The organism is Bacteroides mediterraneensis (assembly GCF_025993685.1).
Lineage (GTDB): Bacteria > Bacteroidota > Bacteroidia > Bacteroidales > Bacteroidaceae > Phocaeicola > Phocaeicola mediterraneensis_A.
This window is the reverse complement of the sequence record NZ_DAJPEN010000001.1, coordinates 980,417-1,038,087: the sequence shown is the minus strand read 5'-3', so window position 1 is coordinate 1,038,087 and position 57,671 is coordinate 980,417. Positions and strand designations below refer to the sequence as shown.

Below are 57,671 nucleotides of genomic sequence, written 5' to 3'. Positions count from 1 at the left end.
TCTGGAAAGCTTACGGAGGCCCGAACTACTTCGGCAAGATGCAGGCATTCAGCATCCGGGAATTCTTTATCCTAAGCACACTGGCCCCATCGCTCAAGCTCAGCATGGACGATGAAGAACTGCCCCTGAGCGTGAAGCCGGAAAAGAAAATCAGCAATGCCGACGTAATGGCCTACCTGCGACAGACGTATGAAGGCACAGAATGGAGCATGACTAAAAACCTGAAAGTGGCTGTCAAGGACCGGAAGACCGGAAAGACTGACACCATCACCAGCCCGCGTGCCAACCCGTGGATGCGTGCCGATGAGGTCCAGCTGTACAATGCCCTCCAGAAGGGAAGTGTCACAGCCAACCGGAACGTGGCTGTTCCGCAATGTGCCTATTCCACCGTCATACAGTTGCGCAGCTGGCTTCCGGATGCCGTGGGAGGTGTCTGCTGGTTTGCCATGGACAACCCCGGACAGAGTCCGCGCGTGCCCATCTTCTGCGGCACGACCGACCTGCCCGCCATGTTCAAAATTTGCGGCAACCACCGCTACCGTCTGGATGCGGCCCTGTGGCACTACCGTCAGGCCAACAAGCTGGCTACCGTGAGATGGGGAAACGCCCGGAAAATCATGGAAAAGAACCAGATGCACTTTGAACGGAAAGGACTGGAAGAACTGCCGATGGTGGAACAGCGTTATGCGGAACTGGTCAAGAACCAGGGAGAAGACGCCGCCAAGGCCTATCTGACTGATTACACAAAGGATTTCATCGGAGCCACCCTGCTCCGATGGGACGAAATGACTGCCAAATACTGGAACGATTACCGTTTCGGATTCTAACTCATCTAATTCGCTGGAAACGTATAAAAATATGAAAACAATTACATTTATCTCTGCCCTATTGCTCGCCTCGGCCACTCTTCAGGCACAGCCTAAAGCCGAAGGCTACCAATTTACTACCGTCGTCAACCAGAAAGTGACTCCGGTCAAGAACCAGGCAGCCACAGGCACCTGCTGGTGCTTTGCCACCACTTCGTTCATTGAAGCCGAACTCCTCCGCCAAGGAAAAGGCGAATTCGACCTCTCGGAAATGTACATCGTCCGTCAGAAGTACATGAACCAGCTGAAAGACAATTACCTGCGTCATGGAAAAGGCAATATCGGTCAGGGGAGCATCTCACCCAGCTGGTTTACAGCTTTCACTCAAGTAGGTATCGTGCCGGAAGAAGTGTACAGCGGCATCAACTATCACTCTCCGACCCACAACCACAAGGAACTGGCCTCTTATATGGAAGTCATTGCCGACAAGGCTGTCCAGCTTCGCCAGCGCAGCCCTGAATACGAAAAACTGATTCAGAGCCTGTTCGACATCTACATGGGCGAACTGCCTGAGAAGTTCACCTACAAAGGCAAGGAATATACTCCGCAATCCTTTGCGCAGAGCCTGGGCATCCATCCGGAAGACTATGTCATGCTGACCAGCTTCACTCACCAGCCCTACTATCAGGCGTTTGAACTGGAGATTCCGGACAACTGGGAGCATGCCAAGATGTACAACCTGCCGCTCGACGAGATGATGCAGGCCGCCGACCATGCCCTGGAAAACGGATATACCGTCTGCTGGGACGGCGATGTCAGCGAAAAAGGATTCTCCTTCAAGCACGGAGTGGCCATCAATCCGGAGACAAGAAAGACCGAAGACCTGAAAGATACCGACTTTGCCCGCTGGCAAAGCATGGATGCAAAACAGAGACTCGATGAGGCCTTCAAGTTTGAATATCCGTGTCCGGAAGTGAAAGTGACACCCGCAATCCGTCAGAAAGGATACGAGACCTTTGTCACTACCGACGACCACCTGATACACCTCACCGGCATTGCCAAAGACCAGAACGGCACAAAATACTATATTACCAAGAATTCCTGGGGCACCGACCGGAACGATTTCGGAGGCTACCTGAACATGTCGGAAAGCTATGTGCGTGCCAAAACCATCTATATTCTTCTGCACAAGGACGCCTTGACCAAGGAACTGAAGAAAAAACTGCGACTGAATGAATAAAACCTGGCTGAAAAACAACCTGGTTGCCAAAATGGATGCTTATCTTTGCAGCAAGTCACAAGATAAGCATCCTTTTTTATGAAAACAGAAGACTATGCCACAATCCTGGAGACAGCCGGCATCCGCCCTACCTCCACCCGACTGCTCATCTATGAGGCCATTGCCTCCCAAACCGACACATTCAGCCTGGGCACGCTGGAAAAACAGCTCGACAGCATCGACAAATCGGTCATCTTCCGCACCCTCGTCCTTTTCCACGAGCATCATCTCATCCACAGCGTGGACGACGGAAGCGGTTCGCACAAATACTGCATCTGCCACAACCACGGCCAGTGCAACGAAGAAGAAGAGCACTGCCACTTCTACTGTGAGGTATGCCACAATACCTATTGCCTGAACCAGGACCTCATTCCGCACATCAATCTTCCCGAAGGATTCGTTGCCCGAAAAGTCAACTACATCGTGAAAGGAGTATGTGCCCGGTGTGCTGCCAAACATCGGAACTGACCGTTTTTTTGACCTACATCAATAAAACATACCTTTTCCTTATTTTTATGTTCTAAAGCATATATTCTATACAAAAAAGCCCTATCTTTGCAGCGTAATCAAGAACGGAAGTTCAGAGATTCACCTAGTAGAAAGATTGTTTTTTTAGATTATAAGATTGTTTTCAACCTCGTCGGGAGACGACGTTATTTTAAGATTAAATTGAAAGGTATTAAGGTTTAACTAAAAAAGAAAGGGTAACAACATGAAAACGATGAAAAATTTCATTCAGAAGATCTTCAAGGGAGATCCGATGGTTTGGGGTTACGTAATGCTCAGCTAATGAGCTAGTAACCCCTTTGCTGGCCAGGATGTCAGCTTAATGACTGAAAGTTGTAAAGTTTACTGCATATTCTATACCGGATTTCCGGTATACACCTCAAGATATCCTTCCGAAGTCCTCGGGAGGATATTTTTTATCTCCCTCGTTCTTCTCCGAATCTTTTCCAAATTCTTGCCAGTTCTAAATCTTTTCCCTAACTTTCCTGCAAATTTCTAAAACCAACACAGAAATGTCATTCATCAGAGTCATTCTCTCCATCATTTTTCCACCCCTTGCCGTCATCGACAAAGGCTGCGGATCGGTACTGATTGTCTTTATCCTCACATTGTGCGGATGGATTCCAGGAGTCATCGGTGCCCTTATTATACTGAACAAACAAAATTAAGTTTTTAATTCGATATCCTAAATCAAACATCATGAAAGAATTACATGTTCCCGAAATTACCGGACAGTCCCGCGTGACCGCCCAAGACATCCCGGCACTGCTCGATACGCATCAGGTAGAATTCCAACCGGTTTCCTGCGTGAACTGGAAAGATTTTCCTTACTGCCCGGAAGTCTCCTTCCGGATAGCCCACACTGGCGATTGCATCCTGCTGAACTATCGCGTAAAAGAAGAAAGTGTGCGGGCCACAGCCGCCGAAGATAACGGTAGAGTTTGGGAAGACTCCTGTTGCGAATTCTTCTGCCAGCTTCCGGAAGACCAGGAAGAAAACGTATATTATAACTTTGAATGCAACTGCGGAGGAACCCTCCTTATCGGTGGCGGACGACCGGGCGACAGGCCTCATGCCCCTCAAGACATTCTCCAGCAGGTAGACCGCTGGAGCTCACTCGGAAAAGTTCCGTTTGAAGAGCGTATGGGAGAATGTAGCTGGCAACTGGCTCTCTGCATCCCCAAGGAAGCGTTCTTCCGTCATCAGCTGAAAGGCTTCAAAGGACTGACTGCTTATGCCAACTTCTACAAATGCGGGGACTTGCAGCACACGCCTCACTTCCTGTCATGGAATCCCATTGACTTGCCGAAGCCTTGCTTCCACTGTCCGGAGTTCTTCGGCAAGATTATATTCGAATAATCCCCTTCACCTGATAAACACGCCAGCGGCCTGCCTTCAAACATAGAGTTTTGAAAGCAGGCCGCTAGCCGTATCACTTCCTCGCAATCCACACATATACATTTTTCTTTCCTTTAAACAGCCACAAGACACTCAGAGAAACAATCCAAGCCACGGCCAAAAGCACAAAAAGGAATTCCATGAAAGACCCCCACCCATAGTGAGACAGCACGATGCCGGAAAAAGAACCTACCAGACTGGAGCCTGCATAATAGAATAACCAGTAAATGCTGGTGGCACTGCTTTTCATCTGCCCGGCATGTACCGACACAATCCGGCTGGCCAGCGTATGGGTTCCGAAAAAAGCAAAAGTCATCAATCCCAGTCCCAGCACAATAGCCCAAAGCTGCATCCATAGCAACAAGGCCATCCCGACTCCCATCAGTCCCAACGTACCTTGCAACAGCATCTCCGGACTATACTTGTCCGAAAGACCTCCGGCCACGACCGAACCGATGATTCCTGCCACATACATGGTGAAAATCAGTGCCACCCAGTGATGTGGCAATGAAAAAGGAGGTGCCTCCAGCAAGAAAGACAGATAATTGTAGATACTCACAAAAATTCCCATCGAAAGAGCGGCGATGAGATACATCGAAAGAAATGTGCTCCGAGTCAAAAGAGAACGCATCTGACACAGTTTTTCCCGGAAAGAAACGGATACTGCGGAGAAATTTTTCCCGGCAGGAATCTTCCAGCAGAACAATCCGCCCAGCAGCAGGCTGACAATGCCGATAAGCCACACGGCCGACTGCCATCCGCCCCATCCAGACACCAACGTGGCAGCCACTCGCCCCGACATTCCGCCCAGTGTGTTCCCGCTCAGGTAGAGACTGATGGCCAGTCCAATCATGCTCTTGTCCACCTCTTCCGAAAGATAGGCCAACGCCACCGACGACACCCCGGCCAATACCATTCCCTTCAACAGATTCAGGACCAGCAGAAGGAAATAGCTGTCAGTAAAGGCAGACACGATGGTCAACAAGGAAGAAAGCAGCAACGAAGCTCCCATCAGACGTTCGCGCGAAACGGAATCAGCCTTAAACGCCATGACAATCAACCCCAACGCCATACCGGCAGTAGAGGCGGACACCGACAGACTGCTTTCCGCCGGACTGACACCAAAATTCCGGCACATTTCCGAAAGCATGGGTTGAAACAAATACAGCTGGGCAAAAACTGACAATCCGGACAAAAACATACAGTTACGTATCAGGCGAAACCGTGCGACCGCCTCACGTGAACGATTCATTTCTTTCATTTCCCTTTTCCTTTCATGATTATGAGAACAAAGGTAGGCGGTCGGCTCCAATCTCCATCTATCGGAAAAACTCTTTTTCCCGATAACATTCATCGATAAAAGCTATAAAAGAAAGAGCGAATGCCCTTGACTGTCTTCCCCGGTAAACATGAATGTGAAAATGAATATAAGCATGAGAGAGAGAATGAGAAAAACAAGTCAAGAGGCATTCGCCCGCCACACAATAGAAACTAAAAAAAGAGAACTAAATATGTTGTCCGCCACCCAGCGCCTGATACAAGTTGATGAGACTCTGTATCTCCTTGAAGCAGTTGGCTGTTTGCGACAGCTGTGCACTGAGTAACGTCTGATGAGCCGTCAGCACCTCCAGATAGGTCGTATTCCCATGCTCCATCAAGAGCGAAGTGCTGGTAAAAGCCTTTTCCAGTGCGGTTATCTGCTGCTCATAATTATCTTTTTTCCGCTTACTGGTCTGATAAGACACCAATGCATCGTTCACTTCCGTTCCGGCATCCAGCAGTTTCTGTCTGAAAGCCAGAAGTGCCTCCTCCTGCTGTGCCTTGGCAATGCGCCGACGGGCGATAAGCGTCCCCCTGTTGAACAGAGGTTCGGTCAATGAAGCCAAAGCGGAGGTTACAAACTTGCCGGGATTCGTAATCAGTCCCCCTACGGAATTGGTCCAACCCGCACTTCCACTCAGCGTAACCGCCGGATAAAAGGCAGCATTGGCCTGGTTGGTCACATAAAACGCCTGTTCCACATCGCGTTCCGCCACACGCACATCCGGGCGGTTCGAGAGAAGCTGAAGCGGTATGCCTACCGACAAATCCTTCGTGAAACTTTGTGCGGAAAGTTTTCCCCGGGCTATCCGGTGAGGAGTTTCCGCCAGCAACAAGGAAAGGCTGTTTTCCACCTGATTCACCTGCTCTTCCAAGTCAATTACCGAATTCTCCACCTCGTAATAAGTAGCCCGCATCTGCGAAACAGCCGCCTCATCCGCCTGTCCGGCATCCATCAAGGCCTGTGTGGAAGCCACTGTTTCCTTCCATGTCTCAGCCGTCCGCCGGGAAATCTCCAGCTGCTCATCCAGCATCAGTAAGGTGTAATACGTATTGGCGATATTGGCTATCAGACTGGAATATACCGCCTGCTTATAATCTTCACTTTGCAGATAAGCAGCTTTAGCCTGACGCTTGGCGTTCCTCAACTTGCCGAAAATATCCAGCTCCCAACTGGCAGTCACCGGCAGTGTATAGGTATGCGACGCCTTACTGCCTTCCACCGTATTGACCCCTCCTTGCGGAGACAAGGCAAACGATGGCAGAAAAGCCAGCTTGGCCGACAACAAAGAAGCCTTGGCCTCCTCTACCCGCAGACTGGCAGTCTGCACATCGGTGTTCTGCGCCAGTCCTTTTTCAATCAACGCTTGCAAATAAGGGTCGGAGAAGAAATCCTTCCAATGAATATTTCCGATGCTTACCGTATCGGAAACATTCACTTCCTCCCCATAGAGTTCCTCAGGGACTGAAGTCTGAGGCTCATAACTAGTATAGATTCCGCAACCGCTCAAGAGAAGCATTGCGCTGCATGCAATTATTTTTGACGTATTCATAGACGACTCCATTTACTTTTCTGTATTAAAGGCACTTTTTTCAATCAAGGTCTGTTCCTTCTCGTAGACAATCTGTTGGTCGGGCTTTTTCTGCATGGGACCTCGCAGCTTCTCCTGCAAGTACTCAAACACCACGAAGAATACAGGCACTACGAAGAGCAAAGCCAGCGTACCCACCAGCATACCTCCTACGACACCCGTAGCCAGCGAACTGTTGCCATTGGCTCCGGCACCGGATGAGAACATCAGCGGAAGCATACCGAAAATCATACACAACACCGTCATGATGATGGGACGGAAACGAGCCTGGGCAGCCGAATAGGCAGAAGAAATGATGCCCATTCCTTTACGCCGGCGTTCAATGGCATACTCTGTAATCAGAATGGCCGTCTTGGCCAGCAGACCAATCAGCATAATGGCTCCCGTCTGCAAATAGATGTTGTTTTCCAATCCTGCCACACGGGCAAACAGAAAACTTCCCATCAAGCCGAAAGGTACGGAAAGAATGACAGCCAGCGGCACCAGAAAACTCTCGTAAAGGCATGACAGAATCAGGAATATCAATACCACACAAATGGTATATACAAAAACAGTTTGTGCTCCTCCGCTGCTCGCTTCCTCACGAGCCATACCTCCATATTCATAACCATAACCCGAAGGAAGCACCTGAGCCGCAACCTCTTTAATGGCTTTCTGAACTTCACCTGTAGAATATCCCTCGGCCACATTCACATTGACGTTGATAGTGTTATACAGATTGAAACGCTTGGCTACCTCCGCCCCTTGTTCCGAACGAAGCGTCACAAACTGGCTGACCGGCGCCATCTCCGTACCATTACGTACAAACATGTTGTCCAACGCATGCTGATCCAAACGGGCATCGGGCGAAGCCTGAATCATGACACGATAGACCTTTCCAAACTTATTATAATTAGAGACATACGTCCCACCACAATAGGCGCCCACCACATCAAGCACATCATTCGGACTGATACCGGCACGCTTGCATTTGGCCGCATCTACATCTACTGCAATCTGAGGGAAATTCATGGCATACGAACTATAAGCCATGGCCACTTCGGGGCGTTGATTCAGAGCCACTATGAATTTCTGTATAGACTCATAGAACGGCCGCATGTCGCCTCCTGTTTTGTCCTCCATATAAAGTTCAATGGAGTTTCCAGTTCCATATCCCGGAATCATGGCAGGCTGGAAACAGAATACCTGTGCTTCCTTAATCATGCTAAATTGGGCATTCAAACGCTTCATCACCGCATCTACCGTATGTTCCTTCCCTTTTCGCTTATCCCAATGAAGCATACGGATAATAACCGTACCGTATGAAGTCCCTTGCCCGGAAATCAATCCATATCCGGTAGTACGAGAATAGTTTTCTATTTCTGGGGTAGCCTTCAATATCTTTTCCACCTTATCCATTACTTTATTGGTCTCCGCCAATGAATTACCCGGTGAAGTACTAATGTTCACCATCATAGTTCCCTGATCTTCCTGAGGAACTAGTCCGGTTTTCGTGGTGGACATCAGATACACCAATAATATGAAAGCAATGCCTAATGAAGTCCATACTATCCAACGACGACGGAAGAAAAACATCAATCCTTTTTTATATTTCCCCATTAAAGCATTGAATGAGACATTATAGGCAGCACGTATCCTGCCATTCAAACTATGAGGACTCTTGTTTCCGTCCGACGGTTTCATCATCATGGCACACATAGCCGGACAAAGCGTCAACGCATTTAAACAAGAAATGCCCACAGCCACTGCCATCGTAATACCAAACTGCGTATAGAACACACCGGACGTACCGCCCATAAAGGTGACAGGAATAAATACGGCCATGAATACAAAGGTACACGACACAACCGCCATCGTCACATCATTCATGGCATCCTTGGTAGCCAGATAAGGCGAACGATATCCCACATCAAATTTGGCCTGCACAGCCTCTACCACAATAATGGCATCATCCACCACGGTACCGATGGCCAGCACCAGCGCAAACAAGGTCAGAATGTTGATACTGAATCCGGCCACCGAAAGGAAGGCAAACGTACCAATCAACGACACCACAATGGATATGGAAGGAATCAAAGTACTCTTGAGATCGTGCAAAAAGAAATATACCACCAGTATTACCAGAAGAATAGCGATTACCAAAGTTTCGACCACATTGTCGATAGAAGCAAATAAGAAATCATTCACACTCATCATTTGCAGAAACTTCATTCCTTCAGGCAAATCTTTTGAGATATCATCCAGCAAATCGGATATCTCCTGGTTCACAGCTGTCGCATTTGCTCCGGCCACCTGATAAACCATAAACATCACACCCGGCACTCCGTCTGCTTCCCCATGAAAACCATAGGATTCACGCCCCAACTCTACATCAGCAATATCCTTCACACGGAGTACGGAACCATCTTTTTGGGAACGTATCACCATATTCTCAAACTCCTCCACACTCTTGAGACGCCCTTTATACTTCATCGTGTACTGGAATACATGATCTGAATTTTCGCCCAAAGACCCTGTAGGTGCTTCAATATTCTGTTCTCCCAATGCAGCCGTCACATCGGCAGGCACCAAACCATATTGCGCCATCTTGTCCGGTTTCATCCAGATACGCATGCTATACGTATCCCCCAAAAGCTGTACATCACCAACTCCCTGAATACGTTTAATTTGTGGTATTACATTAATATCCAGATAATTCGACAAAAAACTCTCATCATAACGTTTATCCGGACTGGTCAAACCATTAATCTGAAGATAACTGTTCTGCCGCTTCATGGTACTTACCCCAATAGCTGTTACTTCTGCAGGCAACAGGCCCTGTGCTTCCGACACACGATTCTGTACGTTGACTGCCGCCATATCCGGATCGGTTCCCTGCTTGAAATAAACCAATATTTCTGCTGTACCGGCATTGGTGGCCGTAGAAGTGATGTATATCATGTTTTCCACTCCATTGATACTCTCTTCCAACGGCATAATGACACTGTTCATCACGGCATCCGCATCGGCACCCGTATAAGTAGCATCCACACAAACTGTAGGCGGGGCAATATCCGGATACTGTTCCACCGGCAGGGTATAGAGGGAGATAAATCCAACAATCAAAATCAAAATGGATATAGACAAGGCCATGACCGGCCGTTTGATAAATATATTTCCTTTCATAAGCGTCCGATTATTTTACTTGCGTTCCTTCACGAAGCATACCGGCTCCATCGGCCACAATCTCGTCACCGGCCTTCAGCCCATTCATTACAATATATTCCTTTCCGTCGTTGACCGGAGCAACCTTTATCAAAGTAGATACCGCTTTGCCATCCACTACTTTATAGGCCAGGATTTTATCCTGCAACTGTATGGTAGCTCCCTGCGGAATAACAATGCATTTCTTATAGATACTTGGAATCAACACATTGCCCGATGCCCCGCTGTGCAACAAACGGGAAGCATTCGGAAATACCGCACGCACACCTACCGTACCCGTCTCCTTGTCAATCACACCACTGATAGATTCTATCTTTCCTTTTTCTTCGTACATGGAACCGTCGTTCAGCTGAAGCTGGATTTCAGGCATATTCTGTATAGCCTTTTCCGTGGTTCCATACTGACGGGCCAGCGAGAGAAACTGGTTCTCGGTCATCGAAAAATAGACATACATCTGGGCATTATCGGAAACCGTAGTCAACGGCTGTGCCATGTTCGAACTGACCAGTGTCCCCACCCGATAAGGCAACATGCCGACCACTCCTTCGCTCGGGCTCTTCACCTCCGTATAAGAAAGGTTGTTTCGCGCGTTCACCTCCTGTGCCTTGGCCTGTGCCAGTTGTGCCTTGGCAGTCAGAAACTCATTCTCTGTTGTCTGCAAATTAAAGCTGGAGACTACCTTTTTGGCATACAATTCCTTTGTACTTTTATAAGTAAGTTCGGCTGTAGCCAGACTGGCTTTCGCTACTTCCACATTGGCCACCGCCGTTTCCAATGCCGCCTTATACGGAACTTGGTCGATGACAAACAACACCTCCCCCTTACGTACAACGTCTCCTTCCGATACATTCAGTTTTTCAATATACCCCGATACCTGCGGATAAATGTCGATATCCTGCATCCCTTCAATGGACGCAGAATAAGAAGTGGTAATCTCCTTGTCGGTATCTGCCTGAATTGTCATCAGCTGATACCCCTTTCCGGTCGTTTCTTTTGTTTCCGTCTGGCAGGACGTTATCCCAATCGCACAACCGAGCACCATCAGCCATGCGCCTAAATTTCCAATCTTTTCTGTCATATTCGTTTCTTTTTTTTGTTCGCGCAAAAGTAGCAACCCCGTAGAAAAAGCACACAACGGATTTTCACACAGAAGTATCTTATTTTCCCTTGTTTCCACAACATCCGGCAAAATGTAGAAAATAAGACATATCTGGAAGAATATAGAACACCATGCTTTACGAGGGAATCCACATCTTTGCAAAAAAATAACATGGAAGAAATTATCAAACACATTCACATGGACATGCTTCAGGCACATTGTGACCCTCAAAGCTACATGGACGACTATATCTTCCTGACCGAACGGCTGGAAAATGTATTTCAAAAAAACAAGAATGTCAAACTGGAGGTATTTCTGATGCTTTATTGCAGGGAAGGAGAAATTACGATGGAATTGAGCAATACCTATCGTCATCTTCAAGCCAATGACTTGCTGATCAGTCTGCCCAATACTCTTATCAGACAACTTACGGCCAGCCCCGACTGCAAAGTAAAGATATTCTGCTTTTCCAACCGTTTTTTCCGCCGCATCACCCAGACGCAAAAATATACGTGGAAATCGATTTGTTACATACAAGAGCACCCTATCAAGCATTTTGAGGAAACAAAAAAAGAACTGTTCCAGCTGTATTTGGATTTGATAGAACGCAAAATAAAAGTTTCATCCGACAATTTTCAAAAAGACATCCTGCTGCACATCGCTTCTGCTTTTTTTGAAGAAATGATTGCCAAAACCACTCATAAGTCACTCGAAAAGGAAAATACAGGCCACCAGGTCCTGGTCAAGCAACCCGACTTTATTTTCAAGCAGTTCATGGAAGCTCTCGCAGCCGACAACGGCAGACACCGAACCTTGGGCTATTATGCTGATTTGTTCTGCTATTCAAGCAAATATCTTTCACGCATAGTCAAACAAATCAGTGGAAAGAATGCATTGACGCTCATTCATGAGAATGCGATAGAACACATAATCCCGGCCCTCAAATACTCGACCAAAAGCATCAAGGAGATAGCCATGGACTTTGACTTCCCCAATGTCTCCTTTTTTGCCCAATACGTCAAAAAATACCTGGGTATGACCCCCACCGAGTTTCGCAGCAACGAACAACAACACAAATCATAACACCGCCAAGACAACGTCTCAGTTCTCCCCTCTTTCATAGCGATGGAAGGAAAATTATGCCCTAAGACAGATTCCGACTGAACAAATCATAAAGATATTACGTTTAAGAACAAGAACGCGAGAAAAACTAAACGAAACGAACAAACTAGATATGTAAAACGACTGATTGATTATTTCTTACTTAAAATATCACAGGAATTAGTTTTAAAAAAGATTGCCATACTGAGAAAACAACAACAAAATGAGAAGATTTACATTTATTGCATTTTTATGCACTTTGCTATTGGTTTCTTGCAGTCAGGAGGAGCACTTAGGCACATCTTCCACCGAAAACCAATCTGGGATTGTATTCAAATTACAAAAACAAGGCTATGAAGGAGCCTCTTCCCGTGCCTCGGAAACGGAAACGTCGCTTTATGACGAGCTGCATTACTTCATTGTCGATGAAAACGGCGACAAGGTAAAAAACATTAAAAGCTATTATGAAGCTTCCACCTCCGAGATTTATACCGAAGGCCTTCACAAAGGAGAATACCGGCTGGTTGTATTGGGCATCAAAGGCAACCCAGCCGCAGACCGGGCCACTATCCATAGCCCGGAAAATCTTCAGGAGGAATGGCTCGTTTTTCCTGAAGACTTGCAGCAACCGCTGGAAGCTGAATATTTCTACTCACAAACTCCCTTCTCCATCGTAGAGAAACAGACGGAAAATGGTATCCAGGAAGTGGCTTCTATCCCACAGGAAGTGACACAGAAACGGATTGTCAGCCGGGTGGATTTTGACTTTGCGTACCAAAACCCCTACGTGGGCTATGCCGTCACAGACAAAAGCCTGGCATTGGGAGACGTATGCTTCTACACCACCCTTTCCGGCAACGGGGAACTGGGCGGGGAAAGCAACGGCACGGTGAAGACCCTTTCACTGAACCGACAGACTTCCTACCTGTTCATGCCCTTGTGCAAGGGGTCTACGTTTCATGGAGAAATCAACCTCTCTACCCGCAACTACCGGAAAGAAAACAGAAAGCAGGTGTACAGCTTTGAGCAGAAGGAACTGGCTTCCAACCACATTCATCTCGTAGAAACCCAAGTGAACCATCCGGACGACAAGGCAGTGACCATGTTCATCACCCCTGCAGCTTATAATAAAGGTGAGCACAGCTTAATCCTGCAAGACACGGAACGGAAGGAAGTATATACCGACAAGACTGTACGGTGCTTCAATACCGCCCAGCCACTGCAGGTATCCGTCACAGAAGAAGGGAAACTGCATACGCGCTTCTACTCTCCCCGCAAGCTGACCGGCGTACTGATTAAGATGCAGCTGCCGCAGGTGAGCGAAGAGTTTTTCGACCTGGCTTATTTTGATTCCATCCCGGCCTTCGGCGACTTCTGGGAAGAGATTCCGCTGATGAAGCGCACTGCCATGTGCCGCACGGAATCCGGAAAATATATAGAGGTACAAAAGAAAACGGCTTCTGAATTAAGCAACGCTGTACTCAAGATTGAATCGGACGACCCTTACTGGAGCAAGCTACAGGAAATCAAGCACGGATGGACCATCTACTGGGGACTCTACGGAGGAGACCCGGAAAAAGAAGACGGAGGTCCGGTGGGCAACTGGATGGGAATCCGCCCGGTACATTGCCGGGAGTCGGTGGCCCTTTTCCTCAATTTCACTTACATGATTGACATGCCGGAGCACGAACAGATTTTAAAGGACAATGCCGACCAGCTTTACGACGACAACAAACAGCCTGTAAAGGTAGAGGAGGTATTGAAAAAAATGAGAGCCAGCAGAACGCTCCAGGTAGGTCTGGTATATCCCGGGCACGGAATCATCGGACTAGGAGGAGGCAGCACCTTCGGAGCCTACCAGCGAGGATGGTTCGAACATTACTTCAACCGGTATGCATGCAGCGTCATGTTCCACGAACTCGGACACGTCATGGGATACGGACACAGCAGTTCTTTCACCTACGGACCCTGGGCGGAACAGCTGATGAACAACTTCTATGTGGACAACATCGGGCAGATGCCGGTCGATTCTCCCAGCTACTTGAACAGTTCGCAAAACCCTTACCAATACAAATAAACGGACGATAACAATAATATCACGAAAAATGATGATGAAATATATACTCGCCTTGGCAAGCGCCAGTCTGTTCTTACTGTGCGGATGCCAGCATGAAGATATTCAGCAAACACCGCAAAACGGAATGTTTACCATAAAGTTCTCCCGAACTGGAATGACGAATGGAACAGCCGACGACACGGAATCACAAATCAACACGCTCAATGGTTATCAGTTCGAGAACGGTGTCTTGAAAGAAACGTTCTCCTCGCTGAAAGTGGATGCAGCAGGTTCCTGCCAACTCGATATCGACCCCTCGCAGGGCAGCCTGTATTTCCTGGCGAACGGCGACCAAGCCGTTTCCCCGGAAAGCCTGAAAGAAGGGGTCACCACGCTGGAAGAGTTCTTGAAGCAGCAGGCAACGGCCGAGAATATGGTTTCCGACTATGTGCTGATGACCGGAAAAGCAGATTTGGACACAGAAACCACTTCTGCTTCCGTAGCCCTGAAACGAGCTGTAGCCCGCATCGATTTGGAATCGCCTTTCCAAGATGCTCAGGTAAACAGCGTCACCATAAAAGGGGTGTCGCTGACAGGTTACATTTACGAGCAAGATGCGCTCCAGACACCCGAAAAGCCGGAGACAACGGACTTGACAAAAGATTTTGGCGAACAGCCTTTCCAGAATGGCAAGACTTCCCTTTTCTATCTTCCCGAACAATACACCAACGGACATGAGGTAGAAATCATGATGACAGCCCACGGAGGATGGCACCGGCTAAAGACCACACTTCCGGCCCTGAAACGCAACACCATCTATACGCTTAAAGTGTATGGAAACGGAGCCGACTGGAAAGTGGAGGTGCTGACCGATGACTGGGAGACCGGCGCTTCTTCTGAATCGGGCCTCACGCACAAAGGGCTGGTGGACAAGGAACTCTCACAGCTTTCTGAAGGAGTGACCTTGAATGCACAGGGTGATACCGTGTTCGTGCCATGTTGGAAAAGTGATTTCCAACTGACACTGGCGGCTGAAGCCGGAGCCGAAGTAACCGTGTTGGGACAGGCCGAGGGAGTGACGGTCACTCCTGCCCCGCTTGGCCGCAGCCTTTCCCCGGTGGCACAGTTCCACATCGAGAGCAAACAGAAAATGCCGGGAAGCCATCATGAATATATGTATCTGGATGTACATAAAAACGAGATACAGACGGGACGGGTCGTACTGGTATTTGCTCCAAATCCGGTGCAGATGACAGGCGTCCTCCAGTTTGACGACAACGGTCTTTGTGATTTCAACACCTACATTGACGGTGAACTGGCCCGTATCACGCTCCCGGAAGGAAAAACCCTGACATTGAAATTCAATGAGGGAGAAGCCCAGTGGATGAAACTGACAGAAGAAGGCGACCGTACCTACCGGCTGCTGGGAGGATGGAAACCCAATGACCCGAACGCAGACGGACGGGCACAAACCGGTGAACTGGTGATTGCGGATGCCAATGGCGGCCATCCGGAAGTGTACACCATCCGACGCCTCAACTGGGGACTGCCCGTCGTGAAAATCAACGGTGTGTGGTGGTGCAAGTATAACCTGAGAGGCAATGTGAAAAGCTTCAACGACCAGATTCTGGTGAAAGCGGACCCTGCGGCTCAGGGCAGCCTGGCCGACTATCTGAGAACTTGCTCGGACGATGACTTCCTTCAGGTGCTGGGCGACCAGTATCAGGCTGGAAATCCGGACGGACTGAAACTGACCCACAACGGCAGCCAGTTCTATTATGAGGGGTATCAAAGCCAGACAGGCAATTTCGGTACGATGGCTCCTACCGAGATGGCTCCCGACGGGTACCAGATTCCGGATTATGACGACTACCGTTTCTACACATGGGGCTCAAACTGCAACCTGGCTTATTTTGACCCCGGAGTCTTCAACAACGGACTGGGACAACGCCTCAACTTCAACGTGGTGGAACGCAACGCGACTTTCAAAGGCCTTACCTACGGCCCGATTTCGTTCTACGATTTTGAGTATGAAGGAAACCATCTGACGCTTTGTGGACTGGGACATCAATGGAATGAAAGCAGCATCTCCAGCATGATGATTCTGTTTGCCACCTACGGCAATTCCGGCAACACGTGGATGATAGAAGGTTATGCCAAAAACACCGGCAAAGGAAACTGGTTCAAGTATGCGGCCAGCAACGCACAGAAGACCCGTACCATCCGATGCATCAAGACTCCTGTAGAATATATCTATGAATAAGAATAGAGCTATAACAAAAAACGCAAGAAAACTCATGTATATGCACTTAAAAAAATATATCCAGCTTTTCGGAATACTCTCAGCCGTATGCCTTGTCTCGGCCTGCAGCAACGAAGACATTCCCAAAAACGAGGACACTCCGAATGATGAGAACGGAAGTGTGCCCGTCAGAACTGTAAATGCCAGCATCAAGGCCTTTCAGATGGAAGGAGAAACCAGTTCTCTTCCTGGTGAAGACAGTATCAGCGACATGCAGGCCTGCCTGTTCGAAGAGGGCGTATTGACTACTGTCTATACCGAGTTCTCGAAAAAGGAGAGCCAGTATGTACTCCAGACCGACAAGCCGTCCGGCCATCTTTATCTCGTAGGCAATACGGACGGACAACTGGACCTTCAGGCAATGAAGGAACAGAAGATTACAGAAGAAGACTGGCTGAAGACAACCCTGAATTATACCCACGGAAATGTGCATGCACCGGAATTCTTCTCGGGCATGCTCGACTTGGGCAAGAGCAGTGAAAGCACACTGCACATGGACCTGGAAAGAGGGTCGGCCCGGTTTGACCTTTCTCTGCCGGCCAACAGTTCTCTCCAAGTAAAGGAAATCGTGTTCACCCACATTGCGCAACAGGCCTTTCTGTTCCCTCAGAATCCGGTATCCAGCCCGGAAAATACGACTTGGGAAGATGAAAGCATCGAATTTCCGGAAACACTGAAAGCATCGACACAAGGAGTGGCCTATCTGTACGAACAAAACGGTACAGACGTAAAGGCGCAGGTGAGTATCGTGAAAAACGGAAAAGAAACCACCGTAGAAAGCAGCCTGCCTTCTACCCTGAAACGCAATACGGTCTATACCTTGAGCCTCAGCGAAGACCCGGTCAGTGGCAGCGTGAAACTCCAGGTCATCGAATGGGAAAACGGAGGCGAGCACAACCTGTCTTCCGAAGCGGGCGCCTTGAAGGTAGACACGAAGGCCTCTATCCTGCCGGGAAATGTGACGGTAAACGATGCGAAGAACCGGATTGTATTGCCTTATACGGCTACCGAACTGACACTGGCCATCGACTGTGACGACCAACTGGAGTTCATCCAAGCCCCGATGCCGCTGACCGTACAGACACTGGGAGACAACAGTGCGGAAACCAGAGGCAAAAACCTGTTCCGCATACAGAAAGACAGATGGCGCCTCGGCGTTCCCGGAGAAGAAATCAAGCTGCGCTTCCACCGGAAGGGACTGCAACAGACCTATCCGGACGATTACCTGACACTGGTCCTGACGGAAAACCCGACCCGGATGGAAGGATTGCTCGATTACAACGACAGTTACGAATGCCACTTTGACCGTTATATCGACAATGAACTTGGGGTACTGACCCTGCCGGAATCCAAAAAGCTGACCGTAGAATATGAAAACGGAGAAGGCCACTGGATCAAACTGGCGGCACGGGAAGACAATTCCCACTCCTTCCGTATCCTGGGAGGATGGAAACCCAACGACCCCACAGCCAACGGACGTGTGCAGAAAGCCACGCTGGTGATTTGCAACAACGACGGCACGGAACGCGAAGAATATACGGTGAGCCGACGCAACTGGGGACTCCCGGTGACGTACCTCAACGGCGTGTGGTGGTGCAAGTACAATGCCATGGGCAACTCAAAGGATTTCAATGACCAGATACTTTCTTCGAACGACCCGGCTGCGAAAGCAGGAAAGACTGTTTTCGATTATCTGCGCGACTGCACTCCGGAAGAATTCTTCAAACTCTGGAAATGGCAGTATCAGGGAAAGACCACCCAAGGCATGCAGGTGATAGATGACAACGGAGTAGCCAAGCTGGAGGGATACAGCACCTCAAACGTCCATATCAACAAGCTGGAACCTACAGCCATGGCTCCCGACGGGTACGAAACGCCGTCGGTGGAAGACTTCGACCGAGTATTGAAGATTACGAAGGATTACCTCTGGCTGATGTGGGACGGCGAACACAGCACTGCCTGGAACGGCGGAACCAAAATCCAACGGCGCCAACGGAGAAGAGAGGATGTGACGGTGGGCCAAGTCAAACTGAGCGGACTGATTACCATCGCCATGTACAGCAACGGCACACCTTCGCAGAACGAACCTCTGGTTTGGTACGGTTCTTCCGCACAATGGAATGACAACGGTATTCTCCATGGACACTATAACAACATGCTGTGGGCTGCCTACTCTCCTGAAAACGGACAAGGCTGGTTCTTTACGGGAGCCATGAACGCATATTACGCTACCAGAAACGGAGCCGGGTCCAACGATTCCCGCCTTCTGCGGTTCAAAAAATCGGACGTGGAATATATCTATGAGTGACTATGAATAACGTTCCCAAAACGTCTTTGCGTTCGGATGAAAACGTAAGGACGTTTTACTTGAAACGCAAGTGCGTTTGGACAAAAACTCTTTGACGTTTTACTCCAAACGCACTTGCGTTTTTTTATCCCCCTTCCAAACCCCTCCATTTTACCTTTTTACATGGCACATTCCGACTGTTCACGCACGATGAGAGATGAACTTTTCGGAAGAATCTCCCCTAAAATCCAAGGAGTTTTATTATTTTTGCACCCGATTATACGATAAACATACATAAAAAAGATTATTATAACCATGGAATTAGCAAGTAAGTACAATCCCGCTGACGTGGAGGGAAAATGGTACCAATACTGGTTGGACCACAAACTTTTCAGTTCTAAACCCGACGGACGTGAACCGTACACCGTCGTCATTCCTCCTCCTAACGTGACAGGAGTACTCCACATGGGACACATGCTGAACAATACCATCCAGGATATCCTTGTAAGACGTGCCCGCATGATGGGCAAGAATGCCTGCTGGGTACCGGGTACGGACCACGCCTCCATTGCTACGGAAGCAAAGGTGGTAAACCGTCTGGCACAACAGGGCATCAAAAAGACAGACCTTACCCGCGAAGAGTTCCTGAAACATGCATGGGATTGGACGGAAGAACACGGAGGTATCATCCTGAAACAGCTCCGCAAGCTGGGTGCATCGTGCGACTGGGACCGCACGGCCTTCACCATGGATGAAACCCGCAGCAAGAGTGTCATCAAGGTATTCGTGGACTTGTATAACAAAGGATTGATTTACCGCGGCGTACGTATGGTGAACTGGGACCCGAAAGCACTCACCGCCCTTTCTGACGAAGAGGTTATCTACAAAGAGGAACACAGCAAGCTGTACTACCTGCGTTATTATATTGCCAACGACGACATGAGCGGCGAGACAGGCGCTGAAGGCGAAGTGGTACACCGCGACGCACAAGGCCGCCGTTATGCCGTGGTCGCCACCACCCGTCCGGAAACCATCATGGGTGATACGGCCATGTGTATCAACCCGGAAGACCCGAAAAACCAGTGGCTGAAAGGCAAAAGAGTCATCGTGCCGCTGGTAGGACGTGAGATTCCGGTGATTGAAGACAGCTATGTAGACATTGAATTCGGTACCGGATGCTTGAAAGTGACTCCGGCACACGACGTGAACGACTACATGCTGGGAGAAAAATACAACCTGCCTTCCATCGACATCTTCAACGACAACGGTACACTGAGTGAAGCTGCCGGCCTGTATGTAGGCATGGACCGCTTCGACGTGCGTGCGCAGATTGAAAAAGACCTGGATGCTGCCGGACTGCTGGAAAAGGTGGAAGCCTATACCAATAAGGTAGGTTTCTCTGAACGTACCAACGTGGCCATCGAACCGAAACTGTCCATGCAGTGGTTCCTGAAGATGCAGCACTTTGCCGACATGGCTTTGCCGCCGGTAATGAACGACGAACTGAAGTTCTACCCTGCCAAATACAAGAACACTTACCGCAACTGGCTGGAAAACATCAAGGACTGGTGTATCAGCCGTCAGCTGTGGTGGGGACACCGTATCCCGGCCTACTACCTGCCGAAAGGCGGCTTCGTGGTAGCCGAAACACCGGAACAGGCACTGGAACTGGCCAAAGAAAAGACGGGCGATGCCAACCTGAAACTGGAAGACCTGCGTCAGGAAGATGACTGCCTCGACACTTGGTTCTCTTCCTGGCTGTGGCCGATTTCGTTGTTCGACGGCATCAACAACCCGGGCAACGAGGAAATCAAATACTACTACCCGACTTCCGACCTGGTAACAGGACCGGATATCATCTTCTTCTGGGTAGCCCGTATGATTATGGCCGGTTACGAATACATGGGCGACATGCCGTTCCGCAACGTATATTTCACCGGTATCGTGCGTGACAAGCTGGGCCGCAAGATGTCCAAATCACTCGGTAACTCTCCCGATCCCTTGGAACTGATTGACCAGTATGGTGCCGACGGAGTACGTATGGGAATGATGCTGGCAGCCCCTGCCGGAAACGACATCCTCTTCGACGAGGCCCTGTGCGAACAAGGACGTAACTTCAACAACAAGATATGGAACGCCTTCCGTCTGGTAAAAGGATGGCAGGTGGCCGACATCGAACAGCCGGAATATGCCCGCCTGGCTACCGAATGGTTCGACTCCATGCTGGCCAAGACTGCAGAAGAAGTGAACGACCTCTTCGGCAAGTACCGTCTGAGCGAGGCCCTGATGGCTGTATACAAACTGTTCTGGGACGAATTCTCCAGCTGGTACCTGGAAATGGTGAAACCGGCTTACGGACAGCCTATCGACAAGGTAACTTATGAAAAGACCCTGGCCTTCTTCGAAACCTTGCTGAAACTTCTGCATCCGTTCATGCCGTTCATCACGGAAGAATTGTGGCAGCACATTTACGACCGCCAGCCGGGCGAAAGCATCATGACGCAGACCCTCGTAAAAGACATGCCGTACGACGATGCACTGATTGCCCGCTTTGAGGCCGTGAAGGAAGTCATCAGCGGCATCCGTACCATCCGTTTGCAGAAGAACATCGCACAGAAAGAAGCTTTGACACTGGAAGTCATCGGAGAAAATCCGGTAGCCGCGTTCACTTCTATCATTGCCAAACTCTGCAACCTGTCGGAAATAAAGCAGGTAGCGAGCAAGGCAGACGGAGCAGCCGCCTTCATGGTGGGCACCACCGAATATGCCGTACCTCTGGGCAACCTGATTAACGTGGAAGAAGAGCTGAAGAAGCTGGAAGCTGACCTGAAATATCAGGAAGGATTCCTGCAGAGCGTATTGAAAAAGCTGAGCAACGAAAAGTTTGTCAGCAAGGCTCCGGCCAACGTCATCGAAATGGAACGTAAGAAACAGGCTGACGCCGAAACCAAGATTGCAGCCTTGAAAGAAAGCATTGCGGCATTGAAACGCTAACGCGCAGTTTCTATAAAACACACCCCGTCCTGAACAACCGTTACGCAACACAAACCTGGTAACGGTGGCTCAGGACGGGGTTTATTTTTACCGGTTCAGAACAAGACGATGCCTACGGACAACGCACTGAACTCAGGGCCGTAGGTAGAATCGAGCACTTTGCAAGGACTGTATTTCACATAAAAGCCTACGGTCTTATAACCGACGGCTGCCTGAAGGTCGACGGTCACCGGAGTCTGATGGATATTGCTGTCGGTCAGTTTATATTCATTTCCGTCCAACTTATACCGCGTTTTCAGGCTGGCATGCGTGTTGAAATTGACAATGGCTCCCAGACTGAAATTGAAATTACGCTTTGTTTTATGAGTCAGCATCACCGGAACAGCCCAGCTGAACACTTTGATACGCGAGAACTGAATATCGGCCCCTTTAGGATAGGGTCCCACCGTCATGTCTCTTCCCTCCTCTTTTATAAAACGCTGCTTGCCGGTCATCCGGTAATTACGCCAGCTGCAGGCCACTCCAATGGAAAAAGAAGTCTCCGTAGCCCACGGATAATACTCCCATCCTAAGGTAGGAGTGGTAATCTCCCACGACGACCCCATACTGACGTCCATGTTCTCGGGAGCGCCCTGTACACAGGAAAGTCCTATCTTCAGGTTTTTCACCACCAGCTGGTTCTGGTGATGCCTCCGTTCCGACGTCCGCTTTCTGAACGGAATCTGGAAATCCCAGTTGCCGCTGCGTTCCTTTGTCACCGACACGTCTGAGGAAGACATCTCCACCTCACGGACATAACGGAAATTCGGATTATCTTCCTTCCCCTCCACTTCTACTGTGAAACGACTGCCCGATTCGGTAATCTTCACCTGCTCAGGTTTCTGTATACACATCACATTTTCCACTTTCAGCGAATCTCCACCCTCGGCATATCCGCCCATTGCGGTCAGCAAAGTGACCACCAGCAAAATCATTTTTTTCATGTCTCTTATCGTATTTTGTTTATTTTCTCTTACTTGAACATCCGTTTCAACTCTTCCAGCGTGATTTTTCCTTCCATATATACCACGGTCACTTCCATCTTCTTACTGCTGCCAGGAGCTACCGCAGCATTCCGATAAAACAGATAGCGGTAATTATCGTCCTGTGCCGGAAAGCAGTAGAAACCGTAATACAGTCTATTCCCGACCTTGCCCACTTCCTTGTCGACTGCGGTTTGGGCATCCAGCCCTACCAGTGCCTCTATCTCTTCCGCCACAGCCGGTTCATCGGTTATCGTCAGGCTGCGGAAAAGTGTAAGATGATATTTTTTCAATTCCCTTCCTTTGATAAGGACTTCCACGGCCTGTTTATCATGCTTGAAGCGGCTCCCAAACAAGTCTTCCACATGCATCCCCTTCTGTGCACACACGGGCAGCACAGCCAGCAGACACATCCATAACATAATCCATCGTCTTATCATATCGTCTTCTCCTATTATTCAATTTATTTTTTGTCAACTGATTCCGTTCCACCTTCCTCCAGTGTCTGGAATATATCCGACAACTGACTCTGGACTGTTTCTTCGGAGGAGCGGTGACTCACCTTTTCGATTGATTTCAGCGCTTCGGAAAGCACCACTTCCTTGTCGGTACAGCGCTGTCCGTTGATGTAAGCCACACATACATTTGCACTTTCCGTCAGCCGCCAGGCAGTGGTCAGTACGATGAGACCTGCCACTGCTGCCGCCGCATAATACCGCAACCGCATGCCTCGTGTGCGCCGTCTGCCGTATAGGACACGTCCGGTAGCGGCATACCCCATCACGGCACGAAGTTCATCGAATTCCTTGCCTTGCGCGGCAGGAGTAGCCAGAAAGCGTACCAGCGCTTCCTCCTCGGCCTCAGTTGTTTCAGCCTCGAAATAACGTCTGGCCAGTTCTTTCCATTGTGGGATAGTACGTTCGTATTTTTTCATCGTTCCATCTGTTTTAAATAACATTCTCTGATTTCCTTTCTCGCCCTCGACAGTTGCATACGTACTGCCGGTTCTTGCATACCCAGTATATCGGCTATTTCATTGTATTTTCTCCCTTCATACTCTTTCATCCGCAAAATCTGTTGCTGAAGCGGTGTCAGCCTCTGTGCAATGATACGCTCCACTGCACGGAAACGTTCTTCTTTCTCCAGAATCTCGTCAGCCGAATCGGTAACAGATTCGTCCCGGTGTTCGTCCAGTTCCACCGTAGGCAGATGCTCCTTTTTACGCAGGACATCAATGCACAGGTTCTTCACCGTAGCAACCGTAAGAGCTTCTGCCTCTTCGCGCGAGTCAATCCGGTCTGCATGTTTCCACAAGCGGAAGAAAGCCTCCTGCAATGCGTCATCGGCATCCTCTCTATTGGGAAGAAAACGCATTGCCAACCTGAGAAAATTCTTTCTCAAATCAGTGAAGGTCGATGTCAGTGTCTCTTTGCTCATGCTTCTTAAATCGGTCGTACAAGTTGTTTTCAAAAAGGTAAACGTAAAGCTATACCTTTTGTAACAAAAGAAACACAAAATCTTATCATTTATTTTCAGGACAAGTGAAACCTGACACATCCTCCATCGGGCCATATCCCTCGTCAGACTGCCATTTTCATTACCCCCACACAAAAAACGCAATTCTGTCAGCCGATACTGACAGGCAAAAACGACAATTTGTCAGCAGCACTCAGCTTGGTTGATTTACATCAATAAAACATGAGGAAAATAAAAATATATGCTATAAAACATATTTTCTAGAAAAAAGGCATTACCTTTGCAGTGTAATAAAACGAACGAAGGGCCCGAAAGGGTACCGGAGGGAAAGGATAAAAAGATTAAGGATAACAAAAACAAACCATAAAGCTTCGAAAGGTCCTCTGCGAAGAGCACCCGGAAAAACTAAACTAGAGATTAAATATAATAGGTACTAACTTAAAAGCAAATGAAAGGATAACAGTTATGAAAAAGGTAACAAAGATTCTTCACAAAATTGCAAATGCAGATCCGATGATCTGGGGGTACGTCATGTTGAGCGAAAACACTCACACGAAGTAACCCGCTGCCGATGACCGGCGGATTTATGTATGACTTGAACAAAACAGACTCATATAGAAAGTCCGGAAATCAGTTTTCTGAATCATTCAGAAAAGTTGGTTTCCGGACTTTTTTTATGATCTCTTCTTTCTATCGTTTTCTTCAGGATTTTCTTCAGCGAAGAGGTTGCAGCTTCACGACCTCTCCCAGTTCGGGAATGATGACAGGCATCCCCCGCTTTCTGGCTTCTGCCGCAAACACATGAGGCGGATCGAACAACGGTTCATCTGAGAGGTCGAACGTGCCATAGTGCATGGGAATCGTGACCCGTGCATGCATGTCTGCCGAGGCCGTCAAGGCATCATACGGAGAAATATGGTTCGGCTTCATAAACCAGCGAGGTTTATAAGCCCCTATTCCAATCATGCAATAGTCGATATGCGGAAAGAACCGTGCTATTTCTTCAAAATGACGGGCATATCCGGTATCCCCGCTATTATAGATGGTAATGCCGCCTCCCTGAATCATAAAGGATCCCCACAGGCGCTCTCCCCCATCGCTCACTCCCCGCTTGCTCCAATGCTGGGCGGGCAGAAACGTGAGGCACAAGTCGCCATCGGTATATTGTTCATACCAGGCAGCCTCTATCACCTCCAACTCCGGGAACCAACTCTTTATGAGTGCCCCCGTATTCAGTCCGCAGAATAATTTGATTTGGGGATTGTCGGCCACCAGACGGGCTACGCTGGGCTTGTCCAGATGGTCGAAATGGTCATGACTAATCAACAGGTAATCAATCTCACGAAAAATAGAAGGGTCTGCCGGAAACTGACTACGACGCCTGACAAACGGAATGTTCCCATATACAGGGTCAATCATCAGGCGTTTTCCGCCCAGCTGCAGGAAGAAGGAGTTATGCCCCAGCCAGATTAAAGAATTCCCCACCACTTTATCCAAAGAAGTGAGATAATGGACTTTTGGATTCCATTTGATGGTCCGCTTTTCCTTCCGCTGGGGATTGGGAGAGAAACGCCATTTCAACACACTCCCCATACCGGGTTTCCAACGATGCTGGCGATTGAAAAATTTCCCATTGACTGTCGGATTCCCTCTCCACTGGGGATGTATGCTCCGCAACCCCTCGTTACGGCGGAATGTGATTCGCTCTCCCATTGTATCGGACTTTAACGCTCCAGCAAGTCTTTCAGAAAGGCATCGAGTTCTTCATCGAGCCCCTTCAACAACTCGCCACTCAACAACAAGGTATCTTCCTCGTCCACAATCAGAAGTTCTGCCACAGTCTCCTTTTCATCGTCCACCAGCACAAATGAATAAGGTTTCATCAGGCAGAGTTTATCCAGTCGCCCCGTCTCCTTTAAAGCTTCTATCTCCTTGCGAAGAATCGGTTCCACTACGGTATAAAAGTCATCGCTTTCATAATCCACCCATTCACTGATAATCGCACGGGACAATTCATGGTCATCATCATCGTAAATAACCAATTCCCCGCTGTCCGAATTCGGTTGCAGATGAATATCTGTCACAACAGAATCTTCTCCTCCCGTGACATACCGGCAAAGGGCTTCCTGCAAAGCAGAAGCAATTGCAGCACGTGACTGTTCACTTAATTCCATAGGCTATATTTTTATATGTACTCAAATGTACAAAAAAAATGAATCAGACAAGAAATATTAGTTGAAATTGTTGCCAAAACGCCGCATTTGCAGGTTTAATTTCAGAAAATCTTTCGTGCGGTCCTGTAAAATGGCAGCATAGAAGGTAGCAGCGCGCTCTTCCTCAGATCCTGGAGAAGCGCTTTTCCGGGCCTTCTCAATCCACGAATTGGCGTCTTCCATCTGCCCCTGTACCTCGCAGGCCAAAGCCATATTAAAGGCAGCACGCGATTTCATTTTTCCTTTCTTCAGCGAATTATACAGATTTGTCCAAATCCGGCCGGCCTCCTGCCAGTCACCTTCACGCAAAGATACAGCCGCATCACGCATGTCCGGGTTTCCTCCGTCGAAGTAAATCCTGTCGGCATTTCCCCAATGAGGCACCAGCTGGTTGACCAGCGTGTAGGCCGCGTGATTGGAAGCTTCATTCACCACATTATAATCCGACAATGCAGGTGTAAAATCCCACAACAAGCTATCCACCTTGGCCAGTGTCATTACCGGCATCAGACGTGAAGGCACATACGCACGCACTACAGGACGGATTTTCAAATCGAAAGCGGCCAAGGGAACAAACCCTGGATAATAAATTTCTTTCTTAGCAGTCAGCAACTGTATCTGATCTACCGAAAGAATCATGTCGGCCCCTAACACTTGAGTCAAACTGTCTACCACTGCCTGAGGAATCAGTTCTCCTCCGGTTCTTTCCTGCGTAAGTACAGAGTCGGAAATAATCACCTGATTAAAATACCGGCTGTCGGCCAATCCTCCTGCCAAGGTTTCTGCCAGCACTTTTCCATCTCCCTCAAGTTTTCCCAAAGTAAGCAAATTCTTTTTAGGCGAAGGAATGGAAGGAGCATGATTCACTACCGCTATGGTACGCACCTGTTCCGGGAAAGTGACTTCAGCCGGGTGAAGCTGGTCAAAAGTAAATGTCTGCAAGCCTCCACACGAAACAAGCATCGTTGCTGCCAGAATAATTCCGGCCCACATATATTTCTTCATAATCTGCGACTTTTTTTGTTTGGAAACAAAAGTAATAAATAAAAAAGACACGGATTCCATCGTTTTCACAGATTATTCTAAATTAAGAAATAAAAATCTGAAAACGACGGAATCCGTGTCTATCTGAATGAATCTAAATGCTCAATCAGGCATTCTTTCCATGGCAATTCTTGTACTTCAATCCGCTGCCACAAGGACATGGATCGTTACGTCCTACCGTTTTTTCAGCCCGATAGGGTTCCTGCTTCTGTTCACGGGTATCACGTCCCGCAGCTTCGCTCTGAGCCGGATCATTCAAATCCTGCTTTTCTTCACGATACTGCTGACGAGGAGCCTGAGGTTCTGGAGCAGCCTCACGCACTTGCTCCGGCTCCTGTACCGGAATCTGTCCACGCATCAATACGGAGATTGTATTGTTGTTGATTTTGTTGACCATGTTATCGAACAAGTTGACAGACTCGAGTTTGAAAATCAACAGCGGGTCTTTCTGTTCGTAGCTTGCATTCTGTACGGAATGTTTCAATTCGTCCAGTTCACGCAAGTTTTCTTTCCAGGCATCATCGATGGTATGCAACAGGATAGCTTTTTCAAAAGCCTTCACAATTTCCTTGGACTCGCTTTCGTAAGCAGCCTTCAGATTCACAGAGATGTTATACATCCGCTTGCCATCGGTAATCGGAATCATGATGTTTTCGTACATGTGACCCTGTGCCTCATATACCTGCTTAATCACCGGATTGGCAATCTGAGCCATACGTTCAGTCTTCCGTTTGAAAAGTGCCATCGCTTCCTGGAATGTCTGTTCGGCCAGGTCGTCTTTCTTCTTCGTGCGGAAATCCTCTTCCGAGAATGGAGTTTCCATCGCCAGTACCTGAAGAATCTCCATCTTGGCATCTTCATAAGCAGGCTGCTGTACGGCATTGTAACAACGGTCCCAAATCATATCGACAATATCCATACCGATACGTTCTCCCATCAGCGCATGGCGACGTTTCGTATAAACCACTGTACGCTGTTTGTTCATCACGTCATCGTATTCCAGCAGACGCTTACGGATACCGAAGTTGTTTTCTTCCACCTTCTTCTGGGCACGTTCGATAGAATTGGAAATCATCTTATGCTCAATCATTTCTCCTTCCTTAAAGCCCAGCTTGTCCATAACAGTTGCAATACGGTCGGAAGAGAACAAACGCATCAAATCATCTTCCAATGAAACAAAGAAAACTGAAGAACCCGGGTCTCCCTGACGTCCGGCACGACCACGCAACTGACGGTCTACACGACGGGATTCGTGACGCTCCGTACCAATGATGGCCAAACCACCTGCGGCTTTCACTTCCGGACTCAGCTTGATATCGGTACCACGACCGGCCATATTGGTCGCAATGGTTACCGTAGAACTCTGACCGGCCTTTGCCACAATTTCAGCCTCCTTCTGGTGCAACTTCGCATTCAACACATTATGCTCAATCTTACGCATGGTAAGCATCTTACTCAACATTTCAGAAATTTCCACAGATGTTGTACCCACCAGTACCGGACGGCCTGCCTGTACCATCTTTTCAATTTCTTCAATAACCGCCTTGTACTTCTCACGTTTCGTTTTGTACACACGGTCGTTCATATCGATACGGGCAATCGGACGATTTGTCGGAATTACCACCACATCCAGTTTATAAATGTCCCAGAACTCTCCTGCTTCCGTTTCAGCTGTACCGGTCATACCTGACAGTTTGTGATACATACGGAAATAATTCTGCAAAGTAATTGTAGCAAAAGTCTGAGTGGCAGCTTCCACTTTCACTCCTTCCTTCGCTTCTACTGCCTGATGCAGACCGTCACTCCAGCGACGACCTTCCATGATACGTCCGGTCTGTTCGTCCACAATCTTCACCTGACCGTCCATTACCACATAATCGGTATCCTTTTCGAACATCGTGTAAGCCTTCAGCAACTGATTGATGGTATGCACACGTTCTGCCTTGATGGCATAATTGGTCATCAACTCATCTTTCTTAGCCAGTCTTTCTTCATCGGAAAGTCCTTTCTGGTTCTCCAGTTCCGACAACTGGGCAGCAATATCCGGCAATACGAACAAGGTCGGGTCTTGCGAGTTACCTGTAATCAAGTCTACGCCCTTATCGGTCAAATCCACACTTTTCAGTTTTTCATCAATCACGAAATACAACGGTTCTACCGCTTCAGGCATACGCTTGTTGTTCTGCTCCATGTAGATTTCTTCCGTCTTCAGCATACCAGCCTTGATACCCGGTTCACTCAAGAACTTAATCAACGGCTTGTTTTTCGGCAATGCCTTATGACTACGGAACAAGGCCAAGAAACCAGCTTCCTGATCTTCCTTCTTATCGGAAGCAATCAAACGCTTTGCATCGGCCAGATACTGGGTTGCCAACTTACGCTGAGCTTCTACCAAGCGTTCTACCAACGGACGAAGCACTTCGAACAACTGCTGGTCGCCTTTGGGCACCGGACCTGAAATAATCAACGGGGTACGGGCATCATCAATCAATACAGAGTCGACCTCATCGACAATGGCATAATTATGTTTGCGCTGCACCAAATCTTTTGGAGAAACCGCCATATTATCACGCAGATAATCGAAACCAAATTCATTGTTGGTACCAAAAGTGATATCGGCCATATAAGCACGACGACGAGCTTCAGAGTTCGGCTGATGTTTATCAATACAGTCTACGCTCAATCCATGGAACATATACAACGGACCCATCCACTCAGAGTCACGCTTAGCCAGGTAATCGTTGACTGTCACTACATGTACACCATTACCAGTCAGTGCATTCAAGAACACCGGAAGAGTCGCTACCAAGGTTTTACCTTCACCCGTAGCCATTTCTGCAATCTTACCCTGATGCAAAACCACGCCACCAAACAGCTGTACATCGTAATGAATCATGTTCCAGGTCATTTCATTACCACCAGCCTTCCAATGGTTTTTCCAGATAGCCTTATCTCCTTCAATGCGGACAAAGTCACGTCCCTGAGCTGCCAGTTCACGGTCAAAATCCGTAGCCGTCACTTCCAGTTCCTCATTCTCGGCCAAACGGCGGGCTGTATCTTTTACAATTGCAAAAGCTGTAGGAAGTACCTCATTCAGTGCTTTTTCATATTTCTCCAGCACTTCCTTCTCCAACTTATCAATCTGAGAAAAGATGGCTTCACGCTTTTCCAATTCAGTAGATTCAATCGTAGCCTTCAGTTCCTCTATTTTCTTGTTTTCCTCTACTGCAGAATCCTTGATATATTTCTTCAGTTCTTCTGTTTTTGCACGAAGTTCATCATTCGTCAGCTTGGAGATTTCCGGATAAACGGCCTTTACTTTTTCCACCCATGGCTGGATTTCTTTCATGTCACGAGTTGCCTTATTCCCGAACAGCTTGCTTATAAATTCATTAAATCCCATTATATATTTCTTTTTTATTATTTACTAATTAATTATTTTATCTCACCGGTGCAAAGATAACCAAATTGTAAATTATCTTCCCGTTCTATTACAACATTTATTTACGAATATTCAGCATTGGAGCTTCGGAACAGGCATTAGGAGCCCGTATGCGCATGAAATGAGCTAAGGTTGGAACAATTGAAGTAATTTTTACCGGCGAATACAATTTTTCAGGCTTTACGTCAAACCCCATCAAGACAAGGGGAGCCGTAGCATAAGCGGCCCGCATCACTTCCACTTTTTTGGAGTACTCATTTACCACAGACCATCCCGGCATCACTTCTACATAAATATCTCCTGAACAATTCGGATTATAGGTGTTACGAATCTTATCGATTTTCGGTGTCCAAGCCCCTAACAAAAGACGCTGTGCAGAATAGGCATTCTGAACCCCGCTCATCTGCACCACAAACTCTGCAGAACGGGACATCACCTCTACCAGGTTCAGTTTTCGTTCTTCTATCAGTTTATGATTCAGATAAATCTGGCGGTCATAATAAGTCTCCACGTATTGCCCTTGACCATAAATAGCCATCAGATACATATTCAACAGGGCCGCACAACGCTTGATATGGAATTCTCCTCCTGGAATCTTATATTGTTCAGGATCCACCGGATCCGGATCAGTGTACCCGGTAGACGTGATAAAAAACAATGTATTACGCAGCCCTACCTTACGGTCAATCAAATCCAACAAATCCCCCAGACTATTGTCCAGACGGACGTACATATCCTGGATTTCCATGGCATATTGCGTGGAAGGCTTGTGGTCATAATTGCCGGCATAATAAGACAATGTCAACAAGTCAGGAGCCGCATCTTGCCCTATCTGAGTACTATTCAAGCAAACATTAACCAAACGGTTCACTTCATCGTTCACATAAGGACTCGTTTTGAACTTCTTATACTTATCCAAACGTTCGTCTGAAAAGTTATGCTTAAAACTCAACTGCTTGGTTTCCGTGGTAATGTACTGGTAGGAAGTAACCGGAAGATAAGGAAGCCATTCCAGATTATTGATGCGGAAATCAAGTCCTTCCTTATCATTATAATTGCTAACCCATACCGGACAATCTCCATAATAAGTCGTTCCAGACCATTTCCCCGTTTCATCATTTAACCAGAATGCTCCATCTGCCGCATGCCCAGCCGCCAAGACAGCCATTTCACGTGTAGGTGCAATAGAATAAACTTCAGCCCGGCCCTGAGTAGCCACTTTCAATTCATCCGAGAGTGTAGAACAGCGCAACAGCTTAGCCGATGAACTTTCTGAAGTATAAACTCCCATGAAATTCTGGTCATCAACCGATTTTATAATTCGAAGGGAGTTACGGTCCATCCACCGATTAGCAGGAATTCCATTATAATAAGGAGTTGTCCCTGTATAAATAGAGGCCGTAGCAGAGGAACGGTCCACATTGATAAAATCATATTCCGCATTTGTATAAATCCGCCCTTCTTTTAAAAGGCGCTTAAATCCTCTTTCTCCATACAATGCTGAAAAGGCCTCGATATAATCTGCACGTAACTGATCAATCGTCAATCCCACCACTAACCTAGGAACCGGTGTGGGAGATTGAGACTGAATGCCAGTGATGACAAATACCGTCAATAAAGATGTCAGTATGCGTTCTTTCATTGTCTTTTATTCAAAACTAATACATGGCTTGCAGCATTTACCAGCAAACCGAGTGCCAAAGGTAATACTGTTAAATTAAATTTTTGCGGTAAAAACAGGAATAACAGCATAAAAAGTGTTAAATACACAAGATTAATCAAATGATACAAGTCCTTTTTACGTTTTATATCTCGATAAACCATGAAAGGAAGATAAAACAAAGGTATCGGATTAAACAAAATCAGAAGCCAGTTCGAGCCTACCGTCGGATGAGAGGATACAAAAAACAAGAAAGCGATGATACATCCCGCAATTCCTTGCGCAGCATATAACACGACATCCCAACCCCAGAATATACACTTTTTCCTCCACTGCCAGAAAGCAACCAGCACGTTTAAGAACAAAAACAATGCACCTGCCCCCATCGGTGTCAAGGCAAAAGGCGGTTCGATTTCCGGCGACACATCCACTATTTTTTCTTCACGCAAAATGAACGGACGAGTATTTCCGTCCTTATCCTGAATATAAGCTCCATCCGCAAAGTAGCGCATATAAAAAGGTGCAAACATCTGCTTTCTGGCATCAATCGCTTTATCAGCCTCCGCCCCCAGGCACAGGTCGATTCCTAATTCATCCCATGGAGAATTTACCGTAAATTCATGTACAATTCCACGGAACGTCTTCGTCCAACTCACAGAAGGATATACCACCTTTCCCTGAATGCTCTTTTCTATCTGATCGCGCGCACGAGTCGTACAATTATCATAAAAATAATTATAACGATAGATTCTATTTTCCGGAAGATAATTATCCCGAAGCAACCGCAACAGCGTTTGTTTTTCCAAAGGAGTCAGATTCAAGACCTGCTGATAGACTGAAGAACCTCGCAAAGCATATTCCGCTTCAAAATAAGGAAAAGGCGTAATACCTAGCTGATAATCCGTCTCTCCTTTCACAAAGCGATAGATGAAATTAGGAGTATTAAAACTGAACATACCATAATTGAAAACCCAATCTACCCCTTGAGAGAAATTCTGATAACGAATAGCGGTATGCCCAAAAAGTGCATAAATTTCATTACCCGGCGCACAAGTCAATAAACTAAGCTGAATGCTATCATTTTGTGAAAACTTCATTATCCCTGTTCGGACATCACTATATGCCCTTATAGGAGAAGCCAATTGAAACAGCCCTATCAGCCATAATAGAAATACAAACTTCCGTTTCATAATTAAATATACTCTCAATCAGTCAGCAGGAACTCCTGCCAGAACCTGAATAATTTTCATAATATCCTTTTTCGCATGCAAAAATACATGGATTCTTGCATAACGGCGAAATAAATAATCAGTTTTATTGATGTTCATATCTAAATTTTATCTTACTTTGCAAGCAAAACAAAGCAGACAAAAGTGAATCTAGTAATTGATATTGGCAATACTGTAGCGAAATTGGCAGTATTCGAGGGTGATAAAGTGGTGGAAGTGTTAAGAGGCTCCAACCATTCACTGGACTGGCTGTCAATGTTATGTAACAAATATCCTATAAAAAGAGGTATCATTGCATCGGTCATCACACTTAGCAATACCATACGACGCCAATTGGCGGGAGTTCCGTTTGAGATTATAGAACTGAATCATCAGACTCCCATTCCTATCCGCAACTTATATAAAACTCCAGAAACGCTAGGCATGGACAGACTGGCAGCCGTAGTAGGTGCAAATTATCTGGCTCCGGGTAAAAATCTACTGGTAGTCGATGCCGGCACTGCCCTCACCTATGAATTCATTGACGCAGAAGGGAACTATTGGGGTGGCAATATTTCACCGGGCATATACACCCGCTTCAAGACATTGAATGCCTGCTGTGATAAACTTCCTCTAATTGAAAGAAAAGGGGAAACACCAGAATTCGGATTCGATACAGAAACAGCTATCCGAGCCGGTGTAATCAGAGGAATTGAGTTTGAGATTATCGGCTATATCACTCTTCTGCAAAAGAAATATCCAGACCTTTTGGTTTTTTTAACTGGAGGAGATAAATTTTCTTTTGATACAAATTTAAAAAGTATCATCTTTGCAGATAGATTTTTAGTTTTGAAAGGTTTAAACAGAATATTGAATTATAATGTTAAGTAAAAAGATACTTGTTGGTTCATGGTTTTTAGCAGGTGCCACGATTGCGAGTGCACAAATAAGCACCAATTCACCTTATACGCGTTATGGATTAGGCGACATGTTTGACCAAAGTTTCACAAACAACGCGGCAATGGGAGGTGTAGGGTACGCACTCAGAACAAGCGAGCACATAAACGCCATGAATCCAGCGTCTTATACAGCTGTAGATTCACTCTCCTTCATTTTTGATGCGGGAATGTCATTAAAAAGCTCAAATTTTCAAGAAGGACAATACAAGACAAATGCAAAAAACTCAAGTTTTGACTATATCGGCATGCAGTTCAGACTTCATCCCCGATTAGGAATGACCATCGGATATACTCCGTTCTCTACCGTAGGATATAATTTTACCCGGACAAAAGCGATAGAAAACAGTAGCGACGTTACAATTTCCAATAACTTCTATGGCGACGGAGGACTGCAGCAAATCTTCGGAGGATTAGGCTTCAAGATTTTCGATCATCTGTCAATTGGAGCCAATATCGGCTATTTGTATGGTAAGCTAAAATACCAGACTACTGCAACCCTCAGTAACGGAGGAGACCAAACCATTACATATAACACAGTATCAATCAGCAGTTACCATGCAAGTTTTGGACTCCAATATACCCAGCCTATCAATAAAGGAAATGAGATTACTTTAGGGCTCACCTACAGTTTAGGACATGTACTTAATGGACATGATACCCAAGGTACTCAAATCACCAATGGTACCAATTACTCCGTAGTAAACGAACAACAGATTAATGACTCTTATGGGATACCTCATATATATGGAGCCGGAGTAGCGTGGAAACATAAAAAAAATCTGACCATAGAAGCAGATTACACACTTCAACAATGGAGCGGAGTAAAGTATAATAATCAAACCAATTTATATCAAGACCGCTCCAAAGTAGCCGTAGGGGCAGAATTCCTGCCTAAAGAATACGGACGAAACTATTTCAGCCGCGTACGATATAGAGTAGGTGCTTACTATGCAAACTCCAACCTCCAGATACCCGTCGCGCAGAATATGGTGGAAGGACCGAAAGAATATGGAGTCAGCTTTGGATTTGGACTACCTTTGAAACTCTATCAGCGAAACACTGTATTAAGCATTACCGGACAATACATTCATGCCAAACCGTCGGTAAGTGATATGCTGTCAGAAAACCGGCTCGTCTTGAAGATAGGACTGACATTCAACGAGCACTGGTTCATGAAATGGAGAGTAAATTAATTATGAAAATAAACACAATGAACAACTAATCTTACATACGATGAAAATGAAAATGTTTACAATGCTGTGTGCGTTATCTTTAAGCGCTACAGCTACTTTCGCTCAAAAAGGAGTGGAAGACGGTTCTCGTTTCGGACACGGAGAAGACAGTCTCCGCTGTTTGCAAAACATCAGTATTTACAGTGAATATGTAAAAACTGACAACTTTGTTGACGCATACAAGCCATGGATGGCTGTATTTACAGAAGCGCCTTTGGCTCAGGTGAGCACTTACACCAACGGTGCCAAAATCCTGCGTGCCCTGATTGCCAGCTCAAAAGATGCTGCACAACAAAAGAAGTATCTGGACGAATTAATGGCCGTGCATGATCAGCGAATCAAGTACCTCGATGGTCTGAACCAACTTGTAAAGACTCCGACCACTAAAGGTTCTATCCTCGGTATGAAAGCACATGACTACATCATTTTCTCTGGATCAAACATTGATGTGAATAAGGCTTATGAAATGACTAAAGAAGCTGTAGATTTGGAAAAAGCCACTTCCGATTACTTCATGTTCCAGGACTTGATGGATATGTCCTCTCGTAAGCTGAAAAGTGACGATACGCACAAAGAGCAATTCATCCAAGATTATCTGACTACTTCTGGCTATGCAGAAGAAGCATTGAAAGCTGCCACTAAAGAAAGAGACAAAAAATTACTGAAAACAGCCAAAGACAACGTAGATGCCTACTTCATCAACAGTGGTGCGGCAAGCTGCGAAAATTTGCAGGCTATCTATGGCCCGAAAGTAAGCCAGAACAAAAACAACCTGGAATACTTGAAACAGGTAATCAATGTCATGCAAATGCTGAAATGTACAGAAGAAGAAGCTTACTTCATCGCCTCTGAAGCTGCTCATGCCATTGAACCGACAGCTGCCACAGCAGCCGGATGTGCCTACATGTATTACAAGAAAGGCGACATGGACAAGAGTGTGGAATACTTTGACCAGGCTATCGAACTCGAACAAGATGCAGACAAGAAAGCTGATTATGCATACAGCGCTGCTGTAGTATTGTTCAGCAAGAAACAGCTGAGCAAAGCAAAACAATATGCAAACAAGGCTCTTTCTTTCAACAGCAAATACGGTAAAGCCTATATTCTGATTGCACAAATGTACGCATCAAGTCCTAACTGGAGTGACGAAGCTGCATTGAACAAATGTACTTATTTTGCCGCTATCGATAAATTGCAGCGCGCAAAGAGCGTAGATCCAAGTGTAGCAGAAGAAGCTCAGAAACTGATTAATACGTATGCCGGACATACTCCGAAAGATGAAGACCTCTTCTTCCTGGGCTTGAAGAAAGGTAACTCTGTCACAATCGGCGGATGGATTGGTGAAACTACAACCATCAGATAAATATATGTCAGCCAAATTCAAAAAGCACATATATAAACTACTCATAAACATAACAGTTGCCACATGGGCAACTGTTATGTTTCTTTTTGTTCCTGCATGCGGCAAGAAAGAACAACACACGGCTGCTGCCGTAAAAGAAAGTGATTCTTTGCCCGACATGCGCACTACAGGAGTTACTACACTCATTTCCGACTCCGGTATGATCCGCTATAAAATCATCACGGCAGAATGGCTCATTTACAGCCATAGGAACCCTCCCTTCTGGGCTTTCGAGAAAGGAATCTATCTGGAAAAATTCGACAGTCTTTTTCATGTAGATGCCAGTATTAAAGCGGATACGGCGTACTATTATGAGCCCAAGAAACTTTGGGAACTACGTGGAAACGTACATATCCAAAGCCAACGGGGCGACAAATTTGATACCGAACTGATGTTCTGGGATCAGGGCAAGGAGAAAATCTATTCAGACAAATTTATCCGCATCGAACAAGTGGATAAGGTACTGACAGGATACGGCTTTGAATCCAACCAACAGATGACTGAATATCAAATCTATAACAATACAGGTATTTTTACGGTTGAAGACAACGCTGTGCAAGCAGACAGCACACGGACTCCCCAATAAAACCATTTATCATGGGACTTATCATCCAGTTACTTATATCTATGGCATTTTCCGCTTTTTTTTCGGGAATGGAAATTGCCTTCGTATCTTCCAATAAACTACGTTTTGAGATGGAAAAGACGAACAATGTGTCGTCTTACATTCTCTCCGTATTCTATCGACATTCCAACAATTTCATCTCCACCATGCTGGTAGGAAATAACATCGCCTTGGTCATCTACGGTATCTTGATGGCACAACTCATTGAGCATTATATCCTCGCAGATGTCACTTCCAATCAAGCATTGCTTGTATCAATAGAAACCATCATCTCTACTCTGATTATTCTTGTGACAGGAGAATTCATTCCCAAAACGTTATTCAAGCTAAACCCCAACGCTACTTTAAAGGCTTTCAGCCTACCCGCCTTTATCTGCTACATCATACTCTACCCCATCAGCCGTTTTTCATCTGTACTTTCCAGCGGTATCCTGCACCTTGTCGGAGTCAAGACCAATAAGGAAGACCGGGAAAAGGCCTTTACCAAAGTCGATTTGGACTATTTCATACAAAGCAGCATTGAAGAAGGGAAAGAGGGAGAAGAAATAGACAATGAAATCAAGATATTCCGTAATGCACTCGATTTTTCCAATGTAAAGATACGCGACTGCATGATTCCACGTACAGAAATCATTGCAGTGGATTCAGAGACTCCCCTTGACGAGCTGAAAAAAGTATTCATAGAAAACGGAATCAGCAAAATCATTGTATATAAAGACAATATTGACAACATCATCGGCTATATCCATTCATCCGAAATGTTCAAAGGAACCACAGAATGGCAGAATAACATCCGCAGCATTCCATTCGTTCCGGAAACAATGGCTGCACATAAGTTAATGCGCATCTTCAAGCAGCAGAAACGCTCATTGGCTGTAGTGGTGGACGAATTTGGAGGAGTTTCAGGCATTGTGGCACTGGAAGACCTGATAGAAGAAATTTTAGGTGACATAGAAGACGAACATGATACGACTTCTACGGTAGCCAAACAGATTTCAGAAAACGAATACATCTTTTCCGGAAGAATGGACATAGAAAAAGCCAATGAGACATTCAACCTGAACCTGCCGGAAAGCGAAGATTACCAGACCATAGGCGGACTTATCCTCAATGAATGCCAAAGTATTCCCAAAGTAAACGAAGTCATCGAGACGGAAGGTTTCACTTTCAAAATTATCAAAGTGAGTGCCAATCGAATTGAACTGGTGAAGCTGATTACACAGAAATAAGCATTTTTTTGAGAGAAAATAGCGACTAAACAGTATTTTTTGTATCTTCGTGCGCTAATAGCAGAAATATAAAAACAATAAACAAAAAAATAATAACTTTAAATGGCAACTTTACAAAAAATTCGAAGCAAAGGACCTTTATTGGTCATCGTAATCGGTCTTGCCCTTTTTGCATTCATCGCGGGAGACGCATGGAAAGTGCTCCAGCCGCATCAAGGTAAACAAGACGTAGGAGAAGTGAACGGGGAAGTTCTCAGTGCACAAGATTATCAAAAGATGGTAGATGAGCTCAGCGAAGTCATCAAACTGACAAACGGTCTGAATTCCCTCACGGAAGATCAGTTGAACAACGTAAAAGATCAGGTATGGCAGAGCTACGTCAACAACAAACTGATTGCTGAACAGGCAAAGAAACTGGGCCTGAAAGTGACAGATGCCGAAATTCAGGCCATCATCGACCAAGGAACTCACCCGTTGCTGATGCAGACTCCGTTCCGTAATCCGCAGACTGGCATGTTCGATAAAGATATGCTGAAAAAATTCTTGGTAGACTATGCCAATATGGACGCTAGCAAAATGCCGGCACAATATGTAGAATATTATCAGAAAATGGGTGCTTTCTGGAAGTTCGTAGAAAAAACCCTGGCTGAAAGCACATTGGCCGAGAAATACCAAAACCTGGTTACAAAATCATTGATTTCAAACCCGGTATCTGCTGAAGACGCATTCAAGTCTCGTACAGAACAGAGCGATTTGCTGCTGGCTGGTGTTCCCTACAGCTCTATCAGCGATTCAACCATCCAGGTTTCCGACAGCGAAATCAAGGACCGTTACAATGAAAAGAAAGAACAGTTCAAACAGCTGGTAGAAACACGCGACATCCGCTACATCGATGTGAAAGTGGTTCCGTCGGATGCAGACCGCAAAGCCGTTGAAAAAGAAGTGACAGAATACAGCAGCCAGCTGGCTAACACAACCACCGACTTCGGAACCTTCGTACGTTCTACAGGTTCTTCTGTAAACTATTCAGACGTTCCGGTAAAAAAGACGGTACTCCCTGCCGATGTAGCCGCCCGTCTTGACTCCACAGGCGTAAATGAAATATATGGCCCTTACTACAATCAGACAGACGATTCTTACAATGCCTTCAAGGTGCTGGCCAAAGTTTCTTCTCCTGATTCTATCCAGTTCCGCCAGATTCAGGTATATGCCGACACAGAAGAAAAGACAAAGACTCTGGCCGACAGTATCTACAATGCGTTGAAAGGCGGAGCCGACTTCGCTGCTGTAGCTAAAATCTACGGACAGACAGGTGAAGCAACTTGGGTTAATTCACAAAGCTGGGAAGGTGCCGAATTGGATGCCGACAACAGCAAGTTCATCAACACACTGCTCAACCAGCCGGTAAACGAACTGACAAACGTGAACATGGGACAGGCCAACCTGATTCTGCAGGTAATGGACAAAAAAGGCATGCAGACCAAGTATAAAGTCGCTGTAGTAAAACGTCCGGTTGAATTCAGCAAGGAAACCTACAATGCGGCCTACAACAAGTTCAGCCAGTTTGTAGCACAGAACACCACCATCGAATCTATGGTCAAGAATGCAGAAGAAAGTGGTTATACACTGACACCGCGCACCGACCTCTCCAGTGCAGAACACTATGTAGGTGGTGTACGTTCCACTCGCGAAGCCCTGAAATGGATTTTCGCCGCAAAACCGGGTGAAGTTTCTCCGCTGTATGAATGTGGTGAAAACGACCACCTGATGGTAGTAGCTCTCGACAAGATTCATGAAGCTGGTTACCGTGACATCAACTCGGTAGCAGAAATGCTGAAGAATGAAATCCGTCGCGACAAGAAAGCAGACCAGATTATGGCTGAAATGAAGAAATACAACTCTATCGCTCAGGTAAAAGGCATGAAAGATGCAGTGAGTGATTCAGTAAAACACGTTACTTTCAGCGCACCGGCTTATATTTCAGTGACACGCGCCAGCGAACCGGTTGTCGGTGCTGTAGCTGCCAAAACCGCAGTCAACAAAGTAAGCACTCCTGTCAAGGGAAATGCAGGTGTTTATATGATTCAGGTATATGCCAAGGATAAGGGCAACGAGAAATTTGATGCAAAACAGGAAGAAGCCACATTGAGCAACATGGCCGCACGTATCGCAGGAAGCCAGCTCATCAATGACCTGTATCAGAAAGCAAAAGTGGAAGACAAACGTTATCTCTTCTTCTAAACCCCATTCCTACAAAACATAAAAAAGTCCGGAAGTTCTCCGGACTTTTTTTATGCCCATACTTCCACCCGCAGATAAGCCTGAAACCGGATATCTTCCCTCACTGGCGTCAGAGGAAGGTAGCCAGATGCCACCTTTCCCTCCTTCCATTCCAAAGGATACTTTTCCACCATCTCCCGATGAAACGAGAGTGCTTCCCCTTCACGCAAGTAATGTTCCACCACATATTCTCCTTCCGACAAAGGATGTACGTACCTGTCATATAAAATCCGGGAAAGTACCCCCATATTCATACGCAGGTTAATCTCCACACAAGGATGTATCCGATACCCGTCTTCCACACGGCATACCATCATATCCACCCCTAAATAACCCTGATAAGCTTGACCCAGCAACTTTTTCAACGACGCTTCCAGGCAAGCCCCGATACACGACAACCGTTCCAACGACACATAACGTGAAAGCCGTTCCTCGATAGCGGTATTACTCAGCAGACGGTTTGCTTTATAATTCCCGTGCACATCCGTTTCAAAATAAGAATATCCCACAAACCGGACCTCCCCATTCTCATCTGAGAAAAACTCCATGGCAAAATCAGCCACCTTGTCATAAATAGGCTCTGCCATCAGCCTTCCCTGTACCTTCAAAATACGGGACGCCCATCCCGCCAGCTGTGCATTCCAGCTTGCCGCAGAAACCTTCCAAAGCCCTCTACCACTTCCCGACCAGGGAGCTTTCAAGATAACCTGCCCTCTTTCCCGTATGAACGTATCCACCTCAGTCAACTGCTTACAGGCTTTCATCTCCCCACAGATGCCTTCCCAACCGGCAAATGCCGGCAATATCTCCAGACACCGCTCCCGGGATGAAAGATAACGAATCCGTTGCATTTCCTCTGCGGAAGGAAGAAATTCCTCGTCCACCCCTTCCAGACGTAGCCGATGCAACAAAGCAGGGGTCCATCCCCAAGGTACATAACGGGCAGAGGGCCATTGTTCCGTCCAATCTACCGAAGAAAGCAACCCGGACAAAACCTCCCTCCCTTCTCCTTCCGGACAAATTTCACCCAATTGACGGCGAAACAGTGCTACCCGCTCCAGAGAGTCCACTTTCACGCCACTACCCTCCCCGGCGAACCACACTGGAAGAACCGACAAATTGTCAGCCATACGCTGAATTTCCGCCGGTGCCTTATAATAAGGAGTAAAATTGGCCATGGCCATATCGTAATCAGGATTGAACAAATATACTGGTGAATGCATACACATCAGGATTAAAATATGACACAAAAGTACGGAAAAAACAAACTCCACAACCCTGTTTCAACGCCAAAAGCTACCTTCAAAGGGCACGTTTAACGGAAAGCATTTCAGCTGAATTAAACAAATGAAACAAAACAAGGGATAAAATATTTCAATTTAAAACAATAATAGAGGAAAAAAGAAACAAACCGACACCACAAAAAATATAATACAAAAAAGAGGGATATTTATTAAAATATATATCTAAAAGGAAGTACATTTGCATATCGAAAAACAAAAAGAAAGTGATTTACAAGAAATACAATACAAAACGACAATACAACTAAAGAGGTTATTAACGACAACATTAACTAAAAACACGAAAGCAAATGAAAAGAATGTATCTCACCGGAGTCGCATTGCTCACATTAGCAGGAGCTCCAGCCATTTCGATGGCACAGGACAAAGTAGAAGCCAGCATCGGTGCCGACCTTGTAAGCGGATATATCTGGCGTGGACAGGACTTAGGGAATGTCAGCATTCAACCTTCTGCCTCCGTGTCCTACAAAGGGTTTTCTCTTTCAGGATGGGGTTCTGTGGGAATAGACAAAGACGACACAAAAGAATTCGACCTGACATTGGGGTATAGCACTGGAGGATTCAGTGTATCAGTCACCGACTACTGGTTCAACAACGGACCGCAGTATTTCCATTACGGCGCACACAACACAGCACATGTATTCGAAGCTCAGGTGGGTTACGATTTTGGTGTACTGGCCGTCAACTGGTATACCAACTTCGCAGGGGCCGACGGAGTGAAAGCCAATGGCGACCGGGCCTATTCTTCCTACTTCAGCATCGCCGCTCCCTTCAAGCTGGGAGGTTTGGACTGGTCGGCAGAAATCGGAGCCACTCCATGGGAAACAAGCTTCTACAACAATGGAGCTACCGGATTTGAGGTATCCCACATCAGCCTCCAAGCCACGAAAGAAATCAAGTTTACCGACTCCTTCTCACTTCCGGTATTTGCCCAAGCCATTTGGAATCCGGCTACAGAAGGTGCCTATTTTGTATTTGGACTCAGTTTTTAATTTATAGAAACATACGATTAGAGCAATTAAAAGAGAGATGACAAGGTATTAGTCAGAATTAAGGCAAAAGATTATACAGGATAACAAAACAATACAAAATACAAATACAACGTCATTATGAAGAAAATTGAAGCAATCATCCGTAGAACCAAGTTCGAAGAAGTGAAGGAGGCACTGCTGGCCGCCGACATCGAATGGTTCTCCTACTATGAAGTAAGAGGTATCGGAAAGACCCGTGAAGGACGTATCTATCGTGGGGTAGTGTATGACACCAGTTCCATTGAGCGTATCCTGATTTCCATTGTGGTGCGCGAGAAGAATGTGGAAAAAACCGTACAGGCCATCCTGAAATCGGCCTACACCGGTGAAATCGGCGACGGCCGTATTTTCATCATCCCCGTGGAAGACTCCATCCGCATCCGTACCGGTGAACGTGGAGACATTTCACTCTACAATGCCGAGCAGGAAAAATAAGCCCGACGGGAGATTATCAACACAGGTATTAATTAAAAAGGTAAAGATTATGAAACTGTTTAAAGAAGGTGTGCATGGCGCATACCGCAAGACCCTCATACCCCTTTTCTTACTTCTTTTTCCATTAATTGCAGCCGCACAGACTTCTCCTGAAGAAGCAGGCACAGTCGACAAAATTTCAGAATTGTCCACCGGTATCAATACCGTATGGATGTTGCTGGCAGCCATGCTGGTATTCTTCATGCAGCCGGGATTCGCCTTGGTAGAAGCCGGATTCACCCGCAGCAAAAACACCGCTAACATCCTGATGAAAAACCTGGTCGACTTCATGGTAGGTTCCATCTTGTTCTGGTTCATCGGATTCGGACTGATGTTCGGCGTAGGAGATGTATTCGGCACCCCACATATCTTCGATTTGGATGCCATGGACCGCATCATCCAGAACGGTCTTCCGATTGAAGGATTCCTGATTTTCCAGACCGTTTTCTGTGCCACTTCCGCCACTATCGTATCAGGTGCCATGGCCGAACGTACCAAGTTCTCCATGTATCTGGTCTACACCATAGCCATCAGTGTCCTGATTTATCCTGTGTCCGGCCACTGGACCTGGGGAGGAGGATGGCTCACCAATGCTGACCCGAGTTCATTCATGATGTCTTTCTTCGGCTACACCTTCCATGACTTTGCCGGTTCTACAGTGGTACACTCTGTAGGTGGATGGATTGCATTGGTCGGCGCGGCCATCCTCGGTCCCCGCTTGGGAAAATACGGCAAAGACGGAAAGTCAAAAGCTATCCCCGGACACAACCTGACCCTCGCCTGCCTGGGCGTATTCATCCTCTGGTTCGGCTGGTTCGGTTTCAACCCGGGCTCACAGCTTGCCGCTGCCACTTCTGGCGACCAGACAGCCATTTCACACGTATTCCTTACCACCAACCTGGCAGCTTGTACCGGTGGTATGATGGCCTTGCTGGTAAGCTGGGTTAAATATGGCAAACCTTCCCTCTCACTGACCCTCAACGGTATCCTTGCCGGACTGGTCGGCGTCACAGCCGGATGCGACATGGTATCTCCTGCGGGTGCTGCCATCATCGGAGCTATCTGCGGAACCGTCATGATTTTCTCAGTAGAATTCATCGAACACCGTCTGAAGATTGACGATCCGGTAGGTGCCTCATCTGTACACGGCGTGTGCGGTAGCCTTGGAACCATCCTGACGGGTCTGTTCGCCGTAGAAGGAGGTACATTCTACGGAGGCGGCTTCGGATTCCTCGGTGCACAGATTTTCGGTGTCATCATCGTAGGCGGCTGGGCTGCCCTGATGGGATACATCATCTTCAAGGTTCTCGACAAAGTTCACGGCTTGCGTGTTCCGGCCAGAATCGAAGAAGAAGGACTGGATATCTACGAACATGGAGAATCAGCCTACAACCATTAAATTAAAATTGAACATTCACTACTAACTAATAAATAACCAATAAAAATTTACAGTAACATGTCAACATTAAGATTCAGAGTAGTAGAAAAGGCCTTCCAGGCAAAACCGCTGGAAGTGCCCGCTCCCAAGGAAAGACCGGGAGAATACTTTGGCAAATACGTATTCAACAGAGAAAAAATGTTCAAATACCTTCCTTCTACGGTATTTGCACGGCTCATCGACGCCATGGACAACGGAGCGGCTCTTGACCGCCAGATTGCCGATGCAGTGGCCGAAGGGATGAAAAAATGGGCCAGCGAACTGGGTGCCACCCACTATACTCACTGGTTCCAGCCGCTGACGGAAGGCACTGCTGAGAAGCACGACGCATTTGTAGAACACGACGGAAAGGGTGGCATGATGGAAGAATTCTCCGGAAAACTGCTCGTGCAGCAGGAACCGGATGCTTCTTCTTTCCCGAACGGAGGTATCCGTAACACATTCGAAGCCCGTGGTTACAGCGCATGGGATCCTTCCTCACCTGTATTCGTAGTAGACGACACCTTGTGTATCCCGACTATCTTCATCGCCTATACCGGTGAATCACTCGACTACAAAGCTCCGTTGCTGAAAGCCCTCCGCGCAGTCAACAAAGCTGCCGTAGATGTATGCCACTATTTCGATCCGAATGTAAAGAAAGTAATGGCTTACCTGGGATGGGAACAGGAATACTTCCTGGTAGACGAAGGCTTGTATGCCGCACGTCCGGACCTGTTGCTGACAGGACGTACGCTGATGGGGCACGAAGCATCTAAGAACCAGCAGCTGGAAGACCATTATTTCGGTGCCATCCCTACCCGTGTGGCAGCCTTCATGAAAGACCTCGAAATCCAGGCTCTTGAACTGGGTATTCCGGTAAAGACACGCCACAATGAGGTAGCTCCGAACCAGTTCGAATTGGCTCCTATCTTCGAAGAATGCAACCTGGCCGTAGACCATAACATGCTGATCATGTCACTGATGCGTAAAGTGGCACGTACACACGGATTCCGCGTACTGTTGCACGAAAAACCGTTCAAAGGTGTCAACGGTTCCGGTAAGCACAACAACTGGTCACTCGGTACAGATACCGGTACCCTACTGATGGCTCCGGGCAAGACTCCGGAAGAGAACCTGCGCTTCATCACATTTATCGTCAATACCCTGATGGCAGTGTACAAACACAACGGACTGCTGAAAGCCTCTATCATGAGTGCCACCAACGCACACCGTCTGGGAGCCAACGAAGCACCTCCCGCCATCATCTCTTCATTCCTGGGAAGCCAGCTGAGCAAAGTGCTCGACCACATGGAAGAAAGTGCAACCGACGAATTGATTTCTTTGGGCGGCAAACACGGTATGAAACTCGACATTCCGCAGATTCCGGAACTGTTGATTGACAACACCGACCGTAACCGTACTTCTCCATTCGCCTTCACAGGTAACCGTTTTGAGTTCCGTGCCGTAGGCTCAGAAGCCAACTGCGCCAGCGCAATGATCGCCCTGAACACAGCCGTAGCTGAACAGCTCACAGAATTCAAGAAAGAAGTAGACGAACTGATTGAAAAAGGCGAACCGAAGATTTCTGCCATCATTCAGGTAGTCCGCAAATACATCAAACTGAGCAAGCCTATCCGCTTCGACGGCAACGGTTACAGCGATGAATGGAAAGCAGAAGCTGCCCGCCGTGGTCTGGACTGCGAAACCAGCTGCCCGGTCATCTTCGACCAGTACCTGACAGAAGACAGTGTACGCATGTTCGAATCAGCAGGCGTCATGACACGCAAGGAACTGGAAGCCCGCAACGAAGTGAAATGGGAAACTTATACGAAGAAAATCCAGATTGAAGCCCGCGTTTTGGGCGACCTGGTAATGAACCACATCGTTCCGGTAGCCATTGAATATCAGAGCAAGCTGATTGACAATGTCTACAAGATGAAACAGATTTTCCCTGCAGAAGAAGCAGAAAAGCTGTCTGCCGAGAACCTGGCTATCATCCGTAAGATTGCTGAACACACTTCTTACATCAAGGAACACGTAGACACAATGGTAGAGGCACGCAAAGTGGCTAACAAGATCACTGACGAACGTGCGAAAGCCGTTGAATATCATGACAAGATTACTCCGATGCTGGAACAGATTCGTTACCACATCGACAAGCTTGAACTGATTGTCGACGACCAGATGTGGACACTTCCTAAATATAGAGAACTGCTGTTCATCAGATAATCCACACCCTAAAGGATTATCTCTTATTTCTTATTGGTTGTTTGAGAAAGAGGCCGCGACCGTGGAGGTTGTGGCCTCTGTTTTTTTAACGTCCCTACAGATTTTATCATCTGACGAATCATTTTCTATGTTTCTCTGCCCGAAACCGTACGTTTCTCACACGGGAAACATACGGTTCCGGAAGCAGAAACATACGTTTCCCGCGTGAGAGACATAAAAAATTCAGGCATACTTTCTCATTGGTGCCAGTGCGTTTTCAAATCCACACAAGAAGAAAAAATATGGACATCAGAGAATGCACTTGCGCATCACAAAATTCGTCAGCTTCAATTTATTGGCTCTGTACTTCTGAGATTTAACCACCTTATACCCCTTTCGTTCAAAAAACGGTCGAGCGGTCAGACTTACTTCCGATGTTATTTCAGTGACTCCATACGCAACGGCCATCTTTTCCACTTCTTCAAGCAACTGAGTAGCAACTCCTTTTCCCAGCATGTCTTTATGCACAAACATAGAATGCAAATACCCTTTCTTATTCATAGAAGAGAATCCCGCCATTCTGTCTCGTTCATCAAATGCTCCGATATAGTAATTTTGCGACAAAAGATCTTTCCAATGTGCTACATCATCACCACAAGATGCCCAGTCCATAACCTCTTCATTCGTATAATCTCTCAAATTCACATTGAGTACGGTAGAACGAAACAATTGCTGCATTTCGGATATATCTTCTTCGACAAGCGGACGAATCTTGTATCTCGGTTTTAACCATCTAATCGCTTTACAGGAACTACACTGACAAGTAAAATTCCGATCAATGTTGGAATGTTGTCCGACTGTGCCCAGCATCCGAGTAAATAGATCTTTCACCATAATAAACTCTTCCCCTGTCTCTTTTATAATCTCAAATCCAAGCTTTAGATACATACGGACAGCGTAATTAGCCTTTTGAACGGAAAGAGAAACACGATGATAACCTTTATTCTCAAGCAGATTCAGCATCTCCTTCATCAACCGGCTGCCCATCCCTCTGTTCCGATATGCTTTGTATAAGGAAATGGAAAGCGAAGGGGTATTCTCATCCACATGACCATAATCCTTCATGATACGTGTCCACACTGCCCCAACCACCTTGCCATCCTGCTCGACCACCAAGCAACAATCATCTTTTTTCTTGCCAAAATCCTCCACATACAGCCTCAACTCGGGCAAATCCACCACATCCCTCGACGGAGGTTCAACTCCTTCGGGAATAAAAATCGCTTCATAAAGAAAATCCCTCAGCAAATGGATTTCCTCTGGATACAAAGGACGAATCATATAGTTCACTGTTCTGTCCATAGATTCAATGATTCACTTATCGTTATCCATACTATTTTTATAACTCGCAAGATTAGCCATCATCTTTTTCAAGTTGGCTTCATTCTCCTCATCCGAAATGGAAGGATCTTTCATAAAACGGCTACAAGGTAAATCCGGGCATCCTCCACAGTTTTCCCGCTTCTTTTCCTTGCAGCATTTCCAGATGGAGCATACGGTATCGCCCGTGTATTGAAGCCAGTGCACCTTGCCTTTTATCTTTCTACATCCTTTACATTCTTTCGGAAATAACGGACACTCCACACACCGTGCCCCACACGAGGAAGGATAAAAGAAATCATCTTTCCAGTACCACCATTTGCATCTCTCCCTATCAGGGTTTTCCGTATTAACAAAATATTCCAAAGCCCGATACAGATAAAGCTGGCAACAATCTATCGTACACCCGCGCAAACGACATTCTTCCTCGTATAAATCCTCCGCTTTCTTTCCTCTCAGCGATTCGACAGAGGTATATCCCATTGCCATCAAATCTTGCTCAGTCTGTGAACCTACGTTGGGGATTTTTCGTAAAGAAGAATTCTCCTGACTTATCATCGTTTGCTTCATCAATGCCACCACCATCTTCAAGGCATTTCTCTTGGCTGCCACAATACTTGGTGTCATTTCGTATTCCAGCATATCCAGACAGACTTTCAGTTCATTGGCCAGTTCCGGAACAAAACGGCACATCTTTGCAGCCAATTTTATCATCATCGAACGACTGCTGTCTGCTTCCTTCTTATCGACTGCATGGATAAGACAAAAATCAAACAAGTCTGTCCGGAAATACCTATCAGTCACCAAATCCAGCAAAATAGACAACACAAGCCCCCGGCGTATTTTCAAATTGGACGCCATTACCCGGTCTGTAATCTCATCATAAAAAGGAGAGAGATAGAGCCTTTTGTCTTCTCCCGACAAATGAGAGAGTATCCATGCCGCATTGGAAGCCGACCGTGCCTCTTCTGAATGAAGCATAAGATGACAAACCTTACGGATGCCTTCCTCGTCATCATGCAGCTCACGGGACAGAGCCATTACCTGCCATTTGGAGAGCCTGCTTTGCATTTGTTCCATTTCTTTTCGTATTTTTCCTATTACGGCAAAGCTAAAGAATAAGCACCAGAATAACAAATGAAAGATTTTCCAAATTCCAAAACTCATTTTTTATTCAAAAAATATACATTCCGGCAAGATTTTTAGTATCTTCGCCCCCAAACTAACTAACCTGACTAACCTATGTCTATTCTCTCACATTACATAAACCTACTTATCCGCTCTTGGGGAGCATGGATGCTACCCTTGTGCATACTTTTCGCATGTACGCCCTCCCGGCATGAAACACCCTCTCCACAGACAGCCGAAACGAATCCTTACACTGACAGTCTGTTACAGTTCAAAATTTACGTTGAACAAATCCGCATCAGCCGTTTCAAAGCAGATACCGTAGAAGAGGCACGCACTTTGGGAGAGGCGGAAAGAATGGCCCGGTTCTTGAACGACTCTGCCTCGTATGCCGATTTGTGGCAGGAAAAGGCATTGTTCTATTTGCCTAAAAACCCCGAAACCGCAAAAACCTATTTCCGGAAAGCCCTTGCCTACATGCCCTCCGGAACGACTGCTTCCACCGTGCAGAACGAACTGTATCTTTCGCGTATCTATCTGCAACAGGAGCAGACGGACAGTGCCTTTCATTATATCAACGAGGCCATCCACAAAAATCTGTCGGAAGAACAAACTCCTGTCTTGCATACGCAAAAAGGATACATCTTTGCCTCGCTTCTGAAAGCTGATTCGGCTACACACTATATCTTGCCTTCTTTACTGGGCCTGACCTTGAAACAGCGCACGGAGGCCTACCGCCGCCTGTTTGAAATGTATGGAAACCTACGAGATGGGGAACGGGAAAACGCCTACATGCGGAAGTACATCCTGTCGCACGACTCGCTGAGCACGGAACGGAAGGAAATGGTCATCGGAAAAATACAGGACATGCAGGAGTACAAGCTGCAACGTGAACGAGCCAACAAGGCAGAGATGGAAACGGCTCACCACAAGCTGATTTTCTACCGGATGGCGGTGGCACTGGGACTTGTGATTCTGGTTCTGTTACTATTGCTCCACCGTATCCGTACGCACAAGCAGAAGCTGACCGAGGAACTCAAGGAAAGCCAGTGGTTGCGGATGGAAGAGAGTCTGAAACGGAAAGAGGCGGAAGTGGCACTGGCTCACGAGCAGGAACGGCTGAAGCAACAGGAAATCGACCGGCTGCACAAGAGTGTGGAATATTACCGGCAACTGAATGCCATTACCCTTCCCTCGCTCCTGCGGAAAAAGAACTCGCAGGGAGCGCTTCACCTGACGGAAGATGAATGGGATATCATCCAGCAAAACACGGATACCTGCTTTGACAGGTTCACCATCCGGCTGAAGGAACACTGTCCCCAGCTCACGGAAGAGGAACTCCGTTTCTGCTGCCTGGTGAAAATGAATCTTCCGCTTTCACTGCTGTCCGAAATCTACCACATTGCCAAGGGAAGTATCTCGCGCCGGAAAATGCGGTTGAAAGAAAAAATGCGCATCGAAAACAGCAGTTTTGATGAGTTCATTGCGGGCTTTTAAGGGCGATGTACATCAGGTGAATTATCAACACACTGGTTTCCAGATATTTAAATACAGCCTGTGTACATCATCATTTGCCATGAATTTCACATATTCCCCCTATCTTTGCCATCGTAAATCTATCAAAACTTGTATAACTAATGAATGTAAAACAACTATTTTGTTGGATGATGTATGGCTTATTGGTTTTCTTCACTGCGGGATGCAGTGAGGAAAACTCTGAAAACCTACCAGACAATGTAGCTATTTATCAAAAGTATCTGGTTGCATTTTCCGACTCACATCCCACACTGGCCTATGCCCATTTTTCACGGGAAAAGGATACCCCCCTGAAAGATATCAGACTGACGGGAGGTTCATCTGTCAAGGCCAACGGGAAGGAAATGGAATTCAACACTTTTGACGGGAACACCATTTTCGGCTATTCCTATTTCATCCCACTCGGAAAGGATGAAACAGTATCATTCGTCTTCCAACGCACTCAGCAAAAGGAAACACGCATGCTGGTAAATTATGCTTACAAGGAATGGATTCAACCTATATATATACCTTCCACACGCACCACGGTTTCCAACCAGGAAGTGATAGGATGGACGGGAGAAAAGATAGCCGTCAACGAAGAACTGGAGGCTACGCTGGACAACCCCAACCGTCAGGAAGAATATACCGTATATTATGGAACCCTGAACAATAGCCGCGACGGTGTTTCTTTCGATAAGGTACCCAAAGGAAAATACATGCTTACCTTGAAACGAAGCGTGAAACTGGAAACCAAAGACAACGATACTCCCGCCAAAGGAGAAATCGTACTGGTCTTCTACGACAAGAAAGAAGTAACCGTCGAAGAGCAAACAGAATAAAGGAAAAACCCTGGCTATATCCCAAATTCCACAGGTGTATGGACTCCCCACTTCTATGAAGAAAATCACAACTTCCCGTGCGGAGCCTTTATCCTCTCAGCTGAAAACTTCCGTTTCCTTGGGAATGGAAAAAAGCTTGATAATCTCTTTGGGATACACCTTCTCTAACCTTGACCCTTACTCTCTGGCGTCCGGGAAACGGTTTTCGATGGAAAACGACTTAATCTCGGGAAAAAACGCCCATTTTTTCATTCACTCTCAATCGGGATAGGCTGGCGGTTTTAAGAACTGGGTCGGATTAACGTCCGGCCCAGTTTTTTATTCTACTCATGGCTTCCTGGCAGTCTTCGCGTTTACCAAAGGCGGTCAGACGCAAAAAGCCTTCTCCGCTCGGTCCGAAGCCTACGCCTGGAGTACCTACTACATTCACTTCGTGAAGCAGCATATCGAAGAAGCTCCATGAATCCAAGCCTTCGGGCGCTTTCACCCAAATATAAGGAGCATTGACACCACCATAGAGGGTAAATCCGGCACCCTGCAAACCTTCACGCATCAGGCGGGCATTCTCCATATAGTATTCTATGGTTTCCTTGATTTCTGCCTGTCCTTCGGGAGTGTAGATGGCCTCGGCACCCCGCTGGGTAATGTAGCTGGTTCCATTGAACTTCGTACACTGGCGACGGTTCCACAAATGGTTCAGTGCTACCTCTTCGCCAGAGGTGGTCATAGCCTTTACCTCTTCCGGTACCACGGTATAACCGCAACGCACACCCGTAAATCCGGCTGTCTTGGAGAAACTGCGGAACTCTACGGCACACGAACGGGCTCCCTCGATTTCATAAATGGAATGTGGCACATCGGCTTCGTGAATGTAAGCCTCATACGCTGCATCATACAAAATCAATGCCTTATGTTCCAAGGCATAATCCACCCACTTCTGCAATTCGGCCTTGGTCAGTGTGGTTCCCGTCGGATTGTTCGGATAGCACAAATAAATCATGTCTACCGGTTCCGTGGGAAGAGACGGAACAAAATGATTCTCTGCCGTACAAGGCAAATAAGTCAAGCGGTTCCACTGGCCATTGGCCTGCAAATCACCGGCCCGTCCGGCCATGACGTTGCTGTCGATATACACCGGATACACCGGGTCGGTCACAGCCACTTTGTTGCCTGTGCCGAGAATATCGCCGAAGTTACCCGTATCGCTTTTGGCACCATCGCTCACAAAGATTTCCGTCGGACGCAATTCGATACCTCTTGGCTGATAATCATGAGTCAGGATGGCCTGAATCAGGAAATCATATCCCTGTTCGGGACCGTATCCATGAAAGGTAGCCGAACTGGCCATTTCGTCTACGGCATGGTGCATGGCCTTGATGGAAGCCGGGGGCAGCGGGCGGGTAACGTCGCCAATTCCCAGGCGGATGAGTGCGGCCTCCGGATGGGCCGTCTTAAATGCATTTACTTTTTGGGCTACGCTCGAAAACAGATAATTTCCGGGCAGTTTAATGAAGTTTTCGTTTACTTGTATCATCTGATGTTCTGTCTTACTCTTTTAATTCTATTGTTCCGTCGAATACTTTGACCGCAGGTCCGGTCATATACAAATGGGCTCCCTCACCTTTCCAGTCGACCGTCAGCTTGCCTCCGTCCATACAGATAGTGGCATAATCCCCACATCTGCCGGTGAAAGCCGCCGCTACCGCAGTGGCACAGGCCCCTGTGCCACAAGCCTGGGTGATTCCGGAGCCTCTCTCCCACACCCGCATACGGATGGTTTCCTTGTCCAGCACCTGGGCAAATTCCACATTCACCCGGTCGGGGAACAGCGGATGATGCTCAAGCACCGGTCCTACTGCCGGCAAATCCACCTCTTCCATCTTGTCCACGAAGATGACCAGATGCGGATTTCCCATAGATACAGCGATTCCTTTCTGGTAAGGATATGATTCCCCCAAGTCTACCGGATGGATATCGGCTGGAATGCCCATATCTACCCGCACGCTCTCCACTTTCCCCTCATTTACCTGCAGATGCAGTTCCTTGATGCCGGAAAGCGTGTCCAAAAGGATGTCCGTCTTTGTAGTCAGTCCGTATTCGTATAAATATTTTCCGATGCAGCGGCTGGCGTTTCCGCACATCTTGGCTTCCGAACCGTCGGCATTGAAAATGCGCATGCTGAAATCGGCTTTGTCTGAAGCACCAATCAGCACCAGTCCGTCACTGCCTATCCCCGTGTGGGGACGACTCCATTCCACCGACTTTTCTTCGGGGTTCGTCAACGGGTATTTCATCGTATTCACATAGATGTAATCATTACCCAAACCGTGCATCTTTGTAAATTCTATTTTCATACTGTTTTCAGGTTTAGCTTTTGTATCCTTCTTCGTGTACATCGGTCACCGCGCGTCCGCTCGGCTCGTTAATGTGCTGGAAAGCTTTGTCCCAGGCCAGCGCTTCTGCCGTAGAGCAGGCTACACTCGGCACACTGGGCACACTCTTGGCCGCACTGTCGCTCGGAAAATGTTCCTCGAAGATGGAACGGTAATAATATTCTTCCTTGTTGCGGGGAGGATTGATGGGAAAACGTTCAGCTGCATGAGCCATCTGTTCATCGGATACCTCTTTGGAAGTAAATTCCTTCAGCGTATCAATCCAGCTGTATCCCACTCCGTCACTGAACTGTTCTTTCTGACGCCATGCCACGCTCTCGGGCAGCATGTCGGAAAACGCTTCACGCACAATCTTCTTCTCAATGGTCTTTCCAGGACACATCTTGGCCTTTGGATTCAGGCGCATGGCAATATCCAGAAATTCCTTGTCCAAGAAAGGCACACGCCCTTCCACTCCCCAAGCAGCCAATGCCTTGTTGGCCCGCAAACAGTCGTACAGGTAAAGTTTAGACAGTTTGCGCACGGTTTCTTCGTGGAAAGCACGCGCATCGGGAGCCTTGTGGAAATAAAGGTAGCCTCCGAAAATCTCATCGGCTCCTTCCCCACTGAGCACCATCTTGATACCCATACTCTTGATGACACGCGCCAAGAGGTACATCGGAGTAGATGCACGGACAGTTGTCACATCGTAGGTTTCAATGTAATAAATCACATCGCGAAGGGCATCGAGTCCTTCCTGAATGGTATAATGAATTTCGTGGTGTACCGTACCGATGTAATCGGCCACTTCACGTGCCTTGGCCAAGTCGGGCGCTCCTTCCAGACCAATGGCGAATGAATGAAGCTGAGGCCACCAGGCAGCCATCTGTCCGTCGGTTTCCACACGACGGGCCGCATAGCGCTTGGCAATGGCCGAAATCACTGAACTATCCAAACCTCCTGAAAGCAACACACCGTATGGCACATCACTCATCAGCTGTCCGCGAACCGCCTTTTCCAGTCCTTCGCGCAGGGCACTTACCGAAGCCGGCGCATCGGCCACTGCGTCATAGCTGGTCCAGTCGCGCTTGTACCAACGTACCATCTTTCCTTCCTTGCTGGAATAATAATGTCCCGGCAAGAAGGGTTCATAGCGTTCGCAGAATCCTTCCAGCGCTTTCAGTTCGCTGGCGCAATATACCTTTCCGTCGCTGTCATAACCGATGTAAAGTGGAATCACGCCAATCGGGTCGCGCGCAATGAGAAACTCATCCTTTTCTGCATCATAAAGCACGAAGGCAAAAATACCGTTCAGCTCTTCCAGGAAATGAATACCATAATCACGATACAGCGCCAGAATCACTTCACAATCACTGCCGGTCTGGAACTCGTACTTCCCGGCATATTTCTTACGGATGTCGCGGTGGTTGTAAATTTCACCGTTGACAGCCAATATCTGTTTCTTGTCGGGTGAATACAGCGGTTGGCCCCCACTTTCCGGATCGACAATCGACAAACGTTCATGGGCCAGAATAGCTGAGCCCCCACAATAAATCCCACTCCAGTCGGGCCCGCGATGACGAATCTTCCGGGCCATGGCCAAAGCTTTTCCACGCAACTCTGGAGTTTGTTCTTTAATATTTAAAATAGCTGCAATGCCACACATAATCGTAAAGTTGTATTTATATTTTGTATGAAAATCTATTATTATCTCCGACTCAGATATGCATCAATGTCGGCTGCGGCCTTACGTCCACCTGCAATGCATTTCACCACCAGACTGGCTCCGGTAGCGGCATCACCTGCAACGAATACATTGGCCGGGAATTCCGGCTGTTCCGGACGGAGGAAACCCATAGCCAGCAAAACCAGGTCGGCTTTCAGCACTTCCTTCTTGCCAGTAGGCTTCATCACCGGACGTTCTCCTTCTGCTCCCGGAATCCATTCTACTTCTTCCACTTCCACCCCGCAAACTTTACCATCCTTTTCCAGAAAACGGTTGGAAGTCAGGCTCCAGCGACGTACACAGCCTTCTTCATGGCTACTGCTCGTCTTGAGCACGATGGGCCACTGCGGCCACGGAGTTTTCGGATTATAGCCTACCGGCGGCTTGGGCATGATTTCAATCTGCGTCACGCTAAGTGCTCCCTGACGGTTACTGGTACCGATACAATCGCTTCCCGTATCTCCACCTCCGATAACCAGCACATTCTTTCCTTTGGCAGTAATGCGTTCTTCCTTCGGAATCTGCTGTCCGGCCAGCACA

At 47.1% G+C, this 57,671-nt stretch carries 42 protein-coding genes and 2 pseudogenes (2 of these 44 running past the window's edge); 22 read left to right on the top strand and 22 right to left on the bottom strand.

The window, feature by feature from the left end; genetic code table 11:
* From OIM59_RS04055 to OIM59_RS04035, 5 genes are all read left to right on the top strand, one after another.
* On the top strand, positions 1 to 827 hold the 3' portion of the coding sequence (locus tag OIM59_RS04055) for a dipeptidase (protein ID WP_303895219.1). It extends 772 nt beyond the left edge of the window; the window shows 827 of its 1,599 coding nt (coding positions 773-1,599); the start codon falls outside the window, past its left edge; the stop codon is at positions 825 to 827.
* Between the two features lie 31 nt (positions 828 to 858).
* A complete protein-coding gene (locus tag OIM59_RS04050) occupies positions 859 to 2,046 on the top strand; it encodes an aminopeptidase C (RefSeq protein ID WP_303895217.1) in 1,188 nt (395 codons plus the stop codon).
* A gap of 78 nt (positions 2,047 to 2,124) precedes the next feature.
* The gene (locus OIM59_RS04045; protein WP_299172700.1) at positions 2,125 to 2,553 is read left to right on the top strand and encodes a Fur family transcriptional regulator; all 429 of its coding nucleotides are present in this window, start codon (positions 2,125 to 2,127) and stop codon (positions 2,551 to 2,553) included.
* A gap of 551 nt (positions 2,554 to 3,104) precedes the next feature.
* The gene (locus tag OIM59_RS04040) at positions 3,105 to 3,260 is read left to right on the top strand and encodes a YqaE/Pmp3 family membrane protein (RefSeq protein ID WP_072542054.1); all 156 of its coding nucleotides are present in this window, start codon (positions 3,105 to 3,107) and stop codon (positions 3,258 to 3,260) included.
* 31 nt (positions 3,261 to 3,291) lie between these two features.
* Positions 3,292 to 3,951, top strand: coding sequence for a carbohydrate-binding family 9-like protein (locus tag OIM59_RS04035; protein ID WP_299172696.1), 660 nt, complete (start codon positions 3,292 to 3,294; stop codon positions 3,949 to 3,951).
* A gap of 73 nt (positions 3,952 to 4,024) precedes the next feature.
* Here the strand turns inward: OIM59_RS04035 and OIM59_RS04030 are convergent, their stop codons facing one another.
* From OIM59_RS04030 to OIM59_RS04015, 4 genes are all read right to left on the bottom strand, one after another.
* Positions 4,025 to 5,251, bottom strand: a complete 1,227-nt coding sequence (locus OIM59_RS04030; RefSeq protein WP_299172693.1) for an MFS transporter — start codon at positions 5,249 to 5,251, stop codon at positions 4,025 to 4,027.
* 244 nt (positions 5,252 to 5,495) lie between these two features.
* Positions 5,496 to 6,863 (bottom strand): efflux transporter outer membrane subunit, encoded by a 1,368-nt coding sequence (locus OIM59_RS04025; protein WP_299172690.1) that lies wholly within the window; start codon positions 6,861 to 6,863, stop codon positions 5,496 to 5,498.
* 12 nt (positions 6,864 to 6,875) lie between these two features.
* The gene (locus OIM59_RS04020; protein WP_303895212.1) at positions 6,876 to 10,067 is read right to left on the bottom strand and encodes an efflux RND transporter permease subunit; all 3,192 of its coding nucleotides are present in this window, start codon (positions 10,065 to 10,067) and stop codon (positions 6,876 to 6,878) included.
* A 10-nt stretch (positions 10,068 to 10,077) separates the two neighbouring features.
* Positions 10,078 to 11,184 (bottom strand): efflux RND transporter periplasmic adaptor subunit, encoded by a 1,107-nt coding sequence (locus OIM59_RS04015; protein ID WP_299172685.1) that lies wholly within the window; start codon positions 11,182 to 11,184, stop codon positions 10,078 to 10,080.
* Between the two features lie 192 nt (positions 11,185 to 11,376).
* On the opposite strand from OIM59_RS04015, the gene OIM59_RS04010 reads away from it, so the two are divergent.
* The 5 genes from OIM59_RS04010 (at position 11,377) to OIM59_RS03990 (ending at position 21,945) form a co-directional block, all read left to right on the top strand.
* Entirely contained in the window at positions 11,377 to 12,288 is a 912-nt protein-coding gene (locus OIM59_RS04010) for a helix-turn-helix domain-containing protein (RefSeq protein WP_299172681.1), read from the top strand.
* Between the two features lie 241 nt (positions 12,289 to 12,529).
* Positions 12,530 to 14,383, top strand: a complete 1,854-nt coding sequence (locus OIM59_RS04005) for a hypothetical protein (RefSeq protein ID WP_299172679.1) — start codon at positions 12,530 to 12,532, stop codon at positions 14,381 to 14,383.
* A 28-nt stretch (positions 14,384 to 14,411) separates the two neighbouring features.
* A complete protein-coding gene (locus OIM59_RS04000) occupies positions 14,412 to 16,625 on the top strand; it encodes a hypothetical protein (RefSeq protein ID WP_299172677.1) in 2,214 nt (737 codons plus the stop codon).
* A gap of 40 nt (positions 16,626 to 16,665) precedes the next feature.
* On the top strand, positions 16,666 to 18,972 hold the full coding sequence (locus OIM59_RS03995) for a hypothetical protein (RefSeq protein WP_303895208.1): 2,307 nt from the start codon (positions 16,666 to 16,668) through the stop codon (positions 18,970 to 18,972).
* Between the two features lie 294 nt (positions 18,973 to 19,266).
* Positions 19,267 to 21,945: a valine--tRNA ligase gene (locus tag OIM59_RS03990; RefSeq protein WP_299172673.1), complete on the top strand. Its 2,679-nt coding sequence runs from the start codon at positions 19,267 to 19,269 to the stop codon at positions 21,943 to 21,945.
* A 95-nt stretch (positions 21,946 to 22,040) separates the two neighbouring features.
* Here OIM59_RS03990 and OIM59_RS03985 read toward each other — a convergent pair whose 3' ends face one another.
* From OIM59_RS03985 to OIM59_RS03940, 10 genes are all read right to left on the bottom strand, one after another.
* Positions 22,041 to 22,928: a hypothetical protein gene (locus tag OIM59_RS03985; RefSeq protein ID WP_299172670.1), complete on the bottom strand. Its 888-nt coding sequence runs from the start codon at positions 22,926 to 22,928 to the stop codon at positions 22,041 to 22,043.
* Positions 22,929 to 22,957: 29 nt separating this feature from the next.
* Positions 22,958 to 23,407 (bottom strand): DUF6108 family protein, encoded by a 450-nt coding sequence (locus OIM59_RS03980; RefSeq protein WP_235816643.1) that lies wholly within the window; start codon positions 23,405 to 23,407, stop codon positions 22,958 to 22,960.
* A gap of 23 nt (positions 23,408 to 23,430) precedes the next feature.
* On the bottom strand, positions 23,431 to 23,901 hold the full coding sequence (locus OIM59_RS03975) for a hypothetical protein (protein WP_299172665.1): 471 nt from the start codon (positions 23,899 to 23,901) through the stop codon (positions 23,431 to 23,433).
* Entirely contained in the window at positions 23,898 to 24,404 is a 507-nt protein-coding gene (locus tag OIM59_RS03970; protein WP_299172663.1) for an RNA polymerase sigma factor, read from the bottom strand. Before OIM59_RS03970 ends, OIM59_RS03975 begins: the two co-directional genes overlap by 4 nt.
* Positions 24,405 to 25,157: 753 nt before the next feature.
* Positions 25,158 to 26,156: an MBL fold metallo-hydrolase gene (locus OIM59_RS03965; RefSeq protein WP_299172661.1), complete on the bottom strand. Its 999-nt coding sequence runs from the start codon at positions 26,154 to 26,156 to the stop codon at positions 25,158 to 25,160.
* An 11-nt stretch (positions 26,157 to 26,167) separates the two neighbouring features.
* Positions 26,168 to 26,617, bottom strand: coding sequence for a hypothetical protein (locus tag OIM59_RS03960; RefSeq protein ID WP_299172658.1), 450 nt, complete (start codon positions 26,615 to 26,617; stop codon positions 26,168 to 26,170).
* 57 nt (positions 26,618 to 26,674) lie between these two features.
* Entirely contained in the window at positions 26,675 to 27,661 is a 987-nt protein-coding gene (locus OIM59_RS03955; protein ID WP_299172655.1) for a DUF6340 family protein, read from the bottom strand.
* Between the two features lie 145 nt (positions 27,662 to 27,806).
* Positions 27,807 to 31,103 (bottom strand): preprotein translocase subunit SecA, encoded by a 3,297-nt coding sequence (gene secA / locus OIM59_RS03950; protein WP_299172651.1) that lies wholly within the window; start codon positions 31,101 to 31,103, stop codon positions 27,807 to 27,809.
* A 97-nt stretch (positions 31,104 to 31,200) separates the two neighbouring features.
* Positions 31,201 to 32,784, bottom strand: a complete 1,584-nt coding sequence (locus OIM59_RS03945) for an alkaline phosphatase family protein (protein ID WP_299172648.1) — start codon at positions 32,782 to 32,784, stop codon at positions 31,201 to 31,203.
* Complete coding sequence (locus OIM59_RS03940) at positions 32,781 to 33,992, bottom strand: DUF4105 domain-containing protein (RefSeq protein WP_299172645.1); 1,212 nt, start codon at positions 33,990 to 33,992, stop codon at positions 32,781 to 32,783. Before OIM59_RS03940 ends, OIM59_RS03945 begins: the two co-directional genes overlap by 4 nt.
* Positions 33,993 to 34,175: 183 nt before the next feature.
* Between OIM59_RS03940 and OIM59_RS03935 the strand changes: the two genes are divergently transcribed.
* From OIM59_RS03935 to OIM59_RS03910, 6 genes are all read left to right on the top strand, one after another.
* A complete protein-coding gene (locus OIM59_RS03935; protein WP_299172643.1) occupies positions 34,176 to 34,901 on the top strand; it encodes a type III pantothenate kinase in 726 nt (241 codons plus the stop codon).
* The gene (locus tag OIM59_RS03930; protein ID WP_303895200.1) at positions 34,891 to 36,162 is read left to right on the top strand and encodes a hypothetical protein; all 1,272 of its coding nucleotides are present in this window, start codon (positions 34,891 to 34,893) and stop codon (positions 36,160 to 36,162) included. The genes OIM59_RS03935 and OIM59_RS03930 overlap by 11 nt, the downstream gene beginning before the upstream one ends.
* 40 nt (positions 36,163 to 36,202) lie before the next feature.
* Positions 36,203 to 37,564 carry a lipopolysaccharide assembly protein LapB gene (locus tag OIM59_RS03925; RefSeq protein WP_299172637.1) on the top strand — a complete coding sequence of 454 codons (1,362 nt, stop codon included), beginning with the start codon at positions 36,203 to 36,205 and terminating at the stop codon, positions 37,562 to 37,564.
* 4 nt (positions 37,565 to 37,568) lie between these two features.
* Positions 37,569 to 38,189 carry an LPS export ABC transporter periplasmic protein LptC gene (gene lptC, locus OIM59_RS03920; RefSeq protein WP_299172634.1) on the top strand — a complete coding sequence of 207 codons (621 nt, stop codon included), beginning with the start codon at positions 37,569 to 37,571 and terminating at the stop codon, positions 38,187 to 38,189.
* Between the two features lie 11 nt (positions 38,190 to 38,200).
* Positions 38,201 to 39,457 (top strand): hemolysin family protein, encoded by a 1,257-nt coding sequence (locus OIM59_RS03915; RefSeq protein WP_299172629.1) that lies wholly within the window; start codon positions 38,201 to 38,203, stop codon positions 39,455 to 39,457.
* Positions 39,458 to 39,559: 102 nt separating this feature from the next.
* Positions 39,560 to 41,698 carry a peptidylprolyl isomerase gene (locus tag OIM59_RS03910; RefSeq protein WP_299172627.1) on the top strand — a complete coding sequence of 713 codons (2,139 nt, stop codon included), beginning with the start codon at positions 39,560 to 39,562 and terminating at the stop codon, positions 41,696 to 41,698.
* Positions 41,699 to 41,748: 50 nt separating this feature from the next.
* Here OIM59_RS03910 and OIM59_RS03905 read toward each other — a convergent pair whose 3' ends face one another.
* Positions 41,749 to 42,960, bottom strand: coding sequence for a hypothetical protein (locus tag OIM59_RS03905; RefSeq protein ID WP_303895195.1), 1,212 nt, complete (start codon positions 42,958 to 42,960; stop codon positions 41,749 to 41,751).
* 377 nt (positions 42,961 to 43,337) lie between these two features.
* Here OIM59_RS03905 and OIM59_RS03900 point away from each other — a divergent pair, with 377 nt between their 5' ends.
* The 4 genes from OIM59_RS03900 (at position 43,338) to OIM59_RS03885 (ending at position 48,189) form a co-directional block, all read left to right on the top strand.
* Entirely contained in the window at positions 43,338 to 44,030 is a 693-nt protein-coding gene (locus OIM59_RS03900; RefSeq protein ID WP_299172759.1) for a hypothetical protein, read from the top strand.
* 117 nt (positions 44,031 to 44,147) lie between these two features.
* Positions 44,148 to 44,504, top strand: a complete 357-nt coding sequence (locus OIM59_RS03895) for a P-II family nitrogen regulator (protein WP_022354420.1) — start codon at positions 44,148 to 44,150, stop codon at positions 44,502 to 44,504.
* A 49-nt stretch (positions 44,505 to 44,553) separates the two neighbouring features.
* Complete coding sequence (locus tag OIM59_RS03890; RefSeq protein WP_299172617.1) at positions 44,554 to 45,942, top strand: ammonium transporter; 1,389 nt, start codon at positions 44,554 to 44,556, stop codon at positions 45,940 to 45,942.
* Between the two features lie 57 nt (positions 45,943 to 45,999).
* Entirely contained in the window at positions 46,000 to 48,189 is a 2,190-nt protein-coding gene (locus tag OIM59_RS03885; RefSeq protein WP_299172614.1) for a glutamine synthetase III, read from the top strand.
* A gap of 288 nt (positions 48,190 to 48,477) precedes the next feature.
* Here the strand turns inward: OIM59_RS03885 and OIM59_RS18670 are convergent.
* From OIM59_RS18670 to OIM59_RS03875, 3 genes and pseudogenes are all read right to left on the bottom strand, one after another.
* Positions 48,478 to 48,855, bottom strand: a pseudogene (locus tag OIM59_RS18670) (GNAT family N-acetyltransferase); the annotation flags it as partial.
* A gap of 192 nt (positions 48,856 to 49,047) precedes the next feature.
* A pseudogene (locus OIM59_RS18665) lies at positions 49,048 to 49,530 on the bottom strand (N-acetyltransferase family protein); the annotation flags it as partial.
* A 12-nt stretch (positions 49,531 to 49,542) separates the two neighbouring features.
* Positions 49,543 to 50,628 carry a helix-hairpin-helix domain-containing protein gene (locus OIM59_RS03875; RefSeq protein WP_303895187.1) on the bottom strand — a complete coding sequence of 362 codons (1,086 nt, stop codon included), beginning with the start codon at positions 50,626 to 50,628 and terminating at the stop codon, positions 49,543 to 49,545.
* Positions 50,629 to 50,790: 162 nt separating this feature from the next.
* Here OIM59_RS03875 and OIM59_RS03870 point away from each other — a divergent pair, with 162 nt between their 5' ends.
* Together OIM59_RS03870 and OIM59_RS03865 are read left to right on the top strand one after the other, a co-directional pair.
* Complete coding sequence (locus OIM59_RS03870; protein ID WP_303895185.1) at positions 50,791 to 52,173, top strand: hypothetical protein; 1,383 nt, start codon at positions 50,791 to 50,793, stop codon at positions 52,171 to 52,173.
* A 140-nt stretch (positions 52,174 to 52,313) separates the two neighbouring features.
* A complete protein-coding gene (locus tag OIM59_RS03865; RefSeq protein ID WP_303895182.1) occupies positions 52,314 to 53,033 on the top strand; it encodes a hypothetical protein in 720 nt (239 codons plus the stop codon).
* A 298-nt stretch (positions 53,034 to 53,331) separates the two neighbouring features.
* Here OIM59_RS03865 and OIM59_RS03860 read toward each other — a convergent pair whose 3' ends face one another.
* The 4 genes in view from OIM59_RS03860 to OIM59_RS03845 are tightly spaced (at most 41 nt apart) and all read right to left on the bottom strand, a layout consistent with a single transcriptional unit that may run on beyond the window.
* Positions 53,332 to 54,567 carry an LL-diaminopimelate aminotransferase gene (locus tag OIM59_RS03860; protein ID WP_299172587.1) on the bottom strand — a complete coding sequence of 412 codons (1,236 nt, stop codon included), beginning with the start codon at positions 54,565 to 54,567 and terminating at the stop codon, positions 53,332 to 53,334.
* Between the two features lie 13 nt (positions 54,568 to 54,580).
* Positions 54,581 to 55,387, bottom strand: coding sequence for a diaminopimelate epimerase (dapF, locus tag OIM59_RS03855; protein WP_299172584.1), 807 nt, complete (start codon positions 55,385 to 55,387; stop codon positions 54,581 to 54,583).
* A 13-nt stretch (positions 55,388 to 55,400) separates the two neighbouring features.
* A complete protein-coding gene (gene asnB / locus OIM59_RS03850; protein ID WP_299172581.1) occupies positions 55,401 to 57,071 on the bottom strand; it encodes an asparagine synthase B in 1,671 nt (556 codons plus the stop codon).
* 41 nt (positions 57,072 to 57,112) lie between these two features.
* Positions 57,113 to 57,671: the end of a glutamate synthase subunit beta gene (locus tag OIM59_RS03845; RefSeq protein ID WP_303895177.1), read on the bottom strand. Its footprint extends 785 nt past the window's final position; only the last 559 of its 1,344 coding nucleotides appear in the window; its start codon lies beyond the right edge, outside the window — the gene reads right to left on this strand; the stop codon is at positions 57,113 to 57,115.

What these genes read in the sequence shown, in the direction of transcription:
- OIM59_RS04045 (WP_299172700.1), top strand. Translation starts at nt 2,125, where the DNA reads ATGAAAACAGAAGACTATGCCACAATCCTGGAGACAGCCGGCATCCGC.
- lptC (WP_299172634.1), top strand. Translation starts at nt 37,569, where the DNA reads ATGTCAGCCAAATTCAAAAAGCACATATATAAACTACTCATAAACATA.
- OIM59_RS03885 (WP_299172614.1), top strand. Translation starts at nt 46,000, where the DNA reads ATGTCAACATTAAGATTCAGAGTAGTAGAAAAGGCCTTCCAGGCAAAA.
- OIM59_RS03995 (WP_303895208.1), top strand. Translation starts at nt 16,666, where the DNA reads ATGCACTTAAAAAAATATATCCAGCTTTTCGGAATACTCTCAGCCGTA.
- OIM59_RS04035 (WP_299172696.1), top strand. Translation starts at nt 3,292, where the DNA reads ATGAAAGAATTACATGTTCCCGAAATTACCGGACAGTCCCGCGTGACC.
- OIM59_RS03955 (WP_299172655.1), bottom strand. Translation starts at nt 27,661, where the DNA reads ATGAAGAAATATATGTGGGCCGGAATTATTCTGGCAGCAACGATGCTT.
- OIM59_RS03860 (WP_299172587.1), bottom strand. Translation starts at nt 54,567, where the DNA reads ATGATACAAGTAAACGAAAACTTCATTAAACTGCCCGGAAATTATCTG.
- OIM59_RS03875 (WP_303895187.1), bottom strand. Translation starts at nt 50,628, where the DNA reads ATGGAACAAATGCAAAGCAGGCTCTCCAAATGGCAGGTAATGGCTCTG.
- OIM59_RS03970 (WP_299172663.1), bottom strand. Translation starts at nt 24,404, where the DNA reads ATGAGCAAAGAGACACTGACATCGACCTTCACTGATTTGAGAAAGAAT.
- OIM59_RS03960 (WP_299172658.1), bottom strand. Translation starts at nt 26,617, where the DNA reads ATGGAATTAAGTGAACAGTCACGTGCTGCAATTGCTTCTGCTTTGCAG.
- OIM59_RS03895 (WP_022354420.1), top strand. Translation starts at nt 44,148, where the DNA reads ATGAAGAAAATTGAAGCAATCATCCGTAGAACCAAGTTCGAAGAAGTG.
- asnB (WP_299172581.1), bottom strand. Translation starts at nt 57,071, where the DNA reads ATGTGTGGCATTGCAGCTATTTTAAATATTAAAGAACAAACTCCAGAG.
- OIM59_RS03925 (WP_299172637.1), top strand. Translation starts at nt 36,203, where the DNA reads ATGAAAATGAAAATGTTTACAATGCTGTGTGCGTTATCTTTAAGCGCT.
- OIM59_RS03940 (WP_299172645.1), bottom strand. Translation starts at nt 33,992, where the DNA reads ATGAAACGGAAGTTTGTATTTCTATTATGGCTGATAGGGCTGTTTCAA.
- OIM59_RS03900 (WP_299172759.1), top strand. Translation starts at nt 43,338, where the DNA reads ATGTATCTCACCGGAGTCGCATTGCTCACATTAGCAGGAGCTCCAGCC.
- OIM59_RS04020 (WP_303895212.1), bottom strand. Translation starts at nt 10,067, where the DNA reads ATGAAAGGAAATATATTTATCAAACGGCCGGTCATGGCCTTGTCTATA.
- OIM59_RS04025 (WP_299172690.1), bottom strand. Translation starts at nt 6,863, where the DNA reads ATGAATACGTCAAAAATAATTGCATGCAGCGCAATGCTTCTCTTGAGC.
- OIM59_RS04005 (WP_299172679.1), top strand. Translation starts at nt 12,530, where the DNA reads ATGAGAAGATTTACATTTATTGCATTTTTATGCACTTTGCTATTGGTT.
- OIM59_RS03910 (WP_299172627.1), top strand. Translation starts at nt 39,560, where the DNA reads ATGGCAACTTTACAAAAAATTCGAAGCAAAGGACCTTTATTGGTCATC.
- OIM59_RS04010 (WP_299172681.1), top strand. Translation starts at nt 11,377, where the DNA reads ATGGAAGAAATTATCAAACACATTCACATGGACATGCTTCAGGCACAT.
- OIM59_RS03915 (WP_299172629.1), top strand. Translation starts at nt 38,201, where the DNA reads ATGGGACTTATCATCCAGTTACTTATATCTATGGCATTTTCCGCTTTT.
- secA (WP_299172651.1), bottom strand. Translation starts at nt 31,103, where the DNA reads ATGGGATTTAATGAATTTATAAGCAAGCTGTTCGGGAATAAGGCAACT.
- OIM59_RS04030 (WP_299172693.1), bottom strand. Translation starts at nt 5,251, where the DNA reads ATGAAAGAAATGAATCGTTCACGTGAGGCGGTCGCACGGTTTCGCCTG.
- OIM59_RS04050 (WP_303895217.1), top strand. Translation starts at nt 859, where the DNA reads ATGAAAACAATTACATTTATCTCTGCCCTATTGCTCGCCTCGGCCACT.
- OIM59_RS04040 (WP_072542054.1), top strand. Translation starts at nt 3,105, where the DNA reads ATGTCATTCATCAGAGTCATTCTCTCCATCATTTTTCCACCCCTTGCC.
- OIM59_RS03975 (WP_299172665.1), bottom strand. Translation starts at nt 23,901, where the DNA reads ATGAAAAAATACGAACGTACTATCCCACAATGGAAAGAACTGGCCAGA.
- OIM59_RS03965 (WP_299172661.1), bottom strand. Translation starts at nt 26,156, where the DNA reads ATGGGAGAGCGAATCACATTCCGCCGTAACGAGGGGTTGCGGAGCATA.
- OIM59_RS03930 (WP_303895200.1), top strand. Translation starts at nt 34,891, where the DNA reads ATGTTAAGTAAAAAGATACTTGTTGGTTCATGGTTTTTAGCAGGTGCC.
- OIM59_RS04015 (WP_299172685.1), bottom strand. Translation starts at nt 11,184, where the DNA reads ATGACAGAAAAGATTGGAAATTTAGGCGCATGGCTGATGGTGCTCGGT.
- OIM59_RS03890 (WP_299172617.1), top strand. Translation starts at nt 44,554, where the DNA reads ATGAAACTGTTTAAAGAAGGTGTGCATGGCGCATACCGCAAGACCCTC.
- OIM59_RS03865 (WP_303895182.1), top strand. Translation starts at nt 52,314, where the DNA reads ATGAATGTAAAACAACTATTTTGTTGGATGATGTATGGCTTATTGGTT.
- OIM59_RS03870 (WP_303895185.1), top strand. Translation starts at nt 50,791, where the DNA reads ATGTCTATTCTCTCACATTACATAAACCTACTTATCCGCTCTTGGGGA.
- OIM59_RS03985 (WP_299172670.1), bottom strand. Translation starts at nt 22,928, where the DNA reads ATGAAAAAAATGATTTTGCTGGTGGTCACTTTGCTGACCGCAATGGGC.
- OIM59_RS04000 (WP_299172677.1), top strand. Translation starts at nt 14,412, where the DNA reads ATGATGATGAAATATATACTCGCCTTGGCAAGCGCCAGTCTGTTCTTA.
- OIM59_RS03905 (WP_303895195.1), bottom strand. Translation starts at nt 42,960, where the DNA reads ATGCATTCACCAGTATATTTGTTCAATCCTGATTACGATATGGCCATG.
- OIM59_RS03945 (WP_299172648.1), bottom strand. Translation starts at nt 32,784, where the DNA reads ATGAAAGAACGCATACTGACATCTTTATTGACGGTATTTGTCATCACT.
- OIM59_RS03990 (WP_299172673.1), top strand. Translation starts at nt 19,267, where the DNA reads ATGGAATTAGCAAGTAAGTACAATCCCGCTGACGTGGAGGGAAAATGG.
- OIM59_RS03980 (WP_235816643.1), bottom strand. Translation starts at nt 23,407, where the DNA reads ATGATAAGACGATGGATTATGTTATGGATGTGTCTGCTGGCTGTGCTG.
- dapF (WP_299172584.1), bottom strand. Translation starts at nt 55,387, where the DNA reads ATGAAAATAGAATTTACAAAGATGCACGGTTTGGGTAATGATTACATC.